Source organism: Aequorivita sp. KMM 9714 (assembly GCF_011065475.1).
Classification (GTDB): Bacteria; Bacteroidota; Bacteroidia; order Flavobacteriales; family Flavobacteriaceae; genus Aequorivita; species Aequorivita sinensis.
The window spans coordinates 865,071-922,741 of the sequence record NZ_JAAGRO010000001.1 but is presented as its reverse complement, the minus strand read 5'-3'; the positions used below and the strand labels follow the sequence as shown (position 1 = coordinate 922,741).

The following is a 57,671-nucleotide window of genomic DNA, read 5'->3' as shown; positions in this document are numbered from 1 at the left end:
CAGACTTTCTTCCACAAAAGGATTGGTTAAAAAAGACAATCCCATACTTTAAAGATTCTGAAATTGGCGTGGTACAAACTCGCTGGGGACATATAAATCGAGATTATTCTATTCTTACTCGTGTTCAGGCTTTTGCTTTAGATGCACACTTTACTCTTGAGCAAGTAGGCAGAAACAGTAAAGGTCACTTTATCAACTTTAATGGTACCGCTGGTGTTTGGCGAAAAGAATGTATTCTTGATGCGGGAAATTGGGAAGGTGATACACTAACTGAAGATTTAGACCTTAGCTACCGCGCACAACTAAAAAAATGGAAATTTAAATATCTGGAAGATGTAGAAACACCTGCCGAGCTTCCCGTAGTAATTAGTGCTGCACGCTCGCAACAATTCAGGTGGAATAAAGGAGGGGCTGAAAACTTCCAAAAAATGGCTAAGCGAGTTTTAAAGAGTGATAACATTTCAAATAAAACAAAAGTTCACAGTTTATTGCATTTGCTAAATAGCACTATGTTTTTAAACATTTTGATAGTTGCTATCTTAAGCATTCCGATGCTTTACATTAAGAATGAGTATGAGCATCTAAAGGTGTATTTCTATGTGATGAGCTTTTTTGTAATAAGCACCATCATATTTTTTGTGTGTTATTGGTTTACTTTTAAAAGCATTTATGGCGGTGGATTTAAGCGATTTTTGAAGTACACAGCGATGTTTTTTACTTTTTTCTCAATTGCAATGGGCTTTTCCGTACATAATTCTATCGCTGTTTTAGAAGGACATTTCGGTAAAAAAAGTGATTTTATTCGAACACCAAAATTCAACATTAGCAATTTGAAAGAGGGATGGAAGGGAAATAAATATATTGCTAAAAATATATCTCCAAATGTAATTATTGAAGGTGTATTAATGATCTATTTCGCCTTTGGAATGTACAGTGCTTTCATTGTAGGAGACCAGGGCGGTGACTTCGGACTTTTCCCTTTTCACCTAATGCTTTTTATAGGATTCGGATTTGTGTTTTTTAAATCGTTAACCTCTAAGGCTTAATAGATTGACGTGGAACAGAAAGAAATTGGACTTAAGTCTTTCACAATTACGAAAAGTCCTAAGTCCTACAACTTATCTCCTATTAGGATTTTTCCACATACCCCTTAACCTCCTGAAAATCCAGACCGCCATAATTCCCACTACTCATTAAAAGTAAGCTTGTGTTCTCGTAATCTTGAGAGAAAAGATAAGTCTTGAAATCGGCAGGATTTGTGAATACTACCAAGTCTTTGCGATCGAAAGCCTCTTCAATCTGTTCCCCTTTAATAGCCTCCAACTTTTTAATCATTACAGCGTGAGGTGAATAGAAAACTACCGCACTATCTGCTGCATCTAGCGCTCCTTTATATTCCTTTAAAAACTCTGGATTAAGACTACTGTAGGTGTGTAATTCTAAACAAGCAATCAATTTTCTATCTGGGTACTGATTTTTTACTGCTTGAGTTGTAGCTTTTACCTTGCTAGGGGAATGCGCATAATCTTTGTAGGCAACAGCAGTAGCTGTTTCAGCTATCTTTTCTAATCGCTTGCTTGCGCCTTTAAATGTCGCAATGGCTTCGTTAAAGCCTTTTGCGTCTATTCCCATTAATTGACAAATACCTCTTGCGCCTGCTAAGTTGTTTAAATTGTGCTTTCCAAAGATTTCAACAGCCAACGGGCCTTCTGATGTATTTAGAATTGTTGTCCCGCCTTGAACCTTATAATAAGGTGTTTTATAAGGATATTTCTTAATCGTATTAGTTGTCGCTTCAACTACGCGTTTTACTTCGGCATCTTCTTCATTGTAAACTATAGCACCGTCTGCTGTGATTTCATTTAAAAATATTTCAAACTGCTCTACATAGTTTTCATAAGTTGGAAATACATTGATGTGGTCCCAAGCAATTCCACTTAAAAGGGCAATATTCGGTTTGTAAAGGTGAAACTTTGGTCTTCGATCTATAGGTGAAGAAAGATATTCATCTCCTTCTATTACCATAAATTCATTATCATGAGTGATTTTAACCATAGTGTCAAACCCCTCTAATTGAGCTCCAACCATATAATCAACATCTTTCCCGTGGTAATTCATCACGTGTAGAATCATAGAAGTAATTGTGGTTTTACCGTGAGAGCCACCAATTACAACACGTGTTTTATTCTTAGATTGTTCGTATAAAAACTCCGGATAACTGAAGATTTTTAATCCGAGTTCCTTTGCCTTTAAAAGCTCAGGATTATCTGCTTTAGCGTGCATTCCGAGGATTACAGCGTCTATATCTGAAGTTATCTTTTCTGGAAACCAACCTACGTTTTCTGGCAACAATCCTTTCGCTTTCAATCTACTTTTTGAAGGTTCGAAAATTTCATCATCACTTCCAGTTACGTATTCTCCCTTTTGATTTAATGCCAATGCTAAATTGTGCATTGCACTACCGCCAATGGCTATAAAGTGTATTCTCATATTTAAGTTGAATAATTTATGAGTTTAAAGTTTAAGTGTAAAGATACTTTTTCTAATTCTGAATTCTTAATTCACAATTCATAATTATAGTGCGAGAATGAGTGATTTCTCTTTAAGAGCCTCTTTAAAATCTACTCGTACTAGCAATGCTTTATTTATCCAAGTAAGTGCAATTTCCTTTTCCCCTAGATTTTTATAAATCTGCGCCAATCGATAATAAGCCCATTCCATTGATATATCATCTTTTATTGAATGATTAGCTAAAAACTCACTTAAAGAATCTATTCCAATTTGTGACTCAAGATTATACTGCGCCGAAATCTCTCCTATTCGGTAATTTAAATGATTGTGTTTATGTTTTCGTATAGAGATAGAAGCAGTTTCTATAGCTTTTTGGGGTTGATCATTTTTCTCATATAGATTTATAAGTTTTTCATAGGTATGAGGTGACCCTCCTACTTCAATTGCTTTTATATAATTGAATTCTGCATCCTCAATCTTTTTATAAAATTCAGCAATATGCCCCAAAGCTAGGTAGCCATCCACTTTTGAAATTGCTTCTAATTCACTTGCATAAGCAATGGCTTTTTTCTCACTTCCACCAAAGAAAACTGGCAATTGTATATAAAGTTCTATCAACGCCCAACGCGCTTCTATATGTTGTGGATTTAATTCAATAGCACGTTCAAGATGATGTTTTATTTCTGATATATATGTAACCGCCCGAAGCCGACTAACAGTCATTGCTTTCATTCCTAAAGCACCACCGTATTTAAAATGATAACTAGCATTGGATTCATCATCTGCTACCAAATCTTTATAATAAGAAAGTGCTGTATCCCACTCCTTACTATAACCAGCTATATCTCCTAAGTATTCTCGAGTTTTTATATGACCAGGATGTAGTTTTAGATATTCTTCAAAAATAGGTTTTGCTTTGATGAAATTTTCTTGTTTATAATATTCTTCAGCCTGTTTGTAATTGGTTTGGGCGTTTATAAATACAGGAAAAAATGTAAAGAAAATGAAAAACAATAAAAACATCCATCTCCTTACTGCCCCTCCCCACACATTCGAGAATTTATAACTTTTATTATAATTTAGAATTTGCAATTTCTACTTTCTTCTTGAAGTTCGGAATTTGGAGTTCGGAATTTGGAATTTAGAATTTGTTATTTTTTAGAAGGTGGATATTTCCTCAAAATTTTCTGAATAACCGATAAGTAGTAAGCTTCCTTTTCCTCTGGCTTTGATCTTTCTTTCATTTCACCCTCCGCAACAGCTTGCCACACCAAGTCATCTTTAACAACATCAATAAAGTCCATTGTAAGTCTTTGGTTTACTACTTTTCCGCCAATAGGAATTCCACCACTTACGCCTACACCAACATTACGTCCGCTACCACCAACGCCAATACCGATAGTATTTCGTGAATTCGAAATGTTTTCACGTGCATAAAAATTAATATACAATTGAGGCGTTTCACTTTTCACGAATCCTCGTTGATGCATAAGACTATCCGTAATCTGAATAATACGTTTATCATCCAATTCATTTAGACCTGAGTCTATTGTAGGAAAGTAATTATAGGAAGTGTATTTTGTGAAGTCTGCCTGCTTATCATAATCTACCGCTACAGAAGCTCCACAAGAAGTTAAAATCATTGTGACTAAAAATATCCAGAAGTATTTCATTGCATTTTCTTTTCAATAAAAATACGCAAAAAAGGGAGTTTGCGATTCGCTAGCTTGTTCTTTAACAGTTTGTTTCAACGCTAAATTGAATTACTATTAAGAATAGCCGATCATTTTCTTACCTCGGCTCCGCTCGTTAGCGAAAATCGATAAAACCCAACTTCACCTCAGCTCCGCTCGGCAAACTAGATTTGCTGAGTTATAAGTAGATTTCTAAAAAATATTGGGTAAGCTTGGTAGTTGGATTAGTTAAGCATTTTCCATAGTTTATCCTTCAACTCAGTAAGCCCTTGTTGTGCAACTGCCGAGATAAATAAATATGGAATTCCCTTAAACTCTTTATCCAGAACCTTTTTCATTTCAGCTTTAAGTTCGTCGTCTAGCATATCGCTTTTGCTAATTGCTAAAAGACGTTCTTTATCTAAAAGTTGAGGATTGTAACGGCGCAATTCATCAACAAGAATGTCATACTGCTCTTTAATATCTGGCGCATCGGCTGGAATTAAAAACAGCAAAGTAGAGTTTCTTTCAATATGACGTAAAAATCGATGTCCAATACCTTTTCCTTCTGCTGCACCTTCAATAATACCTGGAATATCTGCAACTACAAATGTTTGGAAGTCGCGGTATTCTACAATACCTAGATTTGGTTTTAAGGTTGTAAACTCGTAGTTAGCAATTTTCGGCTTAGCAGCAGTAATTACTGAGAGTAAAGTTGACTTTCCAGCATTAGGAAAACCTACTAAACCTACATCAGCAAGAATTTTTAGCTCAATAATAATATCTACTTCCTCTCCTTCTTCACCTGGTTGAGCGTATCTTGGAGTTTGATTTGTAGAAGATTTAAAGTGTGCATTTCCAAGACCGCCACGACCGCCTTTTGCTACAACTTTTTCTTCGCCATCTTCAAGTAGTTCGAAGAGAATTTCTTCAGTTTCTTTATCGCGAACAACTGTTCCTATTGGAACTTCAATATACACATCGGCACCATCGGCACCTGTACTGGTTTGTTTACTACCAGCTTGCCCGTGTTCTGCTCTAAAGTGTCGTTTAAATTTAAGGTGATATAGCGTCCAAAGGTTTTTATTGGCTTTTACAATTACGTGTCCACCACGACCACCATCCCCTCCATCGGGGCCTCCTTTAGGAATATACTTTTCCCGTCGCATGTGTTTACTGCCTTGCCCTCCCTTTCCGGAAGTAACATGAACTTTAACGTAATCTACAAAATTGCCTTCAGTCACTTTATTTTTCTGTTTGTTGTTTGTTATTTATTATTGGACAATCCAATATATAAACTACAAAGTATCAATTACTTTACTTAACCTTTCAGTTATTTCTTCAATACTTCCTTCACCATTTACACCGTAATACATTCCTCTCTTATCGTAATAATCTTTTAAGATAGCGGTTTCATTGTAGTAAACCTTAATGCGATTACGGATAATACTTTCATCAGCATCATCTGCACGACCACTAGTTTTTCCTCTTTCTAAAAGTCGTTGAACCAAAACCTCATCATCAACTTCTAATGCTACCATTGCATTTATTTGAGAGTCTTTGTCATCCATTAAATGACCTAAAGCATCTGCTTGAGCTTCAGTTCTTGGGAAACCGTCAAATATAAAGCCGTTAGAACCGCAATTTTTATCAACTTCATTGCTTAACATATCAATGGTAATTTCATCTGGCACTAACTTTCCTTTAGACATGAACGACTTGGCTAAATCACCAAGTTCAGTTTCGTTTTTAATATTGTATCTAAATACATCTCCAGTTGAAATATGAACTAGATTATATTTTTCTTTTAGAAAATTAGCTTGAGTACCTTTTCCTGCTCCTGGAGGGCCAAATAAAATAATATTGGTCATGGGTGTTTTTTAATGGTTGTAAAAAATGAAGTTGCAAATTTACGAAATTTCAGGCAGTTGCGGTTATGACCATAAAGAAATATAATTACATCTACTTTGCATCATAGAAGTGAAAACAACAAAAATACACCATAAATACCTGACTACAAGTTGTTTCCACAAAAACAAAAGTAAAAAACTATCCTTTAACAGCCATCATTATACCGTCTTTTTAGTGAATATTTTAGAAAATTAACCATGAAATTAATGCGAAAACCTCTTATTTATGAAGTCGAAAACATACTTTTTAAGCTAACACTCTGACAATGTTGACTGTGGTTGATGTAAAATGGTGAATTCGGGAGCCACAAATATAATCTTTACATATTTGTCTAATTCTTTGTATCCCCCTTGATTTTGCAATTCTGCCACTCCGTTTTTGTAGCGTCTTAAAGGAAAAGAACTATGTCGTCTCTCTTAACTGCTCAAAAGCCAAAACAACTTTCTTTAAAAAGTGTCCGTATATAGTTTTTAAAACAAAGCCTTTACTTCTAAAAATTAGAACTTCTCACTCATTGATTTTGCCATGGCAAGTACATTCTTTTTATTTTCTGCTTCATCGGCAGAGGTTCTTAAATAAACATGCACCAATGTACCATCTTTAAAAAAGCTAACCTGTCGTTTTTTGCCACTCCAGGATGCCATTTCACCAATTCCCTGTTGGTTTACACCATCATCATAAGTTGCTACAGCTTTTTTAAATTGCTCTGCAGTAACATCTTTCACTATAGTCACGTACATTTCAGCGGGATTATCAACTGATTTTCTTATATCGCCTACACGTACTTCGGAATTATAAGGAACCGACTCCCATTTATATTTGCACATACTGTAAAGACGATCCTTCTCCTCCATTGTAGTTTCTGCCTCAGGAGGAATACCTAAAACTTCTTTAATCTCAGTTTCAGATAATATTTCACAAGGAGATTCAATTTCAGACTTGAATATAGAACCACTACTTCCGTCTTTCGATTTTTCAGAATTTCCACAAGAAATTGTGAGAATGAAAATTGTGAGTAATAGAATTATTTTATTCATAATTTTTTAATAATTAGTTAGTAGTATGTAAATTACAAAATATGAAGTTTAATTACAAATCTCAATAAAATATGAGCTTAAACATATCCTGTAGTCTACTTTATGCTAATTGTATTTATTAAAAATGATTTTTAAAATAATTCCAAAACAAACCTACTTTTCACGTCGAAATCGCAATTGTCTAAAACTTATCTTATCGAAAGTTAGTCCGCCTACAATTAGAAAGAGTCCGATGATAGTTGGAAACTTGATAGGTTCTTCCAACACAAAATAAATTACTACTAAGGATAAAAAGGGAACTAAGTAAACAAGGTTACTCACTTTAGCTGCAGTAATAGATTTTCTAAGTGCGATAGACCAGATTACGAAAGTAATCCCCATTTCAAATAAGCCGACATATACCGCACCTCCAAATGATTTGATATCTACAAATACTATTTCTGAAGTGAGTAACAAGGCTATGAGGATATAAATAAATCCAAAGAAAAAATTGAGGAACAACTTACTTAGCTCATCGCGTTCGTCTTTAATATTAAAAATCCAGAACAAAGCCCAGATTACTGCTGAAGCTAGGCCGAAGAGCACGCCTTGCCCATTGGTAAACGACAAGTTTATTAAATTCCCGCCAGTGGCAATAATAAGCACACCTATAAAACTTATGCCAATTGCAACTAAGTTTTTTAAACCTATTTTTTGTTTGAGTAAAGGCACAGCTAATAAGCTTAGCATAATAGGCCATGTGTAATTAAGTGCTTGTGCCTCTTGGGCAGGCAAAAGCTCATAAGCTTTAAATAAAACGATATAATACAAAAACGGATTTATAGCACCGTAGAAAGCCGATCTTAAAAAAACTTTAGCTGGAAGTTTGGCTAGATTGCCAATTTTTTTTGTCACCAACATTAGAACGGCCAAGGTTAATAAGGCTGTAGCGGATGACCAAAATAGCAACTGTAGAAAACTATAACTCTGTAGCGCAATTTTCATACTGGTTGCAACCGTACTCCATAACAATACAGCTATACCCGCATAAATGTATGCCTGTTTTTGATTTTTCATTTAAAACCTTATTTGGAGGTTTAAAAGTATGATTTAATATCAAAAGAATCCTATGTACGCCATAGATTCCATCAAAAAATCATATTATAAGGTCTTTGCACTTTCTCCTGCAATTCTTGAATGCTCATCAGTCTAACTTTTCTTAAAAATTCTTTTCCTTCAAAAAACACTAATAATGTTGGAGCAGAAAAAACTCCCAACTCTCCTGAAATGCCTGGAGATTTATCAATTTCTACGTGAATGAATTTTACTGCAGGAAAATCCTCAGAAAACAACTCCTCTACTTTTGGTCTTAGCGCATGGCAAACCCCACAATTAGGCGCAGAAAAGTAAACCGCAACTGCAGCTTCAGTTTCTATCAAATTATTTAATGTTTCTACATCCATACTTTATAATTTATTGTTTTCCGTTAGAATTGCAGACTTTAAGGATAAGTTCCATAGCCAATTCTTACTCGTTAGATTGCATTTAGTCTTAAGTCCTAAAGCAAAGCAATCTTATGTCTTAGTGACTATAGTATGACTTTAAATCCAAATTAAATTTTCAGGAATTTTCATTGTTAGCCTTGTTCATTCTAACAAAATTATAAACTCCTTTTCCTTCGGCTATCAGTTTTTCATTTTGAAACGCTTTCATTCTTGCTACAAGAATTCTATTTCCAAATCTTATTATTTTACCTTCAACCATAATAGCTTCAGGTTCGGCGCCTCTAAGATAATCCACCCTTAAATCGATAGTGGAAATTTTATCTTGTAGTGAAGTAAAGTGCATTGCGCCAATTACGCCACCCACAGAATCCATAACAGTTGCAATAACACCTCCGTGCCATCTGTTATTTCTAAAATCGCCTACCAATTCTTTTCTAAATGGAACACTAATTCTCACAAAATCCTTTTCGAGCAATTCTATTTTTAATCCCAAAAACTTATGCATTGGGATACTCTTTTCAAAGGTGGTTTTAATAAGTTCTGTATTATCGAGGAGCATATTTTTGAGTTATTTTCTAAAATCAACTATTACAAATCACTTGATTTTATAAAGGCTGACATTATATTCTTAATACCTTCAAATGTAAAAATAAACCTGCAGAACAAATGCCAAATAAATACAAATGAATTTTATGGAATGTTACTATTGAAATTAATCAATGTAGAGTCTAAATAACCAATTAGCAAATCTATAATGCAAAGTCCAGTCAAAGTATCGAAATAACTATCTTTGCAAATTATAAAAAACCAATAATCAATATGAACTACTTCTCCACCAACTTCACCCTCGGCATTCTTGGCGGCGGACAATTGGGAAAAATGATGTTATACGAAACCCGAAAGTGGGACATTCGCACTCACGTTCTCGACCCAAGTAATGAAGCTCCCTCCAAAATTGCGACAGATTACTTTCAACAAGGTGATTTAATGGATTTTGAAACCGTTTATAACTTCGGAAAAAAAGTAGATGTACTTACTTTTGAAATTGAAGGAGTAAATGTGGAAGCTTTGGAAAAGCTGGAAAACGAAGGTGTGAAAGTTTATCCGAGTGCTGCAACCTTGCGAAATATTCAGGATAAAGGAGTGCAGAAGCAGTTTTATAAGGAACATAAAATCCCTACTTCTCCTTTCAAAATTTACAAGGATAAAAATGAGCTAAATGAAGCCATTGTAAGAAAGGAGCTGCATTTCCCATTTGTATGGAAAAGTTGTACCGGAGGTTATGATGGAAAAGGCGTGAGCGTTATTAGAAATGCTGAAGATATTATTCCGCTATCTTCTGAAGCTTGTATAGCTGAAAAGCTAATTCCATTTAAAAATGAACTTGCCGTAATTGTTGCAAGAAATCCTTCAGGTGAAGTAAAAACGTATCCAGTTGTTGAAATGGAATTTCATCCAGAAGCCAATCAAGTAGAATACGTGATATGTCCTGCGAGAATAGACGAAGCTGTTGCCAATAAAGCAAGAGCTTTAGCTGAAAAAGTATCGGAGTCGTTTAAGCACGTCGGACTTTTGGCTGTAGAAATGTTCCAAACCGAAGACGATGAAGTTTTAGTGAACGAAGTAGCACCAAGACCACACAATAGCGGTCATTACAGCATTGAAGCTAGCTACACCAACCAATTTGAACAACAGATTAGAGCTATTTTAGATTTACCTTTAGGTAATACCGATAGCAAAGTAGGTGGAATTATGGTTAATTTAGTTGGTTCAGAAGGACATACGGGTCAGGTTGTCTATAAAAACATAGAAAAAATACTAGCGATGGAAGGAGTAACGCCTCACATTTACGGTAAAAAAGAAACGCGTCCATTTAGAAAGATGGGCCACGTAACCATAGTAAATAAAGATCTCGACAAAGCACGAAAAATAGCGGAAGAAGTTAAGAAAACAATTGAGGTTGTTAGTGAGTAAATCATAGATCTCTCATGCACTTCGGCAAATAAATAATATTAATTAAAAATCACTTTGTCCCCTCGAGCGCAGTCGAGAGGTCAATACTAAGCAAGATTCGTCTTAATAAGTAGGTCTCGACTGCGCTCGACCTGACACTTAAATGCAAATAAAGCCTAGTCTAAATGAAATCATATTACATCTACATATTAGAATGTTCCGATGGTTTACTTTACACAGGCCTCACGAATAACATTTCAAGAAGATTCGATGAACATCAACTTGGAAGAAACAAATCTTGCTTCACATACAAACGAAGACCTCTAGAGTTAATATTTTATCAGGAGTTTAATGATATAGAACAAGCGATATATTTCGAGAAAAAAATAAAAAAATGGAGTGCACAGAAAAAAAGAGCCTTGGCATATGAAGATTTCAATATGCTTCAAATATTGTCAGAATGTAGAAATATGACACATTCAAAATATAAACCAACTGATGAGGAAATCTCTCATGCACTTCGGAAAATAAATAATATTAATTAAAAATCACTTTGTCCCCTCGAGCGCAGTCGAGAGGTCAATACTAAACAAGATTCGTCTTAATAAGTAGGTCTCGACTGCGCTCGACCTGACACAGAACTATAAAACATGAGCAAAGTAGCAATAATAATGGGAAGTACTAGCGATCTGCCAGTGATGCAGGACGCTGTAGATATTTTAAAAGAATTCAACATTGAAGTAGAAGTAGATATAGTATCTGCTCACCGCACACCAGAAAAGCTTTTTGATTACGGTAAAAACGCTCATACACGCGGAATTTCGGTAATTATTGCTGGTGCTGGAGGCGCTGCCCACCTACCTGGAATGATTGCTTCACTTTCACCTTTACCAGTTATCGGTGTTCCAGTGAAATCTAGTAACTCAATCGATGGTTGGGATAGCGTATTGTCTATTTTACAAATGCCAGGCGGTGTTCCTGTAGCTACAGTTGCACTTAATGGCGCTAAAAATGCAGGTATTTTAGCCGCACAAATCATAGGATCGTCAGATAAATCTGTTTTGGATAAAATTCTAGCCTACAAAGAAAGTCTTAAAGTAAAAGTAGAAGAAGGCGCGAAAGAAGTTCGCAGTGGTAAGTGATGAGTGGTGAGTGGCTATAATTAATTAATCGATTTTGACTCACAATTTTTGAGTCAAAAATCTAACGTCTAAAATCTAAAAACTTTCAATGAATCCTTTATTACAACCCTATAACACAGCCCCATTTTCAAAGATTGAAAACAAGCATTTTCTTCCTGCAATTACAAAGTTAATTGAAGAAACAAAAGCTGAAATTGATGCTATAACTTCAAATTCTGATGCTCCTACTTTTGAAAATACAATTGAAGCATTAGAATTTAGTGGTGAAAAGTTAGACCGAGCTACAAGTATTTTCTTCAACCTAAACAGTGCAGAAACAAACGATGAAATTCAGAAATTAGCACAGAAAATCTCCCCTATGCTAACCGAATTCGGCAATGATATGTTGTTGAATGAAGCCCTTTTTGAAAGAGTAAAAGCTGTTTATAATCTAAAGGACACATTAGACCTTAATGAAGAACAGCAAATGTTGCTCGATAAAAAGTACAAAGGTTTTTCAAGAAATGGAGCCAATCTTTCAGAAGAAAAGAAAAAAGAACTTAGGAAAATAGACACCGAGCTTTCTAAGTTGAAACTTACTTTTGGAGAAAATGTACTAGCAGAAACTAACAATTTTGAACTTCATATTACCGATGAAAAGGACCTAAGCGGATTACCTGAAGGGGTAATTGAAGCTGCCTCTCAAACTGCGGAAGAAAAAGGAAAAAAAGGTTGGGTTTTCACTTTAGACTACCCTAGCTATGTTCCATTTTTAACCTATGCCGACAATCGTGAATTGCGTAAAAAAATGGCAATCGCATTTGGTGCAAAAGGGTTTAATAATGACGAATTTGACAATCAGAAAAATGTACTTCAGATTGCACAATTACGTCATAAAAGAGCAAATTTACTAGGGTATAAAAGTCACGCACATTTTGTTCTTGAAGAGCGAATGGCAGAAACTCCCGAAAAAGTAAAGTCATTTTTAAACGAATTACTGGAAAAAGCAAAACCAGCAGCTAAAAAAGAATTTGAAGAATTAACCGCTTTCGCAAAAGAACTAGATGGAATAGATCACCTCGAAAAATGGGATGGCGCTTATTATTCAGAAAAGCTGAAACAAAAACTTTTCAACCTTGACGATGAAAAGTTAAAACCATACTTCGAATTAAAAAATGTAATTAACGGAGTTTTTACTGTTGCACAAAAACTTTATGGACTACACTTTAAGGAAGTTCAAAACATAGACAAATATCATCCAGAGGTAAAAACTTACGAGGTAAAAGATGACGAAGGAGAATTAGTTGCACTGTTTTATGCAGACTTCCATCCACGTGCAGGCAAGCGAAATGGAGCTTGGATGACTTCGTATAAACCTCAGCAAATAAAAAACGGTAAAAACGATAGACCTCATGTTTCTAACGTTTGTAATTTCACCAAGCCTACTGCCAGTAAACCTTCACTTCTTACATTTAACGAAGTAACCACACTCTTCCACGAGTTTGGTCACGCATTACATGGTATGCTTGCAAACACCCAATACCCTAGCCTATCAGGAACTAGTGTTTATTGGGATTTTGTAGAGTTACCAAGTCAGATTTTAGAGAATTGGTGCTACGAAAAAGAGACTTTAGAACTCTTTGCTACACATTACAAAACCGGAGAGGTAATCCCGATGGAGTATGTTGAAAAAATAAAAGAATCGGCTACTTTCCATGAAGGGATGGCAACACTTGGCCAATTGAGTTTCGGAATGTTAGATATGGCTTGGCACAGCCAAGACCCATCTAAAATTAACGACGTTAAGTCATTTGAGGTTGCTGCATTTGAAGACACTCAGTTATACCTGGATGTAAAAGAAAATTGTATGAGCACTTCGTTTTCTCATATTTTCCAAGGCGGTTATTCTGCAGGATATTATAGTTATAAATGGGCGGAAGTGTTAGATGCAGATGCATTTGCATATTTCCAACAAGAAGGAATTTTCAGTAAAAAGGTAGCTGATAAGTTTAAAAACTTCGTGCTTTCACAAGGAGGAACTATGGACCCAATGGAATTATACATTAAATTCCGCGGACAAAAACCAGACCCAGAAGCGTTATTAAAGCGTGCTGGATTATTGAAGTAAAAACTAAAGCGAAATTAATTAACGACGAACCCAAGTTTGATAGGTGAAAGCATATTTATGCTTTTCATCTATCTCATGTCGGGTTTCCGATTCCAATTTCCATTCGTCGGTAGAAAATTCAGGGAAAAATGTATCGGCATTAGCAAAGGTTCCGTGAACACGAGTTAGCTCAATTTTATCGGCATGGGACAATCCTATTTTATAAATTTCACCGCCACCAATAATAAAGGGTTGAGAGTCATTTTTCGCGATTTCTAATGCCTCTTCCAAACTTTGCACACTCACTGCACCCAATTTTTCATAATTTTTATCACGTGTAATTACAACATTTGTTCTATTGGGAAGCGGCTTTTCTAAAGATTCAAATGTTTTACGCCCCATAATTACGTGATGACCACTGGTAAGCTTCTTAAAACGTTTAAAATCTTCAGGCAGGTGCCAAATCATTCCATTTTTTGCTCCTAATTCGTTGTTTTCGGCCGCGGCAGCAATCATTGTTATCATTGTACGTCTGGAGGTAAAAGGTTGTCTGCTTCGTTTTTTTTTGTGAAATCGTCAGTTTTTGGCAATTGCAATTCGCTATCAACTTGCTTTTGAAGTTCTGCAATTTTCTCTGCTTGTCTTGCTTTTAACTTTTCAAGTTGTCTGTCTTCCCATTCCTTATCCATGAATTTATTCATCACAAAAACATTGAAAAGATGAACCAAAAAGATAAATGTCCAAATTAAAATTGCCCAAATAAACCAATCTTTTATCAATGTTTCGTTACCATAACCCAATACAGGATTTATAATAATAAGGATAATTGAACCTACTAAAAACAAAATAAAGTGACGCATTAAGTTCTTTTTCTGCTTAATTCGTCTACGTGCATATTCGTATTGCTCACGCTGTTCGGCGTCTATTCTGTCTGTTTTTTTAGTTTTTGAAAACATAGTTAGTTACTTTCGTTACACAATCACGATAACTTTCTGTAAAAATACCTAAATTTCGCAGTTATGGCATAATTCATATGAAAGAAATAAGAAATCACTTTCCAATTCTTAACACCACAGTGTATCTCGATACAGCTGCAAATGGTTTAATTCCGAAACCTGTGATAGATTGGAGACGAATTCAGGATGAAGAACTACTAAACAATCCTGTTGCTTTTCGTGCGAATCATCAAGAAATTATTGCAGACACAAAAAATGAGATTTCACGATTCTTTGGAGCTTCGCTTAATACAATTGCTTTAATCCCAAATTTCTCATTTGGGATAAATAGTATTTTGGAAGGCCTTCCTAAAAATCAGAAAATACTATTATTAAATAATGATTACCCTTCAGTAAATTGGCCAGTTGAACATAGAGAGCTCAATGTGTGTTATGCTGAAATAGATGAAAATCTTGAAAAAAACATTGAAACAGCCATTAAAAAACACAAACCTCAAGTATTTATTTTCAGCATTGTACAGTGGCTAAGTGGAATTAAAATCGACTTCAACTTCTTAAAACAACTAAAAGATAAATACCCGAACTTACTGTTAATAGCTGATGGCACGCAGTATCTAGGTACAGAAGTTTTCAATTTTGAAGATAGTCCTATTGATGTATTAGCCACAAGTTGTTATAAGTGGCTTACATCTGGATTCGGAAATGGAATATTATTTATTAAAGAAACTGTTCAACACAGAATATCGCCTAAAACTATTGGATTTAACTCTGCAGCTACGTTTGAAAGTTCAGCCTCAGACACTGCTTTTATAAAACATTTTGAGCCTGGACATCAAGACACTTTAAATTATGGAAGTATAGCACAAACCATTAAGTTTCAAGAACAATTTGGCCGAGATGTGTTGTATCAACAGATAAAATCAATTTCGGAGCTAGCCAAAGAAAGCTTTATCGAACTTGGTTTACTCTCAAACAATACACTAGATCGTCGAAACCATTCTTCTATTTTCAACTTACAATGCGATAAGAATGTTTTTAAAAGACTTAGAGAAAACAATATTGCGTGTTCTTTACGAGGAAACGGTATAAGAGTAGGGTTTCATTATTACAACACTAAAGAGGATTTAGAACATTTACTTCAAGTTCTTAAGCAAGGCTAGATCAACTTTTCATTATAAAAAACATAAGTTTCTGTTAAGTAGTGGAAAACACTGTACAACTACTTTCCCATTAAGAAGGAAAGCAGTACTTTTGCACCCTCAAAATAAATTACTTAAAAAATTATCATGAATAAGACATTCGACGTACTAATAGAAATTCCAAAAGGAAGCCGTAACAAATATGAATACGACTTTGAGTTAAAGAAAATTCGTTTCGACCGTATGCTTTTTAGCAGTATGATGTATCCTGCCGATTATGGTTTTATTCCAGAGACATACGCAAAAGATGGTGATCCTTTGGACGTACTAGTGTTAGGTCATGAGCCTACATTCCCAATGTGTGTGATGGAAGTTAAGGCTATTGGAGTTTTCCATATGGCTGATGAAAAAGGACAAGATGAAAAAATTATCTGTGTACCTGTATCAGACCCAATCTGGAGCCAGTTAAACGATTTAGAAGACCTTAACCCTCACTTGAAAAAAGAAATTGAGCATTTCTTTAAAGTATATAAGGATCTTGAAAAGAAACGTGTAGATGTAGGTGGATGGGGCGATGCTGCTGAAGCAAAAGAAATTTACGAGCAATGCATTAAGCGTTACGAAGAGACTCCTGAAGTACACGGAAAATTCAGTATCTAAGAGACTCTCTTAAGCAAACAATACATTTCATATTAAGGACGTAAAACTCAAGACTATAAGGCCTTTTGTTTTTACGTCCTTTTCCTTTTTAGGCACATTTTCAAGAAACTTCAATTTCTACTTTACTCTTAATTTCATTAATATAATTTTAGAATTACCTTAAAAAAATGATTTTTTCTAAATTCGCTCCAAAGTCAAAATATGAAGTCACTAAAAAAGCATTTTTTTGCTTTGCTATTCATTTTTTCCCCTTGCTTATTTAGTCAATCCATAAGCTTGAAGGAATGCGAAAACATGATTGAAAATGGAGTTAAAATGATGTTTGAAAAACAACATATTCAATCTCTTGAATTGTTGATACAAGCAGCTACAATTGCAGATGAAAACCAATGGCATAAGCAAAAATTTAGAGCTCTTTTAAACACTGGTTCCAATTATTACTTGATGTCTGATTTTGGCGAAGCTTTAGAGTATTATCTTGGAGCATATGAGGTTGCTACAATGCATTTGGAGCCAAAAGACAAACTTACAGTCCTTAACAATATAGGCATCCTATACTTTCAAGATGAAAATCTCACTAAGGCTAAAGAATATTTCAGTAAGGCATATGAGCTTAGTTTTAATCAAAAAAACAACAGTAAACGCGGATACTATGCTATCAATCTTGCCTTAGTCTTAAATAAAATGAATCAACCTGATGAAGCTAGGGACTTAATTCAAGAGGCTATACCATTAGTGAAAAACCAGCCTGAAATTGAAGTTATGGCTAAAATGGCAGAGGCTGAAAATTATTTCATTCAAAAAGAATATAATAGATCTAAGGAACTTGCTCAAGCGCTTTTACCACTACTAAAAGGTGAAGCTCAAGCAGATAATAAAGTATTTCTATTATTACTTCTTTCAAAAATACATCAAAACAACAAGGACTATTACGCTGCTCTTAAATATGCAAAATTGGCAAGGATTGACTCGAAAGTCTTAGAAAACAGAGAAGATGTATATGATGCTCTATCTAAAGCTTATAGTTCTATAAATGATTACGACAAGGCACTAATCTATAAAGACAGTATGATTTTTGCCCTTGATACTATTCAAAAAATCAGAAATAACGCACTTTATGAAAACAATAAAATAAAATTTGAATTACAAAATTACACACATGAATTAAACGAGAGTCGTTTGCTTTTACAAAAGGAACGACGATTTTTTTATACAATTACATCAGGTGTCGTTTTACTTTTAATATTAATTATTTGGCTATTTAGAAATTACCTAACAAGGCAAAAACAAAAAAAGAAAATTATTGCCTTAGAATTAGAACATGAAAAAAACAAAAGATTAGTAGCAGAAAAGCAAATGCGCGAGCAAGACGCGATTTTAAAATTAGAGCAAGAGAAACTAAAGAATGAAATAGACGCAAAAAACAGAAAACTTACTTCAAAGGCCCTGTATCTTTCAAGTAGAAATGAGCTAATCAAAGAAATCATACAAACATTATCAAAAAATCCTCAAGTAAAAAGCAAACCAAATTTATTAATACAAATTAAAGAGCTCAGCAAACATTTAAAAAATGACCCACAACTCGAAAGCTTCTTCAGGCATTTTGAAGATGTAAATCCTGGATTTTCTGCTCGTCTATTAAAGCTAAATCCAAAAATAACTCAACAAGATGTTCGCTTTATTATTTATTTACGAATGAATTTAAGTAATAATGAAATTGCTTCATTACTAAATATAACATCACAATCTTGTAGAAAGCGTAAAGAGAGAATAAGAAAAAAATTAAACCTCCCTAACGACACCACATTAGCTTCTTACATAGCTAACATTTGAGGCTATGTCACAGTTTATTACCGCTATTGTCACAAAATGTCACGCTTAGTTTTACGTGGTAAATATGTATAAACCTATATTTACACTATAACTAAAACTCCAAATTTTATGAAAAAAATCTTCATTCTTATTACACTATTATTCTTAACATTTTCGCAAGTTGCAAACTCTCAAATAAGTTTTTCAGCAAATGAAGAGTACGGTCAAATATATGATGTGATATTTGACCCAATAGTGGAAGGCACAATTTACGCTAGAACAGTCGGCAATCACATTTTAAAATCAGAGGATAACGCTACAAGTTGGGATATACTTTATAGCGACCCAATGGATAAACATTGCACCCTAAGTAACTTAAAACTCCTTAATAACGGACAAAATTTAAGCTTCATTGTAAAAGCTGAGGGTACAGATTACAATAAAGTGATTGTTATTAAAAATACCGATGGAACAATAGAAAAAGTATACAATGTTCCAAATCCTCAAGAATCGGATGTGCTAATTGCAAGTTATGATATCTATGAAGCCGATAATGATACTTCAATTATTCATACAACCTATACTGAGAATTTCGGATTTAAAAATGAAGTTTTTAGAACTATAGATGGTGGTGCAAGCTGGCAAAGCATCTATTATAGTGGAGATAACAGGGAAGTTGCTATAAATAACATTGCAATATCTCCAGATAATCCTAACAAAATATTTTTAATGCGTGGTGTTTCTACGGGTAGTGATATAGGAGGATTGTTTATAAGTGAAGATGGTGGGGTGAACTGGGAAGAAAAAATCCCTGGAAACACTTATAGTGCAATCGAATTTAATCCAAATGACCCTAATGATATTTTACTAGGAACTTTTTATGGATATGGCACACACACAGAAAATTTATATCGATCGCTTGACGGTGGTGATACTTGGAATATAGTTCCTATAACTTATAATAGTATGTCCAATAACAACATAAACTATATTAAGTTTAATCCACAAAACACTGACAATATTCTTGTTTTAGAAGAAAACGAAATAATCATAAGTAATGACAATGGAATCACATGGCATAATGAAGTATTCACAGAAATTGATCCAGAAAACTATTACTTTGGTTTAACAGCCTCATTTAATCCTTTTGAAACAAATGAGCTAATTATTTCTGCAAACTTCTATCCATTTCGATCAACAGATGGAGGATACACACTTGAAAAGCTTACTAATAAATTTGTAAATAGCACCGGACGTATTGACTCTTATTTTAAAGGCGGAGAAAACCATCTTTATTATGGCTTACGAAATGGTTTTATACATAGAAATGTAGATTCAAATATTGAAAACGGTTATAGAATGCGTCCTTTAAATAACACTTTTGGATCAACCACTTTCCCTTATTCAGACAAAGAAGTAGCAGGTCGAATTTTCAATAGTAGCAGAGCTGGAATGAATTCATATTTAGAAATGAGTACAGATCATGGTGAAAATTATGAAACTATATTAACTAGTATGATGTTTCTAAATATTTATACCCTTGCTACAGACCCAAATAATACAAGTTTAATTTGGTTTTCATTTGGAGAAAATATTTTTACTATAGATGTATCAGACTCTACTTCACCAATTATTAACGAAATTAGTATGCCAAATACTGATTTAAGTTATGGCATTATAATAGACCCTGATGATAGCCAGCAAGTATTAATTACTAAAGGAGTAAACACTTATAAAACAATTGATGGAGGTAGCAATTGGGAAGAAACCTCAAATGGACTAGAAGCACTCATTCCAGGTCAGGATATGATTTTAGATGCTTCAGTTAATCCATTAAATTCAGAAGAATATCTTTTAGCCACTACTAAAGGAATTTACTTATCTAGTGATAAAGGAGATACTTGGAATCAAATTTTTGATGAGTTTGTAGAAAAAGTTTATTTTTCAGACAAAACATCGGGTCAAATAGTAGCACTCAACTATTATTCTGATGGTTTTCTATACCCTGAATCATCATCAAGAATTATCTACTCAACTGATAATGGTCTAAACTGGGAGATAATTTCATCAGAAGCTTTAGAATATCTTAATGCAAACTCCTCTACTATTCAATTCTTTGAAGAAAGTGCAAATATATATTTCGGTACATTTGACCTAGGTTTGGTTGAATACACAATTGACCTCTCTGTCTTGGGAAATCAAAACAATCAAATAAAATCACAAGACATAATAATATTCCCTAATCCTACGACTCATACATTTACCGTTGAAAGTGTTGAGCAGAAAATAAAGGATATTGCTGTTTACACTTCAACAGGAAAGCAAGTTTTAAAAAGCACTAATAGTATAGATAAAATAGATGTTTCAAATCTAACACATGGATTGTACTTAGTTAAAATAACAACTAACAATGGAGCTTACTTCAAGCGCCTATTAAAAAAATAATATAATTTAAAAAGCATTTAATATGGAATCATATTTAAATTTTAAAAAGATCATTTTATATAGCTTTCTCTTATATGGAGCTGTTTCAATGGCTCAGTTCTCACAAAAAGATAAAGTAGTAAGTCAAAATAGAGAAAGTCGCGCAGAATTTGGCACATCAGTAGCTATCAAAGATAATTTTGCAATTGTTGGCGCCTCTAGAGAATCTTATGCAGAAGGTGCAGCCTATATTTATACCAAAGACAGTCAAGGAAATTGGAGTTTTACTCAAAGGATAGCAGCCAATGACCCAAATGAAGGCGCAGAATATGGAGGTGGAGTAAAAATTTCAGATGACTTTTTAGTCGTAGCTGCCGGTAGAGCCGATATAGAATCTACAGTAAGAGCTGGAGCACTTTATATTTATGACTTTCAAAATAATAATTGGGAATTTAACACAAAATTGGTTGCATCAGATATGAGCGGAGACGCTAAGTTAGGAATGAATCCAACTTCAATTGATGTTCAGAATGAAACAATTATTGCAGGCGCACCAGGTGAAGACTCTTGGACTGGTTCAGTTTATGTGTTTAATAGAATTAATGGAAACTGGTCTGAAACTCAAAAAATAATGAGTCCTACCCCTATGGTTAATGACGCTTTTGGAATTGGAGTATCTATATCAGGTGATTATCTACTAATAGGAGCTCAGGGAGTTAACAACAGTGAAGGTTCTGCTTATTTATATATTAAAAACAACGATGGAGTTTGGGAATATGACCAAACTATTACAGCATCAGATAGTTCAAATGACAGTTATTTTGGCAGTTCCGTTAGTGTTAGTGAAAACATTATGGTTATAGGGTCATATGGTGTTAATTCAGAAAAAGGTGCTGCATATGTGTATGAGAAAAATAATCAAGGGATTTGGGAAGAGGTTCAAATATTAATCAGCAACCCTTCTAATGACTATGTTCAATTTGGATGGGATACAGCTATTCTACAAGATTATATTATTATCGCAGCTCCTCATATTTATGGTAACGAAAAAGGTGAAGTTTACTTTTATAATAAAGAAAATACAGGGTTATGGGTAGAAAACCAAATAATTCAAGGAAATGATACAGAAAGTGAAGACTTTTATGGGTGGAGCATCGCATCAAACGGCAGTGACCTAATAGTTGGATCACCTAGAGAGGATCATGATATTAATGGAGGCAACCCTATAGACGATGCTGGTTCAGCATACATTTTTGAAAACCCAAATATACTAGGTGGGTTAACAAATCTTGAAAATTATAAAAACAGCATTCGCTATTACCCAAACCCTATTCTAAATGTTTTAAAAATCAATAGTAGTACTAAGTTAATATCTAGTATCAAGTTATTTACAATAAATGGTTCGTTATTAATTGAAAAAAATGGAATTAACAACAATCTATTTAACATTGATTTCAGCAATTACAGCAATGGTTTTTATCTAATTAATGTTCAATTTGAAGATGGTACTTCTACTTATGAAAAATTAATTAAAACAAATTATTAAGCAAACAATACATTTCATATTAAGGACGTAAAACTCAAGACTATAAGGTCTTTTGTTTTTACGTCCTTTTCCTTTTTAGGCACATTTTCAAGAAACTTCAATTTCTACTTTCTCTCACTTCCAGTAATTAAACAAACACATAACTTTAACAGTATCAGTGAAAAAACCTTAATTTTTCCATTTTATTTTTGATTTTTATACCATAAAAATAGCTGTTTTATATCCCAATCCATTTTCCTATTTTTGAGAGTAACATAATAACAACCAACCTTAAACTAAATTTTTTATGGAATCATTGATGATTTATGCGCCTATTGTTATGGCGTTATTAGGCCTTTTATTTATGGCCGTAAAACGTTCTTGGGTAATGAAACAAAACCCTGGAGATGGTAAAATGAAAGAAATAAGCGACCACATTTACGAGGGTGCTTTAGCTTTCTTAAATGCCGAATATAGATTACTCGCTGTCTTTGTTATAATAGTAAGTATCGCTTTGGCAGTTGTTTCATTCGTTGTTCCTACTACAGATATACTAATTGTTGTAGCCTTTATTTTTGGAGCTGTGTTTTCTGCTTTAGCCGGAAATATGGGAATGAAAATAGCTACAAAAACAAACGTTCGTACTACCCAAGCAGCTAAAACAAGTTTACCTAATGCGCTTAAAATATCTTTCGGCGGTGGTACAGTAATGGGACTTGGAGTTGCAGGTCTAGCGGTATTAGGACTTACCGCATTTTTTATCTTCTTCTTCCATTACTTTATGGGAGGTGTTTGGACGAACACTATGGATATGACCATTGTTCTTGAAACATTAGCTGGATTCTCGCTAGGAGCTGAATCTATCGCATTGTTTGCAAGAGTTGGTGGTGGTATTTACACAAAAGCTGCCGATGTTGGCGCCGACCTTGTTGGTAAGGTAGAAGCTGGAATCCCAGAAGATGATCCACGTAACCCTGCCACAATTGCTGATAACGTAGGTGATAACGTAGGTGACGTTGCAGGTATGGGTGCCGATTTATTTGGTAGTTATGTAGCAACAGTACTTGCTGCTATGGTTTTAGGAAACTACGTAATAAAAGATATGGGTGGAGCTATCACCGACGCATTTGGTGGTATAGGACCAATTTTACTTCCGATGGCAATTGCAGGAGCTGGAATTATCATTTCGGTTATAGGTACAATGCTAGTGAAAATAAAAAGCAATGACGCTAAGGAAGCTCAAGTAATGGGCGCATTAAATATTGGAAACTGGGTTTCTATTATTCTTGTTGCTGTTTCGTGCTATGTTCTAGTATTATGGATGCTTCCTGAAACTATGAATATGAGTTTCTTCGGTGAAGGACTTCAAGAAATTTCTTCAATGAGAGTATTTTATGCCACACTAGTTGGTTTAGTTGTAGGCGCAGTGATTTCATCCATTACTGAATATTACACAGGGTTGGGAAAGAAACCTATTCTAAAAATAGTACAACAATCCTCAACTGGTGCAGGAACTAATATTATTGCTGGTTTAGCAACGGGAATGATTTCAACATTTCCTTCTGTAATACTTTTCGCAGGAGCAATTTGGGCTTCCTATGCATTTGCTGGTTTTTACGGAGTTGCCCTAGCTGCTTCGGCAATGATGGCTACTACCGCAATGCAGCTAGCAATTGATGCTTTTGGTCCAATTAGTGACAACGCAGGAGGTATTGCCGAAATGAGCGAGCAAGACCCTATTGTAAGAGAGCGTACCGATATTCTAGACTCAGTAGGAAATACTACTGCTGCAACCGGAAAAGGTTTTGCCATTGCTTCGGCAGCACTTACATCTTTAGCGCTTTTTGCAGCCTATGTAACTTTTACAGGAATTGATGGTATTAACATCTTTAAAGCGCCTGTGCTAGCGATGCTTTTTGTGGGAGGTATGATTCCAGTTGTTTTTTCGGCTTTAGCAATGAATGCCGTTGGAAAAGCAGCAATGCAAATGGTAAATGAAGTAAGACGTCAGTTTAGAGAAATTCCAGGAATTATGGAAGGTACTGGAAAACCTGAATACGACAAATGTGTGGCAATTTCAACCAAGGCTTCTTTAAGAGAAATGCTATTACCTGGTATTATGACTATTGGTTTCCCAATTGCAATTGCTTTTATTCCGATGATCTTTGGAATGAACAATATGGCGATTGCAGAAATGCTTGGTGGATATATGGCTGGAGTAACTGTAAGCGGTGTACTTTGGGCAATCTTCCAAAATAACGCTGGTGGAGCATGGGACAACGCTAAAAAATCTTTTGAGGCAGGCGTTATGATTGACGGCAAAATGACTTACAAAGGTAGTGACGCCCATAAAGCTGCTGTAACTGGTGATACTGTAGGTGACCCTTTCAAAGATACTTCAGGACCTTCTATGAATATTTTAATAAAACTAACATGTTTAATCGGATTGGTTATCGCACCAATTCTAGGAAACCACGACAACAATGTTATTACCGCTGAAACATCGACAGAAGAGGTTTACATTATAGATGCAGAAGGCAACAAAACTGTATTAACCGATAAGCAAATAAAGTATATTGAAACAGGAAAAACCATCACTGAAGGTGACAACTTAAGAAACAAAACTGAAACGATGGTTGAGTGGTTGAAAAACGAAAACAACGACCAGGTTACAGCAAATGTTACAATTACAAGAACAGTTGACGGTGTAGAAAGCACAGAAACTAAAACTTTTACAGGTACTGAAGAAGAAGTTCGTTCACAATTAAAAGATGTAGATGGAATGAAAATAAAAGTGAAAGACAAAGAGTAAACCGTGACATTTCACAATTAAAACGAATAATAATTTTAAAGCCTGCTAAGTTTAAACATCTTGCAGGCTTTTTTTACTCAAGCAATATTAATTTTAGATTTCTGAAATCTATTTTCGGAATCCCTGATTAACTTTTATTACTTTAGTACTTATATGAATTACGAGGACATTATAACATTAGCCATTGGGTTTGGATTAGGAATGCTTGTTGGTCTTCAACGCCAAAAAAGCGATCACGAAATGGCGGGGGTTAGAACCTTTACACTCATTTCAATAATGGGTGTTGTTTCAGCCTTTTTAGCTCGAGATTTTAACAATCCATTTATTCTTCCTGTTTTAGGAATCTGTCTTACAGCCTTATTAGTAACAGCCAATGTTATTAAGCTAAAAAAGTCTAATGAAACAGATATAGGGCAAACCACAGAGGTAGCAGCACTACTTATGTTTGCTGTTGGAGCTTATTTAGTAATGGGTGATCGGGTAATTGCCGTTATTGTGGGCGGTTCTGTAGCTATTCTACTTTACTTAAAAGAACACCTACATGGTTTTATAGAAAAACTAGAAGAAAAAGATCTTGCCGCTATAATGACTTTTGCGGGAATTTCCCTCGTAATCCTCCCTCTCCTACCCGATAAAACTTTTGGCCCTCTAGATGTTTTAAACCCAAGAAATATCTGGTTGATGGTTACCTTAATTGTGGGGATAAGTGTAATAGGCTATTTCATCTATAAATTTGTTGGTAAGAAAGTCGGCATAATCTCTAATGGAATCTTAGGAGGACTTATTAGCAGCACAGCCACAACTGTTAGTTATGCGCGAAAAACTAAAGAGACAAAATCCATTAACAAACTAGCAGCATTTGTTATTTCAGCAGCCTCTGCAGTTGCGATGGTAAGAGTATTAGTAGAAGTTGGTGTAGTTGTTCCAGAAAAATTTTCAGAACTTTTCCTACCGCTTATTGCTGTATTCGTTGTTATGGCTATTATTTGTGTAGGATTGTTTTATATCATCAGTAAAAACGGTGGAGATGATAAAATGCCCGAACCTGAAAATCCAGCACAATTTAAAAGTGCCTTGATTTTTGGATTGTTATATGGTGCTATTCTTTTAGCTGTGGCCTTCACTAAACAAGAATTTGGAAATGATGCGCTCTATGTGGTAGCTATAATTAGTGGACTTACCGATGTTGACGCGATAACATTATCTTTATCTCAAATGATGAAATCTGGAGGATTAAACACCTCTACTGGTTGGCGTTTAATATTGTTAGCTTCACTTTCTAACTTAGCTTTTAAAGGAGTTATGGCAGCAGTTTTAGGTACACGTCAATTGGCAAAATGGATAGGAATTTCCTTTGGAATCACAATTGCTTTTGGTTTAACCATAATGTGGTTATGGCCTGACACTTGGCATTTTTAAAAAAGACTATGTTTAAAAAAGACCCGATTCAGATTGTTACTTTTCGCAGTTATGGCACTGCTAACCACCTTTATGCGAAGGGGCGATCTATTCAGGATGAGGACATAGACCTAAACCAAACAGGTTTATTCAACTTATTAAGAAATAGCTGGAAACGATTTATAACCGACAAAGTAACCAATGCCAAACTCACGCTCACACTCCCTGACAATAGAACAATTTCAACTGTAACGGACAGCCAAGGTTATTTCTTAATTGATGAAACCATAGAAAATCTACTTCCCTTAACAGATGAAGAAGGTTGGATGCCATTTTCAATTTCTTTTACCGAAAATAAAAGCGGAAGAAAAATAGAACAAGACAATAAGTTTAAAGGTGAAATTCTTATTCCAAAAAACACAGCGAAATACGGAGTAATTAGTGATATTGATGACACCATTCTTCACACAGGCCTTACCTCTCGATTAAAATGGGCTGTAATAAAAAACACATTTTTTAAAAGTGCTGATAAGCGAATTCCGTTAAAAGGTGCCGCAGATTTTTACCAAAAATTACACGATGGAAAATCTGGGAACGACTGTAACCCTATTTTCTACGTAAGTCATAGCCCTTGGAATTTATACAATTATTTAGAAGTTTTTCTAGAGGTCAACAACTTCCATAAAGGGCCTATTCTACTGCGAGATTTTGTAAATCCTTTCGCTAAAAAATACAAAGCTGAGAAACCTCAAAAGCAAACTGAAATCATTAATATCTTAAAAACTTACCCCAAATTGCCATTTATACTAATAGGTGATAGCGGACAACACGACCCTGATATCTACCAGGAAATCACGGAGTCATATCCTGGGCGAATTTTAGCTATCTATTTAAGAGATGTAAATCGCAGGAATAAAATGCAACGTGTGAAAAACCTTTATAAAGATTATACAAGGGTGCCTGTACTTTTAGTCGACGACACAGAAGCAGCAATTAATCACGCAAAAGATCAAGGGTTTATATAAATCTTAATTTTAAAATAAGCCGTGTAGTTCAGCATCGATTTTATTAATCACCTCTCCAAGATGTTCCTGATTATCCACAAAGTCTAAATCATCAACATCTAGTATAATAAGATTTCCCTTATCATAACCGTGAATCCAAGCTTCATAACGCTCGTTTAACCGGCTTAAATAATCTATGCTAATTGAATTTTCATAATCACGACCGCGTTTGTGAATTTGTTTCACAAGGTTTGGAATACTACTACGCAGATATATCAATAAATCTGGGCCTTCGGTAACACTCTCCATTAGTTCAAAAAGCGATCTGTAATTTTCGTAATCACGATTAGTCATTAAACCCATCGCGTGAAGGTTGGGTGCAAAAATATATGCATCCTCATAAATAGTTCTATCTTGAATTACACTCTTTCCCTTTTCACGAATATCTAATATTTGGCGAAAACGACTATTCAAAAAATAGATTTGAAGATTAAAAGACCAACGCTCCATCTGATTGTAAAAATCATCTAAATACGGATTGTCTTCCACATCTTCATAATGGGGTTGCCACTTGTAATGTTTTGACAATAACCTTGTAAGCGTAGTTTTACCTGAACCTATATTTCCTGCAATTGCAACGTGCATATTATTTAATTCTTTGGGATAGTTAGTGAAAAGATGTGCAAATATTTGCCGTCATAAATATAAAGCAAATCATTAGTAAGCTGCAAGTCTTTAATATTCATTTCTGCCACATCTAACTTTACGGTTTCTCGTGGTTTATCACCATTTCTTTTTGCAAAATCGGGAATGTAATAAAGCGTATTCTCCTTTAGTGCAATCAAGTTTTCATTTTGTTGAACGATTTTTTCATATTCTTCTGAAGGAGCTTCATTGAGAATACTTCCGTATATATTAAAAGCGCGTAATTTCTTTTCGGTTAAAGTGAAACAATAATTAAAGTTACTCGCCTGAGACACTAGTTTTCCAGGAAAAGGTTGTGATACCACAGTTTGCATTTTAGAACCGTAATTGTACAGTTCAAGTTGCTGCGTATCTACATTAAAAACCCACAAACTATTACTACCTGCATTTGTAGCAGTACTAACATTCAAAAATTGCGGCAAATTATTAAAACTAATTCTTTGAATTTCACTTAACTTATTATCGAGTAAAACCACTGTATTGGTGTCTTGAAAAAACACAACAACTTTTAAAGGGTTTATAATATCAACTGAAGTAATTCTCCCCAACTGAAGATCGTTGAACTTAAAATCCCCATCAGCTCCCCTCTTGTTTAGAACACGATCTTTAATAAAATAGGTGTTCTTGTAGTTGTCTACTCCAATTAACCTATCAGCATCTAACGGAGTCTTACTCTCTAAGTTTAAACTTTGAGCAATACTAAATTGACCAATTAGTAAAAAGAATATTAGAAGTGGTTTCATAAAGTTGGCAAGTTACAAAATGTGGTGATACCCTAAAACGTAAAATTATGTAACACATTATACATTCACTCGTCTTAGTATTAGTGAACTATAGTTTGTTGTATTTAAATATATTATTTTTAAGCAATTTACTTCATGTTCATTAACTTTAAACTTACCCTTAATTACAATTTTATGATACGATATTTTTTAATTTTCCTCCTTTTATTTTCGGTTTCTTTAAACGCACAAAGTATAAGTGGGCAAGCTTTTTACGAATCTAAAACAACTGTAGACTTAGATGAAATGGGAGCTGGCAGACGCGAAATGACTGAGGAAATGAAAAAAATGGTTTCTCAGATGATGAAAAGCGCATTAGAGAAAACCTACATCCTCACTTTTACAAAAGACGAATCTATTTATAAAGAAGAAGAAAAACTTGATGCAACACCAATTAACCCAGGGTTCAGAATGATGATGAATAGCTTTACTCCTGGAAGTCAATACAAAAACCTAAAAACAGGACAAATTGTAGAGGAAAATGAATTCTTTGGAAAACAATTTTTAGTGACAGACTCTATAAAATCGTTGGATTGGCAGATGACGAAGGACACTAAGCAAATAGGACAGTACACCGTATTTAAAGCTATTGCCATGAAAAAAGTGGACCCAACCGATTTTAGTATGGCTCGTCCAAAACGCGACAGAAAAGGAAAAGATGAAAAGGAAAATGCCGAAGTAGAAAAAGATTCTACAAATTTTGACGACCCAATGGAAATGATTGAAATTCCTGAAGAAATCGAGGTTACTGCTTGGTTTACACCACAAATCCCTGTAAGTAATGGCCCTGGAGAGTTTGGAGGATTACCTGGCTTAATTATGGAGTTGAACGTTTATAGAACCACATTGCTATGTTCAAAAGTTGTAATAAACCCAAAATCTGCCGAAAAAATTGAAGCTCCTAAAAAAGGAAAGAAAGTAACTCGGGAAGAATACATCAAAATTGTACAGGAAAAAACTGAAGAGTTACGCGAAAACTTCCAAAACAGAGGTGGAAGACGTGGCGGTGGATTCTAGGAGAAAACGTAATTGAAATTGAAATCGAAATTGAAAATCACGTAGACACAAGGAACACAGGGAAAAATGGAATATAATTATCTATCTATACTCTCTATTTCCTCTGTGCCTCTGTGGTAAAAAAAATCCAAATGAAAAAAATCCTATTATTTTTCTTCGCAATTTTATCCTTTTCCCTTTCTGCCCAAGGTATAACTGGCAAAGCATTTTATAAGGCAAAAACCACTACTGGAGAGGATTATAGCGAAATGCCAGAAGAAAAAAGGCTTAGAAAGGAAAAACGAGATAAAGAGCTTTATGAGAAAACATATATTCTCACGTTTAACAATAAAGAGTCTATTTATAAGGAAGAAGAATTTTTAAACGAAGCATCCCCATATATGGTGGGATTTTTAGCAGCAATGCAATCTTACAGTACCGAAAGTGTTTATAAGAATCTCGAAAGCCAAAGGATAATAGAAGCAAGAGAATTCCTTGGGAAGAGATTTCTTATCGATGATACCCTTCCAAAACTAGAATGGGAACTAGTAAAAGAAGCTAAACAAATAGGCGATTATACCGTTTTTAAAGCAGTCGCCACAATGAAAATAGATTTGAATGACTATCGGATGAAAAATTCGATAAATGAGGATTCAAAGGAAGGTAAGATACAAGCAAATGTAATAGTGACTGCTTGGTACGCACCGCAAATCCCAGTTTCAAATGGTCCCGATGAATTTTCAGGATTGCCAGGATTGATATTGGAGTTAAATGTAAATCGTACAACTTTTTTATGCTCTAAAATTATTTTAAATACTGGAAATAAAAACATAATAAACCCTCCAAAGAATGGAGAAATTGTCACTTTTGAAAAGTTTGAGAGTATTGTAGCTGATAAAAAGAAGGAACTAAAAGATAAATTTTGAGGTTGTGCAAATATATAATGACAAAAACTCCATATAATCCCCTTGTGGCAAAACAATTTTCCAAATAATAAACTTCAATTCAGTTAAATTAGTATACGGAGTAAAAGAGTCATAAACGGTTACTTATAACCTCTGTGTTCTCTGTGCCTCTGTGGTAATAAAACCATCTTCAATGAATAAAACCCATCTCTTTCTCTTATTAATACTCTCCTTTCCGCTTTCAGCGCAAAGCATCAAAGTAAAAGGAACCATTAAAGATAGCCTTGGCAATCCCTTGGAATTTGCCAATGTAATTGCTAGTGTTAAAACTACAGGTGAAACAGAGTCCTATGGAATCACAAATCATCAAGGCCGTTACCAACTCGATCTTCTAAAAGGAAACACTTACACTTTAACCGCAAGCTTTTTAGGATATGAAACCAAAAAACAAACGGTTTCCGTTCCTACTGAATCAGAAAACATCGATTTAAATTTTATTTTAAATCCGCAGGAAAATCAGTTGGACGATGTAGAAATTGTTTACGAAATGCCTGTAACTGTAAAAGGCGATACCATCATTTACAACGCAGATAGTTTCACAAATGGCAATGAACGCAAACTCGGTGATGTAATGAAAAAACTTCCCGGAGTGGAGGTTAATGATGATGGCGAAATTCAGGTAGAAGGAAAAACCGTTAGCAAAGTAATGGTTGAAGGCAAGGATTTCTTTGACGGCGATAGTAAACTAGCTACTAAAAACATTCCGGCCGATGCTGTAGACAAAGTAGAAGTACTTCGAAATTACAATGAAGTTGACCAAATGCGCGGACTTGGGAACGATCGAGATAATGTTGCGATTAACATAAAATTAAAAGAAGGAAAGAAAAACTTTTGGTTTGGAGAAGTCACTGCTGGTGCAGGAATTGCTGATGAATACGGTGAAGATAGTGGCCGTTATTTGGTTCATCCAAAATTATTTTACTACAGTCCTAAATACAGTATTAACCTAATTACCGATTTTAATAATATTGGAGAAGTACCTTTTACCTTTCGCGACTACTTCAATTTTACGGGCGGTTTTAAAAATTTCAACCGAGGAGGTGGAACTAGTTTTAGAATTAGCGATAGCGACTTAGGTTTTGCTGTTTCTCAAAATGACAGAGCTAAAGCTATAGACGCCAAGTTTGTAGCTGGAAACTTCAGTTATGCTGTAAATGATAAATTAGACATCAGTGGTTTCGGGATTCTAAGTGACAATAAAACGAATATTGTAAATAATAGCATCAGCCAGTACATTCTTACTGGAATTACCGAAAATACAAATACCAATAACGATCAACGCAATCAATTGGCTATGCTAAAACTAAGTAGTGTTTATAAACCTAATACAAATTTTCAGTTGGATTATGACGCCTTGGTAAAAACTTCAAAACAAACGCAAGACGACGCTACGCTTTCAATAGTTGGCGGCAACCAAAATGAAATCTCTGAAGCAAAAGAAAACAAGCCTTTCTCAATAAATCAAAACGCGAATGCTTATTTCACTTTAAATGATAAAAACATATTTGCTGCAGAAGTTCAACATTTGTATCAAAATGAAGATCCATTTTATCAAGCAGTTCAGGATTCAATTCCATTTCGAGGGGTATTTACTACTATTAATCCACTAGACCCTTTTAATAGTGATGCCGATACATTCGATCCTTTGGAACAATCGGAACGCTACAACATTAACCAAAACAAAACTGTAAAAAGTCATAAGCTCGATGCAAAAGTTGATTATTACTATGTTTTGAACAATGTTAGCAACCTCAACTTCACCCTTGGAACCACTTATAGCAATCAGAAATTTAACTCAGATATTTTTCAAATTTTAGATAATGGAAATCAAAATAATTTCACTGAAAACGATTTTAATAACGATGTAAACTATACTTTCTCAGATGTATTTTTCGGACTTCATTATAAATTAAAATCGGGGAAGTTTATTTTCACACCTGGGCTTACACTTCACAATTACAACTTGAAAAACGAGCAATTAGGAACAACCTCAACGCAAAACGACTGGATGGTTTTACCAGATGTAAATGTTGTTTTAGAACTTAAGAAAAGTGAGAATATACGTTTTAACTATGCGATCACTTCAGAATATAGCGATGTGAATAATTACGCACAGGCCTACGTTTTTAACAATTACAATAGACTTTTCCGCGGAAATAGAGAGCTAGAAAACTCATTATCGCATAGTTATAATTTAACTTATTTTAGTTTCAATCTTTTTAATTACACAAATATTGGCGGGAATTTAAGCTATACTCGACGTATTGATGCTATAAAAACCACCACTCAACTAGCAGGAATTAATCAAGTAAGTAGCCCAGTTAATTTTGATAGTAATTTTCCAGATGAAACTTTTTCAGCCGTTGGTAGGTTTAGCAAAAGAGTAAAGAAAATTCAATTTAAATTGGATGCTGCATTATTCTTAACCAAAACAAACAACACCATCAACAATGGAATTCAAGAAAGTCAGAGTTTTACTCAAAATTACAACATAAGTGCGTTGAGTAATTTTAAGAATTTTCCAAATTTTGAAGTTGGTTATCGTTTCATTAAAAACGATTATGACAACGGAGGAATTGAACAAACATTCTTCACCAACAAACCTTATGCAAATGTAAACCTCCGATTTTTAAAAGACTTCAACTTTTTTGCGGAATGGGATTACTACAATTACACCAACGATGCCAAAACTATTGAAAACAGTTATTCGTTTTTTAATGCTAATTTATATTACAAACACGGTGAAAGCCCTTGGGAGTTTTCTGTACAAGCAACAAATATTTTAGATACGAAATCTATTAATAACGACAGCTTTAACGATCAATTCAATACAACTTCGCAGTATTTTGTAATGCCTAGAATTGTTATGCTTGTAATTAAATACGATTTGTAATAATTAATTTTCAGTTAAACTAAAGGTTACAATTATTAACTGACACCCAATTTTTATATCTTTCCTGTAAAAATTATTTCTATGCGCAACATTCTCCTAGGTATTATCATTGCTTTTGTTATAATATTTAGTGTGCGATATTGTGATGACCGAAAGGACAATCGCGAAACCCTGCAAGCTAATACTGCACTTATTGAGAAGGAATTAAAAAATGTGGGCAAACTAATTGTAACCGAAGGAAGTTACGCTCAAGTTTTTAGTTATAATGCTAGTAGAGATTTAATGTACGGCCTATTCGACGCTCGTAAAAAAGCATTGATTGTAGTAAATGCTAAAGCTAGCATAGCCTACGATTTAAGCAAAATAACATCTGAAGTTAACGAAGCGACAAAAACTGTTACTATCACGAGTATTCCCGAGCCTGAGTTATCAATAAATCCAAATATTGAATACTATGATGTAACTCAAGATTATTTAAATCAATTTACAGCTTCGGATTACAACAAAATAAAACAACGTGTAGAGAAATCGCTACTTAAGAAAATTGAAGCTTCAGAATTGCGAACAAATGCTGAAAACAGATTAATTTCTGAACTTTCGAAAATTTACATTCTTACCAATTCAATGGGGTGGACTTTGAAATACAATCAGACAGTAGTTGAAGAGGAAGAGGACCTACAACGAATCAAACTCTGACGAAATCCAATAAGAAATCGAAATTGAAATCGAAACCTGTCCGAAGGAGGATTGAAACTGGCCACAGGAGATTGAGGTCAAAATTGAATGACGATTATTAAACTCCCTTACACGCCATCTATTCTCTCTATTCTCTACTCTCTACTCTATGTTCTCTACTCTAGGTCTAAAGCTTCTTACTCAAGCTAAACCAGCCACCACCGTTCATCACTTCTATCCCATTACTTTTTAGAATTCCCGCAGCACTTGCACTACGCATTCCACTAGCACAGCATACAATTACAGGTTTGTCCCATTTCTTGATCTGAGAAATATTAGCACTGATACTTTGCAACGGGATATTTTTAGAACCTGGAATAGCTCCCCCATCATATTCGCCTTTACTACGAACATCGATTATAACCGCACCACGGCTTTTAAAGTCTTGTATCTTCTTGTTTTTGCCGCCAAATAAAAAATCTAAAAGCCCCATTTTATGTATTGTTTTATATATACAATATTACAATTTTCGCTAATAATTCTTCCCACATATTCGCTATATTGCAGTAATGAAAACAATTTCACGAAAGGACGAAATCGTAAAAGTGGCAGCTACTCTATTTAGAAAAAGAGGGTATAGTGCTATCACTATGCGTGATATAGCTTCAGAAATGGATATCAAGGCCGCGAGTCTTTATAACCACATTAGTGGAAAACAAGAAATTCTAGCCGATATCATTCTTGAAGTGGCTCAAGAGTTTACAACTGGAATGAATCAGGTTATTTCCCAGCAATCAAGCATACTTAAAAAGTTGGAAAACCTAATCGAGCTTCATATAGATATTACTTTAAATCACTCCGAAGCATTAGCCTCATTAAACAACGACTGGATGCACTTGGAAGGAGATAATCTGAATGCTTTTATAAAAATGAGAGATGAGTATGAAGATAATTTCAGAGAATTAATAAAAACAGGGATAGAGGTTAACGAAATTAGATCGGCCCATCCTGAAGTGATTCTGTTCTCTATTCTATCTACATTACGCACACTTCATTTATGGTATGAAAAGCGAGGAAAGTTAGACGTGAATGTGCTTAAAAAAGATATGGTTTCGGTGTTGCTAAAAGGAATTATGTAGATAAAGAATTTCAGAACAGATGATTTCAATAGCAGAGTTCGCGAACAATATTATTTAAGGTTAATTGAATCCTAACGGCTCTTGGAAAAGCTATAAAAAAAATAATATGAATAATATATATACTTATAAAGAGCATCGTACAATTGTGAAAATTGTGGTTGGACTGGAAAAGGTGAGGTTTTGAAACAAGGCGATTTAAAGGAAGAAGGCTTTGAAGTAAATTGTCCCAACTGTAAATATTTATTAGAACTAGTAGTCTTCCCAACTTTTTCTGAAGTTCTTCAATTTGGAACCGAGGAAGATAAAAAGGAGGTTCTTAAACAAATGAGTTTTTGGGATCATTGGGAGGCTCTGAGTTTGAAATCGGCAGATGAATTGCCTGAAATAGAAGGTGATAATTTAATTTTCGAAATTATCGAAAAGAAGTATAAAAGAAAGGACTTTTTATTTCTAATGCACAACGGTAAAGAAATTTGGAAAGAGCCTTTGCTGTACGAATATTATGACCGTTTTATTGATATAGGCAAAATACTTCATGAAAAGTATGGCGACAGAATGGATGATCTTGTGCCTCCAGAATATGAAGGATGGTTGCTTGGTGATTACCTTCCTGCCCCTAAACTAATTAAAGAATTCCGTAATTCATTAAAAAACAAAAGTAAATAAAGATCAAAGTTGCAATTCTAACTAACAACTGTTAGTTTTGCTATTCATAAATCAAAAAATAAGTGGCAAGATTTCATAAATTAAAAGTACAAGACGTTTATAAAGAAACCGATGAATGTACGGTTATAACTTTCGACGTTCCAGATAATTTGGCTCAGGAATTCAACTTTCGCCAAGGACAACATTTAACTTTAAAAGCCGATATTAACGGGGAAGATACACGCCGCTCGTATAGTTTGTGCTCTAGCCCTATTGAAAATCAATGGCAAGTAGCTGTAAAAACAATTCCAGGTGGTGTTTTTTCTACTTATGTAAGAGATACCTTAAAATCTGGAGATACTCTTGAGGTTATGGAGCCAAGTGGAATGTTTGGCGTGGATGTGAATCCTGATAAAGCGAAAAACTACTTATTTTTTGCTGCAGGAAGTGGAATTACTCCTGTTATCTCAATGATAAGAACACATCTAGCATTAGAACCCAATGCTACTTGCAAGTTGTTTTATGTGAATAGAACTGCAAAATCTATTATCTTTAAGGAAGCTTTAGAGCAATTGCGAAACCAATATTTTGGAAGACTAGAAATCTATTATTTCCTTACTAAAGAACGCAGAGATATCGAACTTTTCAACGGTCGTTTTGACGAAGAAAAAATGGAAATTCTAACAAAGAATTTCATCGATATACCAGACACTAGTGAAGTGTTTTTGTGTGGTCCTGAAAAAATGGTAGATTTTGTAAGTGAATACTTGATAAAAGCTGGACTTCCAAAAGAATTAGTTCACTATGAACTTTTTGTTACAGGACTTTCAGAAGAAGATATTAAAAGAGCCGAGCGTTTAGCAAAACAAAACGTAGAAGGTGTTGAAGTAACAATTGTAGATGGTGGAAAGGAATTCCAGTTTACGATGACTAAGGATTTCGACAACATTCTCGACGCCGCATTGGCTGCAGGTGCAGATTTACCTTTTGCATGTAAAGGTGGAGTTTGCAGCACTTGTAAGTGTCAAATTATGGAAGGGAGTGTAGAGATGAAAATAAATTATGCGTTAAGCGATAAAGAAGTAGGACAAGATTTAGTTTTGAGTTGCCAGGCTGTACCAACGTCTGATAAAGTAAAAGTAGATTTTGATGTATGATGAATTATCCTGCAAGCTGTCCCCTATTTATTCAGCGGAGCTAATTGCAGGTATTTAAAAAAGATATTATGAGCGAAAAAGAAGTAAAAAACCTAGAAGAAATCTTTGAAGCACGCATTGCGCGCGATGAAAAGATAGAGCCAAAAGATTGGATGCCGGAGAAATATCGAAAAACTCACATCAGGCAAATAAGTCAGCACGCACATTCAGAAATTATCGGAATGCTACCTGAAGGAAACTGGATTACACGTGCTCCTTCCCTGCGTAGAAAAGCTGCATTATTGGCAAAAGTTCAAGATGAAGCTGGACACGGCTTGTACTTGTATTCAGCTTGTGAAACCCTTGGAGTTTCTCGCGACGCATTATACGATCAACTTCACAGTGGAAAAGCGAAGTATTCTTCAATTTTCAATTATCCAACAATCACTTGGGCCGATATTGGTGCTATTGGCTGGTTAGTAGATGGAGCCGCTATTATTAATCAAGTGCCACTGTGCAATACTTCATTCGGTCCTTATGCTCGTGCAATGGTACGTGTGTGTAAGGAAGAAAGCTTCCACCAACGTCAAGGTTACGAAATTATGTTAACTCTTTGCCGTGGCACTGAAGAGCAAAAGGCAATGGCTCAAGACGCACTAAATCGCTGGTGGTGGCCAAGCTTAATGATGTTAGGCCCTACAGATGCAGAATCTGTTCATACCGAACAATCAATGAAATGGAAATTAAAGCGTAAAAGTAATGACGAACTACGCCAACAATTTATTGATCAAACTGTACCACAAGCAGATATTTTAGGACTTACAGTTCCAGATCCAGATTTGAAATGGAACGAAGAAACAGGTCATTATGATTTTGGGGAAATTGATTGGGAGGAATTCTGGCAAGTAGTAAAAGGTCACGGTCCTTGCAACAAAGAAAGAATGAGTGCTAGAGTAAACGCTTGGAACAATGGCGAGTGGGTTCGCGATGCCGCAATGGCATATGCTGAAAAGAAAGAAGCAAATAAATTAAAAGAAGCAATATAAAACTAGAATCAAGGCTTAAGGAATTCAGCTGTTAAGACATTATACTCTTGAAATTTGAATCCCGAAAAAACCTTGAATCAAACACATAAAGTTATGTCAAAAAATTGGCCCCTTTGGGAAATATTTGTCCGCAGTAAAAACGGATTAGAGCACCGTCACTTCGGAAGCCTTCACGCAGCAGATGCTGAAATGGCTTTAGAAAACGCGCGTGATGTTTATACTCGTCGAAACGAAGGCGTGAGTATTTGGGTTGTAGAAAGTAAAAATATTACAGCTTCAAACCCTGCTGAAAATGGCGAAATGTTTGAGCCTGCTCAAGATAAAGTATACCGCCACCCTACTTTTTATGATTTACCAGATGAGGTGAAGCATATGTAACGGGAAAACAATACTGAAATCAAAATTGAAATCGAAAAAATGAGGGAATATAACTTAGATAGTCGATTCGAAGATTTTGCCGCTTCAGTTATTGTTATTTTTTCAAAACAACCGACATCTTTTGCTGCTGATTACCTTACAAAACAACTCATTAGATCTGCCTGTTCAGCAGCGTTGAACTTTGGTGAATTTGAAGGAGCAGGTTCTAATAAAGATAGAGTCAATAAGCTTAGGATTACATTAAAAGAATTACGAGAGTCGCTTAGGAATATTAACATACAAATAAAAGCGAACCTTATAAATTCGAACGATCTTAAAACAATTAGAAATGAAAATGATGAGCTCATCAGAATAGTAGTTTCTTTGATTAAAAAATTTAGTTAATTCCTTCGATTTCGATTTGAGTTTCGATTTCGATTTTTAATAATTGAAAATGAACAACCTATATAATTACCTCCTAACAATTGCTGACAACTCACTAATTCTAGCCCAAAGATTGGGGGAGCTATGTGGTCACGGCCCAAGTTTGGAAACAGATATTGCAATTACCAATATTTCATTGGACTTGCTCGGACAAACAAGAAGTTATTATCAATACGCTGCTAAATTGGTAGGTGAAAATAAAACTGAAGACGATATCGCTTTCTTACGAATTGAAAGAGACTACAAAAACTGTCTTTTAGTAGAGCAACCCAACACTCATTTTGGATTTGTTATAGGTAGACAATATCTTTTCGATGTTTATCACTATATGTTGATGGAAAAACTTCAAAATAGTCCAGATGAAAACTTAGCTGCTATTGCTAAAAAAGGAATTAAAGAAGTAAGCTACCACAAGCGTTTTTCTGGAGACTGGGTAAAACGATTGGGCGACGGAACCGAAGAGAGTAATAAAAAAATGCAAGAAGCCATCGACGACCTTTGGAGATACACCGATGAACTTTTCTATTTAACCGATGCTGAAAAAGAAGTTATTAAAGAAGGAATCGGAATTGATGTTTCATCATTTAAAGAAGAATATTACAAAGAAGTTTCTGAACTTCTAACTGAAGCTACTCTTACTGTACCTGAAAATAAATATTTTACAAAAGGCGGAAAAGAAGGAGTTCACACAGAGCATATGGGCTATATTTTAGCCGAATTGCAATATATGCAACGCACCTACCCTAATATGAATTGGTAGTTATAACATTTACTTTTAATTTCTACACTTGCTACTTAAAGTAATGCTTTAGAGGTTAATAGTAAATTGAATACTGAAATTTTAAAAACATAAAATAAATTGTTGACAGAAAGTCCAAATATTGATAAAGATTTAATCCCAGTTTTGAAAACCGTTTCAGATCCGGAGATTCCTGTGTTATCGGTTTTGGCACTAGGAGTTATTCGTGAAGCAATAGAAGTAAACGGAGTTGTAAAAATAAAACTTACTCCTACCTATTCTGGATGTCCAGCTATGGACGTTATTTCAGACGATTTAAAAAAAGCATTCGAGGATGTTGGGAAAAAAGCTGAAGTAGAACTTGTTCTTTCTCCTGCATGGTCCACCGATTGGATATCTGAAGAAGGACTTCAAAAAATGGAAGAATACGGGATTGCGCGTCCTCTTTCAGAAACCCACGACAAAGACGTTTTACTTGGGAACAAAAAAATGGTTAAATGTCCGCAATGCGGAAGTACAAATACACACCTGGTGAGTCAGTTTGGTTCTACAGCTTGCAAAGCACTTTTTAAATGTGACGACTGCCACGAGCCATTTGATTATTTTAAATGCTTGAAATAAATTCCCTCGTAGGCTGGAATTTCATCATTAGTGCATAAATACTTTAGTCTTGTTTCTTATAGCGCAGCGGTCGTATTTCTGTAATGAGAATTCTCTCAATCTTTATTCTCAGTAGTTTCGCATACAAGATTGTTTAAATTTGCCTCAAAAAACTATGGGATTTTATTACGAACTACTCAATCGTGAAATAAAAACAGACGGCTCGCAAGTGGCGCACTATCGCCCTACTAAAAACACCCAAGGAGCCTGGAATGATAACGAACAGCATATGGCCCCAGCTACGGGTGCTATTTGTGCAGAATTAGAAAAGTTCCAGCCAAGAGACGACATGCGAATTGGTCGCATCAGCTTGGATATATTGGGAATGATTCATTTGGACGACTTTCAAATTACCACCCGCTGCATCCGTCCAGGAAGAACTATTGAACTTCTTGAATCGGTTTTTGAAGCTAAGGGAAGAACGTGCATTATAGCACGCACTTGGAGGATGATCACCGAGGATACTTCAGAAGTTGCTGGATTGGAAGATAATCCGATGCCTTCTTACAAAACTTTTCCTAATTGGGAAGGTATGTCTGTTTGGAGTGGTGGATATATTCAATCAGTTTCAAAAAATATTAAAGTAGTTGAACGTCGCCCTGGGAAGGGTAAGGTTTGGATTACAAATAAGTTGGAAATGGTAAAAGGAGAAACCACAAGTCCTTTTGTGAAGCTTATGGGAATGGTTGATACCATGAATGGAGTGGTAGTTAGACAGGACAATCCCTTTACTCATATGTTCCCTAATGTCGATTTACAAATCCATCTACATCGCTTGCCACTAGGCACATGGCTAGGCCTAGAAGTCGATCAACAATATGGACAAGATGGTATTGGTTTAACAACTGCAGTACTTCATGACGAGAAAGGACCCTTTGGTCATGCTGAGCAAATTTTGACAGTTAGAAAGGTATCTTAATTTGATTGAATAAACTTAAGAAGTATAGTGGTGATATACTAGGGATATCTATGGAGTTAGCTTCAGATTTCAACAACTCTTTCTATTTTTGTAAAAAAGGACTTCGACAAAGTAGTATCTTTAGGCGTTCAATCAGAAATTCATTATTTAAACACATAATATGGCTTCTATAATTAAAGAAATAAAAGATAAAACTGCATACCTTACATTAAACCGTCCAGAAGTTTTTAATAGTTTTAATAGAGAAATGGCCCTCCTACTTCAAAGTGAGTTGGATGCCTGTGAAAACAATCCAGATATTAGAGCAATAGTAATAACGGGTATGGGGAAAGCATTTTGTGCTGGTCAAGATTTAAAAGAAGTAACTTCTCCAGAGTTAAATCCTGGATTCAAAAAAATTCTTGAAGAACACTACAATCCGATTATTTCTAGAATTAGAAGTATTGAAAAACCAGTTATTGGAGCTATTAATGGTGTAGCCGCAGGTGCCGGTGCGAACATTGCTTTGGCATGTGATGTAGTAATTGCTTCAGAAAATGCAAGTTTTATTCAGGCTTTTAGCAAGATTGGGCTGATTCCAGATAGCGCAGGAACCTTTTTCCTTCCTCGTTTAATTGGTTTTCAAAAAGCTTCAGCTTTAATGATGCTTGGCGATAAAGTATCCGCTCAAGACGCTGAAAAAATGGGAATGGTTTACAAAGTAATTTCTTCAGAAAACTTTTCAGAAGAAGTAAATGCTATTGCCAATACCTTAGCCAACATGCCTACCAAAGCATTAGGACTTACAAAGCGATTATTAAACCAATCCATGACAAACTCATTGGAAGAGCAATTAGATTTAGAAAGCAAACTTCAAATTGAAGCAGCTCAAAGTGAAGATTACGCTGAAGGAGTAGATGCTTTCGTAAACAAAAGAAAACCTGAATTTAAAGGAAAATAATATTAGCAAAACTCGAATCAAGGTTTGTTAAATATTGAAAGTCTAAAAAATAAGAAATGATTAAAAATATTGGAATAATTGGCGCTGGAACCATGGGCGCTGGAATTGCACAAGTAGCAGCAACAGCTGGGTGCACGGTTAAAATTTACGATACAAAAACCGATGCTTTGGAAAAATCTAAAGCCGATTTAGAAAAAATAATGAATCGTTTGGTTGAAAAAGGACGAATCGATGCTAATGAAAAGGAGCGCATTCAAAATAATATAAAGTACGTAAATACACTTAAGGAATTGAAAGATTCCCATATGACCATTGAGGCAATAATTGAAAACCTCGACATCAAAAAAAATGTGTTTTCAACGATTGAAAAGTTTGTAAGTGACGATTGTATATTGGCTTCAAACACATCTTCTCTATCTATTGCTTCCATTGCATCTTCCTTAGAAAAACCTGAGCGTTGTATAGGAATTCATTTCTTCAACCCTGCTCCATTAATGAAATTAGTTGAGGTTATTCCTGCGGTACAAACCTCTGAAGAAACTTTAAACATTTCTGTTCAAACCATTAAAGACTGGGGAAAAACAGTTGCAGTAGCCAAAGACACACCTGGATTTATTGTTAATCGTGTTGCAAGACCTTTCTACGGAGAAGCACTCCGAATTTACGAAGAAGGCATTGCCGATTTTGCTACTATCGATTGGACAATGACAAATTATGGAGGCTTTAAAATGGGTCCGTTTGAACTTATGGACTTTATAGGAAACGATGTAAACTATACGGTTACCGAAACTGTTTTTCAAGCGTTTTATTACGATCCACGATACAAACCTTCATTCACACAAAAACGCTTTGCAGAAGCTGGATATTTAGGTAGAAAAACTGGTAGAGGTTTTTACAACTACGGAGAAAATGCCGTAAAACCTGAACCTGTGTTTAAAGATGATTTAAACATTGAAGAGCTCGTTTTCGAAAGAATATTAGTAATGCTAATTAATGAAGCTGCTGATGCCCTTTTCTGGAATATCGCATCTGCGGAAGACATAGACAATGCAATGACCAAAGGAGTAAATTATCCAAATGGCTTATTGGCTTGGGCGAATGAAAAAGGAATCGATTGGTGTGTAGAGAAAATGGATGAGCTTTACGATAAATATCACGAAGATCGCTACCGTTGTTCACCGATTTTGAGGAAAATGAAAGATAACGGAAGTATATTCGACGTTTAAATTGAAAAATAATTAGGTTTTAAATCGAAATAAATATGAAGAAGTTTACTTATTTACTTTTGGCTTTATCTTTTATTCTTGGATCTTGTGGAAACAAGAAAGAAGAGAAAAAAGAAGAAAGCAATAAAACTGTTGAAACAGTATTAGAAAAAGCAAAAAGAATTCACGACAATGTAATAACCATTGACACCCACGTTGATTTTGATGTTCGCAACTTCACCGCAGAAAAAAATTACACACAAGAACTTCCAGTTCAAGTGGATTTACCTAAAATGGATAAAGGTGGTTTAGATGCTGTGTTCTTAATTGTATATACAGGACAAGGTGATTTAACAACCGAGGGCTACAAAAAAGCATATGAAAATGCCGACGCTAAGTTTAATGCTATTCATCGTTTAACTAAAGAATACGCTTCAGACCAAATAGAACTTGCAACTTCAGTAGAAGATGTACGTCGAATTGCAAAGTCGGGCAAAAAAATCGCTCTTATCGGGATAGAAAATGGTTACCCTATGGGGGAAGACATTTCTAAACTTCAAGAGTTTTACGACCGTGGAGCACGTTATTTATCGTTAGCTCACAATGGGCATAATCAATTAGCAGATTCAAATACAGGAGAAGAAGACGACGTTTGGCTTTATAAAAACAATCTAAGTGAGTTAGGGAAAGAAGCTGTTGCCGAACTTAACCGTTTAGGAATAATGATTGATGTTTCGCATCCATCAACAGGTTCAAACAAAGAAACTTTAGCACTTTCAAAGGCACCTGTAATAGCTTCACATTCTTCTGCTCGTGCATTAAATGATGTAAGTAGAAATCTTTGGGATGATGAGCTTTTAGCGATAAAAGAAAATGGTGGTGTAGTTCAAGCTGTAGCTTTTGCTAGTTATATCAACTCTAAAAAAGATTCTATTCACAAAGCCGCATCTCGAAAAATTTTGGATGAGATTGCAAAAGAAATGGATTTGAAAATCCTAAGCTGGCCTCAATATAGAGAGTTAGATGAAGCCGAAGCGGAAATATATCTAGATAAATACAGAAAACTACAGGCTACAGCAAAACCACGTATTGAAAAAGAAATTAATCCAATCGCACCTCCAGTTGATGTGAAAGATTTTGTAGATCATATAGACTATATGGTAAAACTTTTAGGAATCGATTACGTAGGAATCAGCTCTGATTTTGATGGTGGCGGTGGAGTTTATGGTTGGAGAGATGCTTCAGAAACTTTTAATGTTACTTTAGAATTAGTTAAACGCGGTTATAGCGAAGAAGACATCGCAAAGCTTTGGGGTGAAAACCTACTTCGTGTAATGGAAGAAGTAGAAAAAGTAGCTGCTAAAATTCAAAGTGAAGAAAAAGCCAATTAAACTTATTTCATTTTCAAACAGATTAAAAAAAGCCTTCCAAATTTATGGAAGGCTTTTTAATTTAAACGTTACGATGCTATATACTCATAGCTAGCTTGTAATCCAAGAGGAATTCCTAATGCCCAATAAACTAATAGGAAAATGGTCCAAAAAACGAAGAATGCAATTGAGTACGGCACCATGGTTGAAACTAATGTGCCAATACCTGTACCCTTTACATATTTCTGGCAATAAACAACTACCAATGGGAAGTAAGGCATTAACGGGGTGATAATATTAGATACCGAATCCCCTACTCTATATGAAGCCTGAGTTAAATCTGGCGATATTCCTAACTGCATTAGCATAGGCACCATTACAGGTGCAATAAGAGCCCATTTAGCTGAGGCCGACCCGATAAATATATTTACAAATCCTGTGAGAATAATAATTCCCACAATGGTGATTTGAGCAGGTAGATTTAATGATTGAAGCCCTGAAGCTCCTTTTAATGCTAATAAAGCCCCGAGATTAGATTTAGCAAAAGCATCAATAAACAATGCACAGAAAAAAGCCATTACAATGTAATAACTCATTCCGCTCATTGATTTGGTCATACTCTCAATAATATCTTTACTCGTTTTAAAGGTTTTAGACATCATTCCATATACCACACCTGGAATTAAAAATATGATAAAAATTAACGGCACTATAGATTGCATTAATGGCGCTGAAAAGGAAGTGATTTCACCTTTCGGGTCACGTAGTGCTGAATCTCCAGGATAAGCCCATAAAAACAATCCTATTAAACCCAATATCATTGCTAAACAAGCCGCGTAAAATGCCTTTTTCTCCTGTTTATCCAAAGAACCCATATTAACCTCTTCTCCTTCTTCAACAACTACAGGAACTTTTTTTAGTCGAGGTTCAACTATTTTATCTGTAATATACCAACCTATTAAAACTATAAGTATCGTTGAAGCTGAGGTAAAATACCAGTTATTTAATGGGTTTAACTGAATAGCAGGGTCTATAATTCTAGCGGCAGATTGTGTGAACCCTTGTAATAATGGATCAATACCCGAAGGGACGAAGTTTGCACTAAACCCACCTGATACGCCTGCGAAAGCAGCAGCAATTCCTGCAATAGGATGACGACCAGCGGCATAAAAAATAATTCCACCTAAAGGAATAACTAATACATATCCTGCATCGGTTGCTGTGTGAGAAACTATAGCAACTAAAATCAACATTGGGGTTAAAAGTGCTTTTGGTGTAATTCGCAACATCGATTTTAAACCTGCATTTATAAATCCAGAATGCTCCGCAACTCCTACTCCTAACATTGCTACAAGAACAATCCCTAAAGGAGCAAAACTGGTAAACACAGTTACCATACTTGAAAGAAATTTAGCCAATGCGGCACTTGTAAGTAAGTTGTGAATCTGAATTGCAGAACCTGTAGAAGGATCTATTTCTGAAAATTCTAAAGTTGAAAAGATTGCCGACAGCACCCAAATTAGGAGCATCAAGACAAAAAATAAAATGGCAGGATCGGGAAGTTTATTTCCTATTCGCTCTACTGAATCTAGTAGCTTGGTTACAAATCCTTTTTTTTCTGAAGTGGTCTCGTTAGTTGTATTCATATCTTTGAGTAAAAACAAATAAATGGTTTAAGAATCCATTTAAATGCTATTAAAAAAAGACTAACATACAATTATTTCTTAAAACTTAAGAAGTTTTCAAAGTAGCCAAACTTAAAATTATAGTTTTTTCCGCTATGCAAAAAGTTCTAGGATATTCTATAGTATCCAGACTTTAGGTAAGCCCCTTCATCAAAACCAATCGGGTGATCGATATCGTGTTGCGTAAATTCTTCTAATTGGCACGTAACTTTTAAACGGTCAAATTCTTCACGATGAATATCTAAAAACTCATCGGCATTAATTCTAGAAGAGCATGAAGCCAACAACAACAATCCGTTTTTTCTTGTTAATTGAATTCCGAGAGTAGTTAATTCGGCATATTTCTTTTTAGCGACATCAATTTCCTTTTTACTTTTTGCAAAAGAAGGCGGATCGATTATCACAATATCAAACTGCTTTTTGTGCTTAACCATATCGTTTAAAAGCTCAAAAGCATCCCCAGCTAAAGTAAAATGTTTGCCGTCGTGATTATTTAAGTTTGCATTCTGTTGTGCTAATTCTAATGCCTGTTTACTGAAATCTAAACTTGTAACTTCTTTCGCTCCACCAGCCAAAGCGTGGACCGAAAAACCACCAGCATATGAAAACACATCAAGTACGGTCTTGCCTTTAGCAAGCTGCCCCACTCTATGTCGATTTGCTCTGTGATCAAGAAAAAAACCTGTTTTATGTCCTAGTAAAAGATCGGCTTGAAAGTTCACACCATACTCCTTGAATGTTACCGTATGATTATCAAAATTGCCATAAAGCACATCACCTTCTTTAAAAGAAATTTTCATTTTTTGAAGGTTTCTACTTAGGCGAAGTACCAAACTTTCCACTTGACTTACTTCAGCAATAGCAGGTACTAGCATTTTAAGATATGGCAACCAAATAGGCGAATACAGTTTTACAACTCCTACATTATTATAGATATCAACTATAAGACCTGGAAGCCCATCATTTTCTCCAAAAATTAAACGATAAGCATTTGTATCAGTTTCTAATAATGGTTTACGAACTTCGTACGCTTCAAAAATTTTCTTCTGAAAAAACTCTTCATTAATTTTTGCACCACCTCCTAAATGAATCATTTTTATTCGAATTGGAGAATCTGGGTCGTAAAGTCCAATTCCAAACACTTTATTATTCCTCTGATCGAAAAGTATAGCAACATCGCCAGCTTTTCCTGGTTTATTAATTTTTTCAATACTTTCTGAAAATATCCAAGGATGCCCCTGTTTAACTAACTTTTCAGCAGTAGGTTTAAGTTTTATTGCCAAAGAAATTGGAGATGCCATATATCGCTGTTTTGTAAAGTAAAAGTATAGTTGTTTAAAAGAAAAAAGGAAATGATAATTGAGGTTAAAATTACTTAATCTTCATAAATAATAAGATTTTACAAATGTCTATATTTAATGTTCTATTTTTGTATTAAATCTAGCTAGTTTCATTTTAATCTAATATATGATTGAAAAAGATAATAATTCCTTTGGTTCAAAAATGAATCCTGAAGACATCCCTAGTAAAATGCTTTCTCTGGATCCTTTTAGCTCTTGGCTTGGGATTGAAATTTTAGAACTTAAAAAAGGGTTTGCCAAACTTGGTATGCGTATTAGAAAAGATATGCTAAATAGTATGGGAAAAGCTCACGGAGGAATTTCATTTTCTTTAGCAGATACTGCCTTTGGATTTGCAGCAAACTCTCAAGGTAAATATGCTGTATCTATCGAAACTTCCATTAATCATATTGAAGCCTTAGAAGAAGGAGATTACATAATTGCAGAATCGGTAATTGAGAGAACGAAAAATAAACTAGCATTTTATATTGTTGAAGTTAAACGAGAAGAAGAGTTAGTTGCACTTTTTAAAGGAGTTGGCTATAGAACTTCAAAAGAATGGACTGAAGAGTAGAATATTTTTATATTTTCTTTGCAGTTCCTTTATTTCTTAATATTTTAGAAAATACTGCTCTTGATAAGAATAGTATTCTATAATTTACAATTGTTTTTTTTGTTTAAAATCGGTTAATTTTTTCGAATTTCAACACTAAATTTGACAAGAAAATATCCAATATTGAATTATTTAGAAAGACAAGAGTAAAGCGAGGTTAGCGCTTCTTTTATAGACTAAAAAGTTTATCATTTTTTAATAAAAACTTAACCATTTAATAAAACGCATTAAATAGTTTTGATAAAATTTTCGAAAACCAAAATCTAATGAAATTAAAGAAATATCCTATTGATAGAATAAAAAGACCTTTTGCAAAATTAATGCAAGAAGAAAAATCTGGCGCCCTTGTTTTGGGGGTAAGTATAATCATTGCCTTTATACTTGCTAATTCACCAATTCACGAGCAATATCATCAATTTTTCGAACACGAATTTGGTTTTTATTTTGACGGGAGCCCTTACCTAGAATACAGTATTTCTGAATGGATTAACGATGGTTTAATGGCCATTTTCTTTTTTGTGGTAGGTCTCGAACTTAAAAGAGAGATAGTTGCTGGTGAGCTGTCTAATGTTCGAAAGGCAATGCTTCCTATTGCTGCAGCAATTGGGGGTATGTTAGTCCCTGCTGCTATCTATCTAGCCTTAAACCCAACAGGTGAAGTTCACAGTGGATGGGGAATCCCGATGGCTACTGATATTGCACTAGCGTTAGGAGTATTATATCTTCTAGGAAACAGAGTCCCCTTAGCTATAAAAGTATTTTTAACTGCCCTAGCCATTGTCGATGATTTAGGGGCTGTTTTAGTAATTGCATTTTTCTATACATCCAATATCTCATTCTTAAATCTTGCTATTGGTTTTGCATTTTTATTAATGATGTTTATTGGAAATAGAATGGGCGTACGAAGCATCATTTACTATGCTTTAATAGGAATTGTGGGTGTATGGACTGCATTTATTTTATCAGGTATTCACGCTACTATTGCAGCAGTATTAGCTGCTTTTATGATTCCTGCCAATGTAAGAATTAAAGAGAGTATTTATATTTCCAGAATTAAAAAGCATTTATTTAGATTTAAAAACACCGATCCAGACGATTTAATTCCAACGTTAACCAATAAACAATTACATATACTTGAGCGTGTTAGCCTAGACACCAAAAAAGCCATCCCACCGCTTCAAAGGTTAGAGCACGCAATGACTCCTTTCGTAAACTTTATTATACTTCCAATATTTGCCTTGGCAAATGCAGGTGTAACCGTATTTAATATTGAAATAGATAAGTTATTTAGCACCAATGTTGCCATTGGAGTTGGATTAGGATTGTTAGTAGGAAAAGTTGTAGGAATTGTTGGCTTCAGCTGGCTCGCAGTAAAATTAAATATTGCTTCATTCCCTAAATTAATGACCTTGAAAAGTCTTACTGGTTTAGCTTTATTAGCTTCTATCGGTTTTACAATGTCACTGTTTATTACTCAATTGGCATTCACTCACGAAGAGTTTAAAACGCAAGCTAAAATAGGTATCTTTATTGCTTCTATTATCGGTGGGTTATTAGGGTACTTTATATTAAACAAACAATTTAAAAAAACAATTTAAAAAGCTTGTAATTATGAAATGGAAAGGTAGAAGAAAGAGCGGTAATCTTGAAGACCGACGAGGAATGAGCAAGGGCAAAATGGCTGCTGGTGGTGGTATAGTTGTTACTATAATCGTTTTGGCCCTAAACTTTTTTGGAGGCGACACAGGCAAACAACTCGCCCCAATTGTTGAACAGATTGGAAACAGTCGAACTTCACAACAAGTTGAACAAAGAGAACTTACTGCTCAAGAAAAGGAAATGGGCGACTTTATGGCTACAGTCTTAGCTGATACTGAAGATGCCTGGCGCCAAATTTTTAACGAGAATAACTTAGGTAATTATCAAGAGCCTAAAATGGTACTTTTTACAGATGCAGTTAGAACAGGGTGTGGAAATGCTAGCTCAGCTTCAGGACCATTTTACTGTCCTGCAGATCAAAAGGTTTATATGGATTTAGTGTTCTTTAATGAATTAAAATCTCGTTTTGGAGCAAAAGGTGGTGACTTTGCCATCGCTTATGTAACTGCACACGAAATTGGACATCACGTTCAAACTTTACTTGGAACTTCTGGTAAAGTAACACAATTACAACGTCAGGCAGGTCAAGCACAAGCCAACAGACTTTCGGTTGCTTTAGAGCTACAAGCTGATTTCTATGCCGGGGTTTGGGCTCACTACAACCAAAAATACTTGGAAGAAGGTGACATAGAAGAAGCCCTAAGCGCAGCAAATGCTGTAGGTGATGACGCCATTCAAAAAAGAACACGTGGAGATGTTATTCCAGATAGTTTTACACACGGAACCTCTGAGCAACGTATGACTTGGTTTATGAAAGGTTTTAAAACTGGAGATGTAAGACAAGGAGACACCTTTGCAGAATTATTAAATTAACATTCAAAAACTTTAATGGAAGCATATATAATTGACGGAATTAGAACGCCAATAGGAAATTACAAAGGAACCTTATCTGCTGTTCGCACAGACGATTTAGGTGCTATTGTGATTAAAGAAATAGTAAAAAGAAACCCAAATATCCCTAGCGATGCTTATGACGATGTTATCATGGGATGCGCAAATCAAGCGGGAGAAGACAATCGAAACGTTGCTCGAATGTCATCGCTTTTAGCGGGATTACCTTACACTGTTCCTGGAGAAACAGTTAATAGACTTTGCAGTTCAGGTTTGTCTGCAATTATTCACGCAAACAGAGCAATAAAAGCTGGAGATGGCGATTTGTTTATTGCTGGTGGAGTTGAAAATATGACCCGCGGGCCATACGTAATTGCTAAACCTTCAAGTGCTTTTGGAAACGATTCTAAAATGTACGATTCAAGTTTTGGATGGCGTTTTATCAATCCAAAAATGCATGAACAATACGGTACTGATGGCATGGGAAATACCGCTGAAAATCTTGTCGAGAAGTATAATATCTCAAGAGAAGACCAAGATAAATTTGCACTTTGGAGTCAGCAGAAAGCTACTAAAGCACAGGAAAACGGAAGATTAGCAAAAGAGATTGTTACCGTTGAAATTCCACAACGCAAAAAAGATCCAATATTATTTTCAAAAGATGAATTTATAAAGCCTACAACTTCATTAGAAGTTTTAGGAAAACTACGTCCAGCTTTCAAAAAAGAAGGAGGCAGTGTAACAGCAGGAAATTCATCAGGATTAAATGATGGCGCAGCGGCAACAATTATTGCATCAGAAAACGCTGTAAAAAAATACAATCTTAAACCAATAGCAAGAATCGTAAGTTCTGCTGTGGTTGGAGTTGAACCAAGAATTATGGGTATTGGTCCTGTTGAAGCTTCTAATAAGGCGTTAGAAAAAGCAGGATTAACTATGGATGATATGGATATTATCGAGCTTAACGAAGCTTTTGCTGCGCAAGCATTAGCTTGTACTCGAGCATGGGGATTGAAAGATGATGACCCAAGATTGAACCCAAATGGAGGTGCAATTGCCATTGGCCACCCACTTGGAGTAACAGGAGCTAGAACTACTTATTCAGCAGCCCTAGAATTAAAAGAACAAAACAAGAGATACGCCTTGGTTACAATGTGTATTGGAGTTGGGCAAGGTTATGCTGCGGTAATCGAGCGAGTTTAAAAAATTGTTTTTCACTTAAAAAGTGAATTACTTAAAAAAATTATAATGAAAAAATTACATAATTACGTTACAGGACAATGGATTCAAGGTAAAGGTGAAGGTGTTCCTATGCACGACGCCATTACCGGTGAAGTAATTGCCCTTTCAGATACTGAAGGACTTGATTTTGGTGAAATTCTTCATTACGGAAGAACAAAAGGTGGAGAAGTACTTCGTAAAATGACTTTTCAAGAGCGTGGAAATATGCTTAAATCCTTAGCACTTCACCTCGTAAAAAAGAAAGCCGATTTTTATGAAATAAGCTATAGAACTGGTGCTACAAAGATTGATAGCTGGATAGATATTGAAGGAGGATTTGGAAACTTATTCGCTAATGCTTCTCTTAGAAAACTTTTCCCTAATCAATCTTATCACGTTGAAGGAGACCCAATAGATCTTTCTCGTGGCGGACGCTTTATGGCGCATCATATTATGGTGCCAAAACGTGGAGTTGCAGTACACATTAATGCTTTTAACTTCCCAGTATGGGGGATGTTAGAAAAGTGTGCGGTAAACTGGATGGCAGGTGTACCTGCTGTAGTTAAGCCTGCAACCAATACTTCATTCTTAACAGAAGCAGTTGTTCGAGAAATTATTGCTTCTGGAATACTTCCTGAAGGCGCTCTACAACTTATCACAGGATCTGCAAGAACTATATTAGACACCGTAGAATCACAGGATGTTGTTACTTTCACAGGTTCAGCTTCTACTGGTCGTATGTTAAAAGCACATCCTAGAATTATCGAGGAAGCGGTTCCTTTTACTATGGAAGCCGATTCATTAAACGCTTCAATTTTAGGAGAAGATGCCATTCCTGGAACCCCAGAATTCGACCTTTTTATAAAAGAAGTACGCAATGAAATGACCGTAAAATGTGGTCAAAAATGTACTGCTATTCGTCGTGTTATTGTTCCTGAAAACTTAGTTGAAGATGTACAAATAGCACTTGGAAAAGCACTTTCAAAAGTAACTATTGGTGACCCACGACTAAAAGAAGTAAGAATGGGCTCCTTGGTAAGTTTAGACCAAGTACAAGAAGTTCGTGAACGCGTTCAAGAGTTGTCAAAAACAGCAAGTATAGTTTATGGCGACTTAGATAAAATTGACGTTATTGGTGCTGATGCTAAAAAAGGTGCATTCTTAGCTCCAATTGTACTTCGTGAAGACAATCCTTTTAAAAACTTATCTGTTCACGAAACAGAGGCATTTGGACCTGTTAGTACTATTATGCCTTATAAGAACTTAGATGAAGCTATTACCTTAGCTCAAATGGGGAAAGGTTCCTTGGTTTCTTCTATCGCTACCAATGATGATAAAATAGCAAAAGATTACGTAGTAAATGCTGCTTCACATCACGGTAGAATTTTAGTGATAAACCGTGAAAGCGCTAAGGAAAGTACAGGACACGGTTCACCACTACCAAGTTTAGTTCACGGTGGTCCAGGACGTGCTGGTGGAGGTGAAGAAATGGGCGGAATGCGCGGTATTAAGCATTATTTACAACGTACAGCCATTCAAGGTTCTCCAACTACATTAACTGAAATCACAGGAATTTATCAGGCAAATGCAGATTATAAAGAAGCCGATAAACATCCTTTTGCATATCACTGGGAAGACATAAAACCAGGTATGTCGCTTAAAACTCACAAGCGAACACTTACAGATTCAGACATTATAAACTTTGCGAATCTTACTTGGGATCATTTTTATGCTCATACAGATATCACTTCGCTAGATGGAAGTATTTTCGAAAAACGAACAGCTCACGGTTACTTCATTATTGCAGCAGCAGCAGGACTATTTGTTTATCCTAATAAAGGTCCAGTAGCTGCAAACTATGGACTAGAAGATTGTAGGTTCCTGCGTCCGTTATACCATAATGATACTATTTATGTTCGACTAACGTGTAAGCAAAAAGTTGATCGCGACGTAGCTTCTGCAGAACATCCAAGTGGAATAGTAAAGTGGTTTGTTGAAGTTTTTGACGCCGAAGATGAATTGGTTGCAGTAGCGACAATTTTAACGATGGTTCAAAAGAAACAGGAGGTTTTTGTTGAAATGACTGAAGAGAAAATTCAGGAATTAGTAAACAAATTAACTGAAAATGATAAGCCAAAATGGGGTATTATGACACCTCAACATATGCTGGAACATTTAGAAGAATCGTATAAAGTTCTTGGAGGGCAAGTTCAAGATTTTGAAATTGTAACTCCTGAAAATATTGTAGAGAAAGTTAGAAACAGTCTCTATAATTATGAAAAGTTCCCTCAAAACTCACAATTCCCTACTATGAAAAAGGGAGAGCTGGAAGATTTAAAACATCCAGATTTAGCAACTGCTAAGGAGAAATTTTTTGAAGCAAGAGAACAATACACTGCTTTTTTCAAAGAAAACCCTGATGCTGTGCTAAAAAATATGGTTTTCGGTGAATTGAATAAATATGAATCTTACCTACTGGAAAGAAAACACCTAAACCACCATTTTGAACAGTTTGGGTTGATTTAATTATCTAGATATATTCTATTATATTTAAAATGGTCTCTTAGTTTTAAGGGACCATTTTAAATTTAGAAACATCTACTTTTCTTTTTTACTCTCGTCTTTTAGTAGAATTTCATATAGTAGATAAAGTCCAATAATCGCAGCAATCACAAACAGTATGAATGCAAATCCTGGATAACCGGCAATTGTCCATGAACTAGGAACTCTCACCAACATCGCTGCTCCAATAATTAGAGCTGCGATGATAAGTCCGGCTGTAATTCGATTGGCCACTTTTTGAAATGCACCCGTAAATCGCTGTTCATCAATAGCATCAACTTTAATTTTTAACCTATTATCCGCTAGAAGTTCTGAGAATTTATTTAATCGATAAGGCAAGTTTTCTGTTAGCTCTTTCATTTCCAGAAATACCTCCATTAAATTTTCTGGTTTTAAATTCTCCTTCATTCGCTTCTGCATCAAAAGCTGAACATAATCTTTTACGGTTTGTTGCACATCGTATTCCGGTGCGAGATATGCCACAATTTGGTCTAGATTGAGTAAAATCTTTCCTAGAATATTCAGTTCTACGGGAATATGAATGCCTTCTTTTGCAGCCATTTGGTTCATTTTTATCAAGATCCTACCCGTTTGCAAATCCTTAGCCCGAGCATTTTCATTTTCCTGAGTTTTGCGGATTACATCTTTTTTGAAATTGGATACATCCTTCTTGTCATCGTATTCGCTTATGCTTAAAAGTATATCTGCAACACGAGAACCATCGTAATTACTTAAGCCAATCATCAATTTTAAAATAATCTCTTGCATTTCATTACTGAACTTGGCTACCATTCCCAAGTCCATAAGCGCAATCTTATTTTCTGGCGTTAAATAAACATTTCCCGGATGTGGATCGGCGTGGGCAAATCCATCCACTATAATTTGTTTTAAATAGCTTTTTACCAAATCATCCACTAAAGGTTCAAAAGAAATGTCGAGACGTTTTAAAGGTGAAACCTTTGTGATTTTCCCTCCTTCAATAAATTCCATTGTAAGCACCTTGGAAGAGCAATAATCCAATATTGGAGCAGGAATGAACATATGCTCAAATTCAACTAGATTCCTTTTTAATGTAGCCAAATTTTGAGCTTCCAAAGTATAGTCTAGCTCCTTCAATAAAACGTATCGAAGTTCTTCAATCACACTGTGAATGGCGTAATTACGTCCCATTTCACTATAAGTTTCAAGCTTTTCCGAAATAGACATCAATGTATCTAGATCTTCAATAAATCGCTTCCGAATTCCTGGACGTTGCACTTTTACGGCAACAGTTTTTCCTGAGTGAAGGACAGCACGATGAACTTGACCAATAGAAGCACTTGCCAAAGGTTCTTTTTCGAAAGATGCGAATGCTTTGGAAATACGTACTCCTAACTCTTCTTTAAATATTGTTTCGACCTCTTGATAATCTACAATCTCAACATCATCCTGAAGTGTCGCTAAGGCGTCTAAAAATGGAGGGGGTAATAAGTCTGGACGGGTTGAAAGAAGTTGACCGAGCTTAACATAAGTAGGCCCCATACTTTTTAAGTCTTCCGCAAGTTCTTCTGGGGAATGGTCAAAGTTTTCCGTTTCAACTTCCGACTCAGAATCGGCCATCTTTTCTTCGGTATAGGAAAAGACATCGCTATTCCAATACTTCATCATAAATTTAAAGAAACGGATATACTTGTCGTATTGATCAGGAAGTAGGCTCATAATTTGTAATTTTTATGAAAACTACAAAATTTACTTAACTGTCTATATGAGCTTTAGGATAAATTTAGGTAAAATGAATCCCCTATTCGTTTTTAATCTTCCGAAATTTTTTCTTTCCCTTTCTTAGTTGCGATTACACTAATAATTAATATCTGAAACGCGTGATAGAACATCAGCGGTAAAAGTACTATTCCAATTATACTAGTCTGCCCAAAAAGTGCTTCCGAAAATACAGTTCCGTGGACTAAAGATTTTTTAGTTCCACAAAATTGATTTGTAATTCTGTCGGCGTGATTGAAGTTAAGCAGTTTCCCAAACCACCCTGTTAGGGAGTACACAATGTAAAACAGAATTAAAACCAATGCTACCATTACCCCCATTTCTAAAATACTTACGCTTGAAAAAATTTCATCTTCAAAAGATTGGACGAAGCTTTTATATATTATCAGCAAAATCACAAACTTATCGAATAAGCTAAGCTGTCTTTTATGCCGTTGTGCCCAAGCTCCGAAAAACTTACGAAGTAAAAGTCCCAGTATTAATGGGATTAAAATTTCAGTAATCAACTGAATATAAATTGAAGAAAAATCGAAAGCTACATCTGTTTGACTTATAAATGGCATCATCCACAGCGGTGTTAAAACTATCCCGATAATTCCCGATATGCTTGCATTAAAAATCGCTGCAGGTAAATTTCCTTTAGCCATAGACACCATCACAACCGAAGAAGATACAGTAGATGGCAATGCTGCCATAAATAAAAACGCCAACCAGAGAAGCTCGTAATCCGAATCTTTAAAAAGCGGGTAAAACGGCAGTATTAAAAGTGGAAATAGAATAAATGTAGAACTCTGAACGGTAAGATGTAATTTCCAATTTTTTAGCCCATTTTTAATCGCTTCAGAATTCAGACTCAAGC

Annotated in this window: 52 protein-coding genes (2 of these 52 cut by a window edge); 34 read left to right on the top strand and 18 right to left on the bottom strand. The window is 35.1% G+C overall.

Annotation, left to right across the window (positions count from 1 at the left end):
• A protein-coding gene (locus tag G3A46_RS04050; RefSeq protein WP_165146525.1) for a cellulose synthase family protein crosses the window boundary here: on the top strand, window positions 1–1,046 show its 3' portion. 445 nt of this gene lie to the left of the window's left edge; only the last 1,046 of its 1,491 coding nucleotides appear in the window; its start codon lies off the left edge, out of view; its stop codon occupies window positions 1,044–1,046.
• 82 nt (window positions 1,047–1,128) lie between these two features.
• On the opposite strand, the gene G3A46_RS04045 is transcribed toward G3A46_RS04050, so the two are convergent.
• The 9 genes from G3A46_RS04045 to G3A46_RS04005 form a co-directional block, all read right to left on the bottom strand.
• On the bottom strand, window positions 1,129–2,490 hold the full coding sequence (locus G3A46_RS04045) for a Mur ligase family protein (protein WP_165146522.1): 1,362 nt from the start codon (window positions 2,488–2,490) through the stop codon (window positions 1,129–1,131).
• A gap of 84 nt (window positions 2,491–2,574) precedes the next feature.
• Entirely contained in the window at window positions 2,575–3,561 is a 987-nt protein-coding gene (locus G3A46_RS04040; RefSeq protein ID WP_241836856.1) for a tetratricopeptide repeat protein, read from the bottom strand.
• A 101-nt stretch (window positions 3,562–3,662) separates the two neighbouring features.
• Window positions 3,663–4,184, bottom strand: coding sequence for a DUF4136 domain-containing protein (locus G3A46_RS04035; protein ID WP_165146519.1), 522 nt, complete (start codon window positions 4,182–4,184; stop codon window positions 3,663–3,665).
• A 245-nt stretch (window positions 4,185–4,429) separates the two neighbouring features.
• Window positions 4,430–5,428, bottom strand: coding sequence for a GTPase ObgE (gene obgE, locus G3A46_RS04030; RefSeq protein WP_139855459.1), 999 nt, complete (start codon window positions 5,426–5,428; stop codon window positions 4,430–4,432).
• Window positions 5,429–5,482: 54 nt separating this feature from the next.
• Window positions 5,483–6,055, bottom strand: coding sequence for an adenylate kinase (locus tag G3A46_RS04025; protein ID WP_165146516.1), 573 nt, complete (start codon window positions 6,053–6,055; stop codon window positions 5,483–5,485).
• A 537-nt stretch (window positions 6,056–6,592) separates the two neighbouring features.
• The gene (locus G3A46_RS04020) at window positions 6,593–7,132 is read right to left on the bottom strand and encodes a hypothetical protein (RefSeq protein ID WP_165146513.1); all 540 of its coding nucleotides are present in this window, start codon (window positions 7,130–7,132) and stop codon (window positions 6,593–6,595) included.
• 153 nt (window positions 7,133–7,285) lie between these two features.
• Window positions 7,286–8,188 carry a DMT family transporter gene (locus G3A46_RS04015; RefSeq protein ID WP_165146510.1) on the bottom strand — a complete coding sequence of 301 codons (903 nt, stop codon included), beginning with the start codon at window positions 8,186–8,188 and terminating at the stop codon, window positions 7,286–7,288.
• A 71-nt stretch (window positions 8,189–8,259) separates the two neighbouring features.
• Complete coding sequence (locus G3A46_RS04010) at window positions 8,260–8,574, bottom strand: thioredoxin family protein (RefSeq protein WP_165146507.1); 315 nt, start codon at window positions 8,572–8,574, stop codon at window positions 8,260–8,262.
• 157 nt (window positions 8,575–8,731) lie between these two features.
• The gene (locus G3A46_RS04005) at window positions 8,732–9,175 is read right to left on the bottom strand and encodes a hotdog fold thioesterase (protein WP_165146504.1); all 444 of its coding nucleotides are present in this window, start codon (window positions 9,173–9,175) and stop codon (window positions 8,732–8,734) included.
• Between the two features lie 260 nt (window positions 9,176–9,435).
• Between G3A46_RS04005 and purK the strand changes: the two genes are divergently transcribed.
• The 4 genes from purK to G3A46_RS03985 all read left to right on the top strand — a co-directional run bounded on the left by purK (window position 9,436) and on the right by G3A46_RS03985 (window position 13,818).
• Window positions 9,436–10,590 (top strand): 5-(carboxyamino)imidazole ribonucleotide synthase, encoded by a 1,155-nt coding sequence (gene purK / locus G3A46_RS04000; protein WP_165146501.1) that lies wholly within the window; start codon window positions 9,436–9,438, stop codon window positions 10,588–10,590.
• Window positions 10,591–10,754: 164 nt separating this feature from the next.
• Complete coding sequence (locus G3A46_RS03995; protein ID WP_165146498.1) at window positions 10,755–11,114, top strand: GIY-YIG nuclease family protein; 360 nt, start codon at window positions 10,755–10,757, stop codon at window positions 11,112–11,114.
• A 105-nt stretch (window positions 11,115–11,219) separates the two neighbouring features.
• On the top strand, window positions 11,220–11,711 hold the full coding sequence (gene purE / locus G3A46_RS03990) for a 5-(carboxyamino)imidazole ribonucleotide mutase (protein WP_139855469.1): 492 nt from the start codon (window positions 11,220–11,222) through the stop codon (window positions 11,709–11,711).
• 88 nt (window positions 11,712–11,799) lie between these two features.
• Window positions 11,800–13,818, top strand: a complete 2,019-nt coding sequence (locus tag G3A46_RS03985; protein ID WP_165146495.1) for a M3 family metallopeptidase — start codon at window positions 11,800–11,802, stop codon at window positions 13,816–13,818.
• Between the two features lie 18 nt (window positions 13,819–13,836).
• On the opposite strand, the gene G3A46_RS03980 is transcribed toward G3A46_RS03985, so the two are convergent.
• Both G3A46_RS03980 and G3A46_RS03975 read right to left on the bottom strand, forming a co-directional pair.
• Window positions 13,837–14,322 (bottom strand): dihydrofolate reductase, encoded by a 486-nt coding sequence (locus tag G3A46_RS03980; RefSeq protein ID WP_165146492.1) that lies wholly within the window; start codon window positions 14,320–14,322, stop codon window positions 13,837–13,839.
• Window positions 14,319–14,753 (bottom strand): 2TM domain-containing protein, encoded by a 435-nt coding sequence (locus G3A46_RS03975; RefSeq protein ID WP_165146489.1) that lies wholly within the window; start codon window positions 14,751–14,753, stop codon window positions 14,319–14,321. Before G3A46_RS03975 ends, G3A46_RS03980 begins: the two co-directional genes overlap by 4 nt.
• A 77-nt stretch (window positions 14,754–14,830) precedes the next feature.
• Here G3A46_RS03975 and G3A46_RS03970 point away from each other — a divergent pair, with 77 nt between their 5' ends.
• The 8 genes from G3A46_RS03970 to G3A46_RS03935 all read left to right on the top strand — a co-directional run bounded on the left by G3A46_RS03970 (window position 14,831) and on the right by G3A46_RS03935 (window position 27,548).
• Complete coding sequence (locus G3A46_RS03970; RefSeq protein ID WP_165146486.1) at window positions 14,831–15,913, top strand: aminotransferase class V-fold PLP-dependent enzyme; 1,083 nt, start codon at window positions 14,831–14,833, stop codon at window positions 15,911–15,913.
• A 126-nt stretch (window positions 15,914–16,039) separates the two neighbouring features.
• A complete protein-coding gene (locus G3A46_RS03965; RefSeq protein ID WP_139855474.1) occupies window positions 16,040–16,552 on the top strand; it encodes an inorganic diphosphatase in 513 nt (170 codons plus the stop codon).
• Window positions 16,553–16,753: 201 nt separating this feature from the next.
• Window positions 16,754–18,385: a tetratricopeptide repeat protein gene (locus G3A46_RS03960; protein ID WP_165146483.1), complete on the top strand. Its 1,632-nt coding sequence runs from the start codon at window positions 16,754–16,756 to the stop codon at window positions 18,383–18,385.
• A gap of 108 nt (window positions 18,386–18,493) precedes the next feature.
• Entirely contained in the window at window positions 18,494–20,809 is a 2,316-nt protein-coding gene (locus G3A46_RS03955; RefSeq protein WP_165146480.1) for a T9SS type A sorting domain-containing protein, read from the top strand.
• 22 nt (window positions 20,810–20,831) lie between these two features.
• Window positions 20,832–22,334 carry a T9SS type A sorting domain-containing protein gene (locus G3A46_RS03950; protein ID WP_165146477.1) on the top strand — a complete coding sequence of 501 codons (1,503 nt, stop codon included), beginning with the start codon at window positions 20,832–20,834 and terminating at the stop codon, window positions 22,332–22,334.
• A gap of 286 nt (window positions 22,335–22,620) precedes the next feature.
• Window positions 22,621–25,125, top strand: coding sequence for a sodium-translocating pyrophosphatase (locus G3A46_RS03945; protein WP_165146474.1), 2,505 nt, complete (start codon window positions 22,621–22,623; stop codon window positions 25,123–25,125).
• 153 nt (window positions 25,126–25,278) lie between these two features.
• Window positions 25,279–26,544 carry an MgtC/SapB family protein gene (locus tag G3A46_RS03940; protein ID WP_165146471.1) on the top strand — a complete coding sequence of 422 codons (1,266 nt, stop codon included), beginning with the start codon at window positions 25,279–25,281 and terminating at the stop codon, window positions 26,542–26,544.
• 8 nt (window positions 26,545–26,552) lie between these two features.
• Window positions 26,553–27,548 carry a phosphatase domain-containing protein gene (locus tag G3A46_RS03935; protein WP_165146468.1) on the top strand — a complete coding sequence of 332 codons (996 nt, stop codon included), beginning with the start codon at window positions 26,553–26,555 and terminating at the stop codon, window positions 27,546–27,548.
• 9 nt (window positions 27,549–27,557) lie between these two features.
• On the opposite strand, the gene G3A46_RS03930 is transcribed toward G3A46_RS03935, so the two are convergent.
• Both G3A46_RS03930 and G3A46_RS03925 read right to left on the bottom strand, forming a co-directional pair.
• Window positions 27,558–28,172, bottom strand: a complete 615-nt coding sequence (locus G3A46_RS03930; protein ID WP_139855478.1) for a deoxynucleoside kinase — start codon at window positions 28,170–28,172, stop codon at window positions 27,558–27,560.
• 5 nt (window positions 28,173–28,177) lie between these two features.
• Window positions 28,178–28,975, bottom strand: coding sequence for a hypothetical protein (locus G3A46_RS03925; protein WP_165146465.1), 798 nt, complete (start codon window positions 28,973–28,975; stop codon window positions 28,178–28,180).
• A gap of 174 nt (window positions 28,976–29,149) precedes the next feature.
• On the opposite strand from G3A46_RS03925, the gene G3A46_RS03920 reads away from it, so the two are divergent.
• The 4 genes from G3A46_RS03920 to G3A46_RS03905 all read left to right on the top strand — a co-directional run bounded on the left by G3A46_RS03920 (window position 29,150) and on the right by G3A46_RS03905 (window position 34,564).
• Window positions 29,150–30,031, top strand: a complete 882-nt coding sequence (locus G3A46_RS03920; RefSeq protein ID WP_165146462.1) for a GLPGLI family protein — start codon at window positions 29,150–29,152, stop codon at window positions 30,029–30,031.
• 131 nt (window positions 30,032–30,162) lie between these two features.
• Window positions 30,163–30,936: a GLPGLI family protein gene (locus G3A46_RS03915; RefSeq protein WP_165146459.1), complete on the top strand. Its 774-nt coding sequence runs from the start codon at window positions 30,163–30,165 to the stop codon at window positions 30,934–30,936.
• A 172-nt stretch (window positions 30,937–31,108) separates the two neighbouring features.
• Entirely contained in the window at window positions 31,109–33,868 is a 2,760-nt protein-coding gene (locus G3A46_RS03910) for a TonB-dependent receptor (RefSeq protein WP_165146456.1), read from the top strand.
• 81 nt (window positions 33,869–33,949) lie between these two features.
• Entirely contained in the window at window positions 33,950–34,564 is a 615-nt protein-coding gene (locus tag G3A46_RS03905; RefSeq protein ID WP_165146453.1) for a DUF4230 domain-containing protein, read from the top strand.
• 166 nt (window positions 34,565–34,730) lie between these two features.
• Here the strand turns inward: G3A46_RS03905 and G3A46_RS03900 are convergent, their stop codons facing one another.
• A complete protein-coding gene (locus G3A46_RS03900) occupies window positions 34,731–35,036 on the bottom strand; it encodes a rhodanese-like domain-containing protein (RefSeq protein ID WP_165146450.1) in 306 nt (101 codons plus the stop codon).
• A gap of 76 nt (window positions 35,037–35,112) precedes the next feature.
• Here G3A46_RS03900 and G3A46_RS03895 point away from each other — a divergent pair, with 76 nt between their 5' ends.
• The 12 genes from G3A46_RS03895 to G3A46_RS03840 all read left to right on the top strand — a co-directional run bounded on the left by G3A46_RS03895 (window position 35,113) and on the right by G3A46_RS03840 (window position 45,164).
• Window positions 35,113–35,682, top strand: coding sequence for a TetR/AcrR family transcriptional regulator (locus tag G3A46_RS03895; RefSeq protein ID WP_206735952.1), 570 nt, complete (start codon window positions 35,113–35,115; stop codon window positions 35,680–35,682).
• Window positions 35,683–35,862: 180 nt separating this feature from the next.
• Complete coding sequence (locus G3A46_RS03890) at window positions 35,863–36,348, top strand: hypothetical protein (RefSeq protein ID WP_165146447.1); 486 nt, start codon at window positions 35,863–35,865, stop codon at window positions 36,346–36,348.
• A 62-nt stretch (window positions 36,349–36,410) separates the two neighbouring features.
• Window positions 36,411–37,484, top strand: a complete 1,074-nt coding sequence (locus G3A46_RS03885; RefSeq protein WP_165146444.1) for a 2Fe-2S iron-sulfur cluster-binding protein — start codon at window positions 36,411–36,413, stop codon at window positions 37,482–37,484.
• Window positions 37,485–37,552: 68 nt separating this feature from the next.
• Window positions 37,553–38,509: a 1,2-phenylacetyl-CoA epoxidase subunit PaaA gene (gene paaA, locus G3A46_RS03880; RefSeq protein ID WP_165146441.1), complete on the top strand. Its 957-nt coding sequence runs from the start codon at window positions 37,553–37,555 to the stop codon at window positions 38,507–38,509.
• Window positions 38,510–38,602: 93 nt separating this feature from the next.
• Window positions 38,603–38,887: a 1,2-phenylacetyl-CoA epoxidase subunit PaaB gene (paaB, locus tag G3A46_RS03875; RefSeq protein ID WP_139856636.1), complete on the top strand. Its 285-nt coding sequence runs from the start codon at window positions 38,603–38,605 to the stop codon at window positions 38,885–38,887.
• Window positions 38,888–38,926: 39 nt separating this feature from the next.
• A complete protein-coding gene (locus tag G3A46_RS03870; protein WP_165146438.1) occupies window positions 38,927–39,271 on the top strand; it encodes a four helix bundle protein in 345 nt (114 codons plus the stop codon).
• A 49-nt stretch (window positions 39,272–39,320) separates the two neighbouring features.
• Window positions 39,321–40,070 (top strand): 1,2-phenylacetyl-CoA epoxidase subunit PaaC, encoded by a 750-nt coding sequence (gene paaC / locus G3A46_RS03865; RefSeq protein WP_206735951.1) that lies wholly within the window; start codon window positions 39,321–39,323, stop codon window positions 40,068–40,070.
• Between the two features lie 102 nt (window positions 40,071–40,172).
• A complete protein-coding gene (paaD, locus tag G3A46_RS03860; RefSeq protein ID WP_179951793.1) occupies window positions 40,173–40,670 on the top strand; it encodes a 1,2-phenylacetyl-CoA epoxidase subunit PaaD in 498 nt (165 codons plus the stop codon).
• Window positions 40,671–40,824: 154 nt separating this feature from the next.
• Complete coding sequence (locus tag G3A46_RS03855) at window positions 40,825–41,628, top strand: thioesterase family protein (protein ID WP_165146432.1); 804 nt, start codon at window positions 40,825–40,827, stop codon at window positions 41,626–41,628.
• 160 nt (window positions 41,629–41,788) lie between these two features.
• Window positions 41,789–42,568 (top strand): enoyl-CoA hydratase-related protein, encoded by a 780-nt coding sequence (locus G3A46_RS03850; protein WP_165146429.1) that lies wholly within the window; start codon window positions 41,789–41,791, stop codon window positions 42,566–42,568.
• A 56-nt stretch (window positions 42,569–42,624) separates the two neighbouring features.
• On the top strand, window positions 42,625–43,794 hold the full coding sequence (locus tag G3A46_RS03845) for a 3-hydroxyacyl-CoA dehydrogenase NAD-binding domain-containing protein (protein WP_165146426.1): 1,170 nt from the start codon (window positions 42,625–42,627) through the stop codon (window positions 43,792–43,794).
• 35 nt (window positions 43,795–43,829) lie between these two features.
• Window positions 43,830–45,164, top strand: coding sequence for a dipeptidase (locus tag G3A46_RS03840; RefSeq protein WP_165146423.1), 1,335 nt, complete (start codon window positions 43,830–43,832; stop codon window positions 45,162–45,164).
• A 68-nt stretch (window positions 45,165–45,232) separates the two neighbouring features.
• On the opposite strand, the gene G3A46_RS03835 is transcribed toward G3A46_RS03840, so the two are convergent.
• Both G3A46_RS03835 and G3A46_RS03830 read right to left on the bottom strand, forming a co-directional pair.
• Complete coding sequence (locus G3A46_RS03835) at window positions 45,233–46,789, bottom strand: AbgT family transporter (RefSeq protein WP_165146420.1); 1,557 nt, start codon at window positions 46,787–46,789, stop codon at window positions 45,233–45,235.
• 146 nt (window positions 46,790–46,935) lie between these two features.
• Window positions 46,936–48,129, bottom strand: a complete 1,194-nt coding sequence (locus tag G3A46_RS03830) for a class I SAM-dependent rRNA methyltransferase (protein WP_165146417.1) — start codon at window positions 48,127–48,129, stop codon at window positions 46,936–46,938.
• 202 nt (window positions 48,130–48,331) lie between these two features.
• On the opposite strand from G3A46_RS03830, the gene G3A46_RS03825 reads away from it, so the two are divergent.
• From G3A46_RS03825 to paaZ, 5 genes are all read left to right on the top strand, one after another.
• Window positions 48,332–48,742, top strand: a complete 411-nt coding sequence (locus tag G3A46_RS03825) for a hotdog fold thioesterase (protein ID WP_139856642.1) — start codon at window positions 48,332–48,334, stop codon at window positions 48,740–48,742.
• A gap of 305 nt (window positions 48,743–49,047) precedes the next feature.
• Window positions 49,048–50,379, top strand: coding sequence for a Na+/H+ antiporter NhaA (gene nhaA / locus G3A46_RS03820; RefSeq protein WP_165146414.1), 1,332 nt, complete (start codon window positions 49,048–49,050; stop codon window positions 50,377–50,379).
• A gap of 13 nt (window positions 50,380–50,392) precedes the next feature.
• Window positions 50,393–51,253 carry a neutral zinc metallopeptidase gene (locus G3A46_RS03815; RefSeq protein ID WP_139856625.1) on the top strand — a complete coding sequence of 287 codons (861 nt, stop codon included), beginning with the start codon at window positions 50,393–50,395 and terminating at the stop codon, window positions 51,251–51,253.
• Between the two features lie 15 nt (window positions 51,254–51,268).
• On the top strand, window positions 51,269–52,474 hold the full coding sequence (pcaF, locus tag G3A46_RS03810; protein ID WP_165146411.1) for a 3-oxoadipyl-CoA thiolase: 1,206 nt from the start codon (window positions 51,269–51,271) through the stop codon (window positions 52,472–52,474).
• 45 nt (window positions 52,475–52,519) lie between these two features.
• Window positions 52,520–55,018: a phenylacetic acid degradation bifunctional protein PaaZ gene (gene paaZ / locus G3A46_RS03805; protein ID WP_165146408.1), complete on the top strand. Its 2,499-nt coding sequence runs from the start codon at window positions 52,520–52,522 to the stop codon at window positions 55,016–55,018.
• Between the two features lie 72 nt (window positions 55,019–55,090).
• On the opposite strand, the gene G3A46_RS03800 is transcribed toward paaZ, so the two are convergent.
• Both G3A46_RS03800 and G3A46_RS03795 read right to left on the bottom strand, forming a co-directional pair.
• Entirely contained in the window at window positions 55,091–56,752 is a 1,662-nt protein-coding gene (locus G3A46_RS03800) for an AarF/UbiB family protein (protein WP_165146405.1), read from the bottom strand.
• A gap of 92 nt (window positions 56,753–56,844) precedes the next feature.
• On the bottom strand, window positions 56,845–57,671 hold the 3' portion of the coding sequence (locus G3A46_RS03795) for a bile acid:sodium symporter family protein (protein WP_165146402.1). Its footprint extends 154 nt past the window's final position; the window shows 827 of its 981 coding nt (coding positions 155–981); its start codon lies off the right edge, out of view — the gene reads right to left on this strand; it ends in the stop codon at window positions 56,845–56,847.

Bases quoted from the DNA above. Each gene is read 5' to 3' on its own strand.
- G3A46_RS04045 (WP_165146522.1), bottom strand. From the start codon at position 2,490: ATGAGAATACACTTTATAGCCATTGGCGGTAGTGCAATGCACAATTTA.
- G3A46_RS04035 (WP_165146519.1), bottom strand. From the start codon at position 4,184: ATGAAATACTTCTGGATATTTTTAGTCACAATGATTTTAACTTCTTGT.
- G3A46_RS04025 (WP_165146516.1), bottom strand. From the start codon at position 6,055: ATGACCAATATTATTTTATTTGGCCCTCCAGGAGCAGGAAAAGGTACT.
- G3A46_RS04020 (WP_165146513.1), bottom strand. From the start codon at position 7,132: ATGAATAAAATAATTCTATTACTCACAATTTTCATTCTCACAATTTCT.
- G3A46_RS04015 (WP_165146510.1), bottom strand. From the start codon at position 8,188: ATGAAAAATCAAAAACAGGCATACATTTATGCGGGTATAGCTGTATTG.
- G3A46_RS04010 (WP_165146507.1), bottom strand. From the start codon at position 8,574: ATGGATGTAGAAACATTAAATAATTTGATAGAAACTGAAGCTGCAGTT.
- G3A46_RS04005 (WP_165146504.1), bottom strand. From the start codon at position 9,175: ATGCTCCTCGATAATACAGAACTTATTAAAACCACCTTTGAAAAGAGT.
- purK (WP_165146501.1), top strand. From the start codon at position 9,436: ATGAACTACTTCTCCACCAACTTCACCCTCGGCATTCTTGGCGGCGGA.
- G3A46_RS03995 (WP_165146498.1), top strand. From the start codon at position 10,755: ATGAAATCATATTACATCTACATATTAGAATGTTCCGATGGTTTACTT.
- purE (WP_139855469.1), top strand. From the start codon at position 11,220: ATGAGCAAAGTAGCAATAATAATGGGAAGTACTAGCGATCTGCCAGTG.
- G3A46_RS03985 (WP_165146495.1), top strand. From the start codon at position 11,800: ATGAATCCTTTATTACAACCCTATAACACAGCCCCATTTTCAAAGATT.
- G3A46_RS03980 (WP_165146492.1), bottom strand. From the start codon at position 14,322: ATGATAACAATGATTGCTGCCGCGGCCGAAAACAACGAATTAGGAGCA.
- G3A46_RS03975 (WP_165146489.1), bottom strand. From the start codon at position 14,753: ATGTTTTCAAAAACTAAAAAAACAGACAGAATAGACGCCGAACAGCGT.
- G3A46_RS03970 (WP_165146486.1), top strand. From the start codon at position 14,831: ATGAAAGAAATAAGAAATCACTTTCCAATTCTTAACACCACAGTGTAT.
- G3A46_RS03965 (WP_139855474.1), top strand. From the start codon at position 16,040: ATGAATAAGACATTCGACGTACTAATAGAAATTCCAAAAGGAAGCCGT.
- G3A46_RS03960 (WP_165146483.1), top strand. From the start codon at position 16,754: ATGAAGTCACTAAAAAAGCATTTTTTTGCTTTGCTATTCATTTTTTCC.
- G3A46_RS03955 (WP_165146480.1), top strand. From the start codon at position 18,494: ATGAAAAAAATCTTCATTCTTATTACACTATTATTCTTAACATTTTCG.
- G3A46_RS03950 (WP_165146477.1), top strand. From the start codon at position 20,832: ATGGAATCATATTTAAATTTTAAAAAGATCATTTTATATAGCTTTCTC.
- G3A46_RS03945 (WP_165146474.1), top strand. From the start codon at position 22,621: ATGGAATCATTGATGATTTATGCGCCTATTGTTATGGCGTTATTAGGC.
- G3A46_RS03940 (WP_165146471.1), top strand. From the start codon at position 25,279: ATGAATTACGAGGACATTATAACATTAGCCATTGGGTTTGGATTAGGA.
- G3A46_RS03935 (WP_165146468.1), top strand. From the start codon at position 26,553: ATGTTTAAAAAAGACCCGATTCAGATTGTTACTTTTCGCAGTTATGGC.
- G3A46_RS03930 (WP_139855478.1), bottom strand. From the start codon at position 28,172: ATGCACGTTGCAATTGCAGGAAATATAGGTTCAGGTAAAACTACGCTT.
- G3A46_RS03925 (WP_165146465.1), bottom strand. From the start codon at position 28,975: ATGAAACCACTTCTAATATTCTTTTTACTAATTGGTCAATTTAGTATT.
- G3A46_RS03920 (WP_165146462.1), top strand. From the start codon at position 29,150: ATGATACGATATTTTTTAATTTTCCTCCTTTTATTTTCGGTTTCTTTA.
- G3A46_RS03915 (WP_165146459.1), top strand. From the start codon at position 30,163: ATGAAAAAAATCCTATTATTTTTCTTCGCAATTTTATCCTTTTCCCTT.
- G3A46_RS03910 (WP_165146456.1), top strand. From the start codon at position 31,109: ATGAATAAAACCCATCTCTTTCTCTTATTAATACTCTCCTTTCCGCTT.
- G3A46_RS03905 (WP_165146453.1), top strand. From the start codon at position 33,950: ATGCGCAACATTCTCCTAGGTATTATCATTGCTTTTGTTATAATATTT.
- G3A46_RS03900 (WP_165146450.1), bottom strand. From the start codon at position 35,036: ATGGGGCTTTTAGATTTTTTATTTGGCGGCAAAAACAAGAAGATACAA.
- G3A46_RS03895 (WP_206735952.1), top strand. From the start codon at position 35,113: ATGAAAACAATTTCACGAAAGGACGAAATCGTAAAAGTGGCAGCTACT.
- paaA (WP_165146441.1), top strand. From the start codon at position 37,553: ATGAGCGAAAAAGAAGTAAAAAACCTAGAAGAAATCTTTGAAGCACGC.
- paaB (WP_139856636.1), top strand. From the start codon at position 38,603: ATGTCAAAAAATTGGCCCCTTTGGGAAATATTTGTCCGCAGTAAAAAC.
- G3A46_RS03870 (WP_165146438.1), top strand. From the start codon at position 38,927: ATGAGGGAATATAACTTAGATAGTCGATTCGAAGATTTTGCCGCTTCA.
- paaC (WP_206735951.1), top strand. From the start codon at position 39,321: ATGAACAACCTATATAATTACCTCCTAACAATTGCTGACAACTCACTA.
- G3A46_RS03855 (WP_165146432.1), top strand. From the start codon at position 40,825: ATGGGATTTTATTACGAACTACTCAATCGTGAAATAAAAACAGACGGC.
- G3A46_RS03850 (WP_165146429.1), top strand. From the start codon at position 41,789: ATGGCTTCTATAATTAAAGAAATAAAAGATAAAACTGCATACCTTACA.
- G3A46_RS03845 (WP_165146426.1), top strand. From the start codon at position 42,625: ATGATTAAAAATATTGGAATAATTGGCGCTGGAACCATGGGCGCTGGA.
- G3A46_RS03840 (WP_165146423.1), top strand. From the start codon at position 43,830: ATGAAGAAGTTTACTTATTTACTTTTGGCTTTATCTTTTATTCTTGGA.
- G3A46_RS03835 (WP_165146420.1), bottom strand. From the start codon at position 46,789: ATGAATACAACTAACGAGACCACTTCAGAAAAAAAAGGATTTGTAACC.
- G3A46_RS03830 (WP_165146417.1), bottom strand. From the start codon at position 48,129: ATGGCATCTCCAATTTCTTTGGCAATAAAACTTAAACCTACTGCTGAA.
- G3A46_RS03825 (WP_139856642.1), top strand. From the start codon at position 48,332: ATGAATCCTGAAGACATCCCTAGTAAAATGCTTTCTCTGGATCCTTTT.
- nhaA (WP_165146414.1), top strand. From the start codon at position 49,048: ATGAAATTAAAGAAATATCCTATTGATAGAATAAAAAGACCTTTTGCA.
- G3A46_RS03815 (WP_139856625.1), top strand. From the start codon at position 50,393: ATGAAATGGAAAGGTAGAAGAAAGAGCGGTAATCTTGAAGACCGACGA.
- pcaF (WP_165146411.1), top strand. From the start codon at position 51,269: ATGGAAGCATATATAATTGACGGAATTAGAACGCCAATAGGAAATTAC.
- paaZ (WP_165146408.1), top strand. From the start codon at position 52,520: ATGAAAAAATTACATAATTACGTTACAGGACAATGGATTCAAGGTAAA.
- G3A46_RS03800 (WP_165146405.1), bottom strand. From the start codon at position 56,752: ATGAGCCTACTTCCTGATCAATACGACAAGTATATCCGTTTCTTTAAA.